The sequence below is a fragment of the bacterium genome, assembly GCA_030697645.1.
Taxonomy (GTDB): domain Bacteria; phylum Patescibacteriota; class Minisyncoccia; order Phycocordibacterales; family VMGT01; genus JAUYPI01.
In genome coordinates this window covers 1-57671 of sequence record JAUYPI010000002.1, presented here as the reverse complement: position 1 = coordinate 57671, position 57671 = coordinate 1, and the positions used below count along the sequence as shown (strand labels likewise).

The window sequence follows — 57671 nt, the reverse complement described above, 5'->3', positions numbered from 1 at the left end:
AGAGCGTCGTGGTCTTTCCCGAGCCCGTGGGGCCGGTCGTGAAAATCATGCCGTTTGGTTTTTTGATCTCGCGCTCGACGATGCGGCGCAGTTTTTCACCGAGGCCGAGGCCCTCGAAGGAGAGGCCGATTTGCTGCGGGTTCAAGATGCGGAGCACGACCGACTCTTTGTCTTTTTCCGGGAGCACCGAGGTGCGGACTTCTATGTCGCCGGCGTCAGTACGGACACTGAAGCGTCCGTCCTGTGCGCTCTCATGCACATTGAGCTTGAGGCCGGAGAGGAGCTTGATGCGCGGGAGGAGGAGACGATACGCCGCAAGGGGAAACGAGGCGACGATATCAACAAGCATGCCGTTGAGGCGGTAGCGCAGGCGGATATAGTCTTCCTCGGGCTCGAGATGGATGTCGGAGGCAGCGAGAGCAAACGCCCCCGCGAGGATGAGCTCAAGAGCGCTCGTGGTCTGGTACTGTTTTTTATCCGACAGCGCAGCGTCGATGAGGTGCCGTGCATTTTCAAGGGTGTGTATTTCTCCGCCGAGGCGTTTGATAGCCTCCGTCGAGATGTTGAAGACGCCCTCCTCAGTTTTCGCGACTTCGCGTGTCTCGCCGTAGCGGCTCCAGGCCCGCTCGAGGCCGACGAGCGAGACCATGTAGAGCGTCGGCGTGAAGCCGCGCTCCGCAAGAGCCCGAACAACCATCTGGGTGTGTTCGTTTTTTGGCGTAAGGACGCCGACGTCGAGTTTTTTCCCCGCAGTGCGGAACACCGCGAGTTTCCCTTCGCGCGCGTCTTTTTCAGGAAGCGTGTGGAGCGCATCTATATCAATCGGTATCCGCGAGAGATCGAGGTAGGGCAGGCCATAGCGCTCGGCAAGGATCTTCGCCAAGCGCTCCTCCTCTGCCGCGCGTAGCGCGGCGAGTTTTTGCTTTTGTGCGGTTTCGTCGAAGGTAACCATACGAGAGAGTAGAAAATAGAGAGTGGAATGTAGACAGCGGAGGTAAGGGTAAAAATGCGTGATCTGTAGCTTTTAGCTTATAGGTTTTAGTTGTTATGGGCTACTATTGACATCTGCATGTTTTTATGATAGCCTGTTTATGAAATTGTTCTCGTGTAAAAGTGACTGCTTGTAACGCTTTATAAAGGAGCCGAAGATGAGGAATAGCAGAGTGAATCGAGTGCGGAGCGGTAGTTTTTTTGTTTTGTTACTGGCTGTTTTGGTGGCCACGACAGGGTGCTGGGGTATGACTGGCGCAGCTGTTGGAGCTGCGACAGGAGCGGCTGTCTGTGGGGCAGGATGTGCGAAGCTCGGGGCTCTTGCTGGTGGCATAGCGGGGCTTATAGGCGACGTGCATAGTTCTAGCACCACACCCACGCATCACGATTCTATCGGGAGGCCTGTGTATGCGTATGCACCGGGCGTTGGTGGCGCAGCGCAGCTTTACGTGGTAAACGACCTGTCGATTCCCCACGTTGTACTCGACGTGCGGATTGATGGACGCTTGCGTGCTTCTGATATCCAGTTTGGGGAGCACCACATCATCGGCGCCGAGTCCTTTGGAACTGTCCCAAGCAAGCGCTATATAGTGTATATTATCGGGCGCAATGCGGGGACGACGCAGATTGTTGGGAGTCGAGTTTATTGCATCAGTGTTGGACACCACGAGCCGGTGGCCGAGACTATTTTGCTCCGCGTCGGTCGTCTCGATCCGCCCGGGTACGGCGGCGAGTCGTGCCGATGAGCAGCGCGATGTACCGGGCACCACGCGGCGCAGCTTTTTCAAAAAGCTGCGCCGCATCTTTTTGCCTCGCGAAGTAAAACGCTATACACTCGAGTGTACCATGTCGCGCAGCAGAAAAACGGTAAAAAGCCAGGAGGAAATGTTCGCCCTCGCAGCATTGGTCGTAAACGACCTAAAAGCTAAAAGCTATAAGCTAAAAGCTGCGTTGGTCGTCGGCCTCACGGGCGAGCTCGGCGCAGGAAAAACCACGTTTGTAAAAGGTGTCGCGCGCGCGCTCGGCGTCCGCGAGACCGTGACGAGCCCGACGTTCGTCATTATGAAGATTTATAAACTACCAAGGCGGCGTGTGATCGATCCAACTTCTAATTTCCTATTTCCAACTTCCAAGCCATGGCATCACCTCATTCACATCGACGCCTACCGCCTCGAGAGCCCGGAGGAGCTCCGCGCTCTCGGCTGGGATGAGATCGCCGCCGACCCTGGGAACCTCATCCTCGTCGAGTGGGCGGAGAAAGTCCGCCCACTCCTGCGGCGCGGCTACCGCGCAATTTCTTTCGACGTTGTTGGCGAGAACGAACGAGCTGTCTTTTTTGAAGCCACTCTCTCCCTCAGCGCCGTGCGCCTTTAGTCGCCATTTGAGGGCGGGAACGATTCCGAGTCGCGCGTGGTGACTGACGTTTTCGCCACGAAGAAGCTCAAGATTTTTTGCACGTCAAGTAATTTTTGTGGAAAAAAGTTACGGGCACCTTTCTTTCACTGGAGTAGGAGTGGGTAGTGAAGCAGTGTTCAGCGCTTCGTTGAGGATTATATAAGAACAAACCGCAGATATCCATGAGGAAACCTGCGGTTTTGCCTGGGGGCTGCATGATTCAATCACGCACCCGTTATTTCTGAGGGCACAAGGTTAGTTCGGCAGTTCATGCGGTAGTATTTTTCTCCTCCCGCCTGCATCCCTCGTGTAAAGTTCGAAACCAACCCTGCGGTATATTCGCGCGATTTGATGCACAAACTCCGCCGGTAATCCATTTTTGGTCATTCCGTTTGGGAAATAGAGAGATGCGAGTCCGACCAAAGACTCGAATGTCTGCTCCTGTTCAGCCCTAATATGTATGGCTCCGCCAAGAGACGTTACCGCAGCCACATCCTTTGACAGAGTAACAGATCGGAGTTTACCGTCCAAAAGCAGATCGAGCAGTTCAAGCTCATAGGCGTAAGCCGTTGTTTCATTGTTTAGAATGATTCGCGGGCTTTCTCCTCTATTTGTGGAATAAAAATTTACATATTCCATAAACTGCTGCTCTGAATTCAGCCGGGTTCGCTCCCGTGTATCTTGTGTCACATGAAAGAGCTCGTGCGCTGCTATGACGAAATCCAGCACATTCATATGAACAACCCCGCGAGAAAGATAAAACTTTCGGGTGAGAGGCGCATATGCAGCAATCGCGTGATGCATCGTAGTGTCATTGGGGCGCCTGTCTTCGAGCAGCTGATAGGAGAAATAGTTTATATTTTCTTGTTCAAAATATTTCTCGTGCTGCATCGCCTGCTCGAACCGATATGCGTTACGCCACGGATTCCCTTTGTTGATGAGCACCACCTGGCGGGGTAAATCGAGCTGCTCACGTAACGGTGCGTATGGCAGGAGCACAATTTTTCCTTTCAATTGTTCTGCGATTGAGAGAAATTTGTTCTCTACACGCTCAATAATCGCATCGAACTCAGTAATCGTTACACCTCCGTTTGAGGCAACAGCCACGGGTTTCCCCTGGGGGCTCTGATGTGCCGGAATAGTAAAAAACCAAAGAGCGAAAATGGCGAGAACTGTACCCACTACGACGCCAATAAGCATTTGGGGCTTGCGCAACCAAGGACGGATAGGTAAAGCGGCTAGTCCTCTTCGTGTGCACCCTTGCGTTTTGTTTTTCCTCTCGTGCCGATTCTTTGCCACGGGCTCTTCCTCCAAATGAGATTCGTATGCGGTCTAAAAAGAACACTCTTTCGACGCTATTATATTAAGTGAGCGCCACAACTTACAAGAAAGCACAAATTATCATATAAGGCAAGTCTTAGCGGAAAATGAAAAGGCTTCTTTTCGCTTTCCGATTGCTTGTGATTATAGAAAGAAAAGAGGGTCGCTATCTTTCGATAGCGACCCCGAGAGAATCCGTTGCGGACTCATGCGCTCTTACGCGCGAGGAACTCGCGTCCTTTGCCGACATCCGTGTTGATTGGAACATGCTGCGCGCAGAGCGGGCAATTCGTTTCATTCCACGTCTCGAGCTGTACGTTCACGAGCCCAAAGAGCTTCGAAATACCGCCGACATCGTGGCGCGTGACGCCTCCGCGATTGCATAGGACGCCCAGGCCGATGACCTTGCCGCCTAAAGCGCGCGTTGTCTCGATGACCCTCCTCGCTGATGCGCCGGTAGTGAGGACATCCTCAACCACTAAAACATGTGCCTGCGGAATCAATTTTTCGTAGCCACGCCGAATGACGAAGCCATTTCCGTTTTCTGTTTTCTCCGCGTAGACCGCGAGCACCTCACGTTTGGTATATTGACTGAGGTGGTGCGCGACCCATTGGGAGAGAATCACTCCGCCGATCGCGGGTGCAATAACCACCGCAACATCGTCATTCGCGAACCTATTGGCGATTTCCCGGGAAAGACGCGATGTACTTTCGGTGTGTGGGTACAGCGCATCTTTGTTGAAATAGGTCGAGCCGTGCTTCAGAGACGTATAGACAATGTGGCTGTCAGTGATGAGAGCCCCGACATCTCGGAGCACTTGCCAGACTTCTTTTTCGTTCATAGCGTGCCTCCATTACACCGTTGCACCACAGTTTAGACATTTGTAACCCACATTATCAAGGATCATGAGCGTGCCGCATTCAAAGCATGAGCGCGAATTTTCCGCCAAGACAACAGAGGGGCCTCCATGTATGCGAACGATTTTGTCGGCGGGTATGATTTTTTGAGTACCGATTTCTTCGGTTCGGTACCGGTTGATCATGTCGTGGAGTTCAATCGTTTTGGCACGCGCCGCTTCCGCGAAGTCCGCGCCGCTTGAGGCGAAGATGATACCGCGCGAGGAGTTGATGATCATACCCATGCCCCGACTGTCCTTGCCCGCGGAAACAACTTGGTCCACCTGTGTCTCAAGCGGGACATCTCTTTGTTGAAAACCGACGCCCGGGATGAGAATTGGCATGTCGCCGACGATCTGCCGCACTTCTCGAAGTTCGTCTGGATACGTCGCGCCAACGACTAGGGCGCAGTTGCCATTCGTGTTCCACCCACTCGCGATGCTATAGGCGACATATTGATAAAACGGCATGCTTCCTTCGGGAATCTCACGGTTGAGGTATCGCTCGACTTCGCGCAGTCTCGAACCACTCAAGGGAATACGCAGGTCTTGAAATTCCCCCGCGCCTGGGTTGGATGTACGGCAGAGCACGATAATGCCCTTGTCCGCTCGCGCGAGGAATGGCTCTAGGGCTTCGGCTCCGAGATATGGATGCACGGTGACTGCGTCCGCTTGCAAATAATCAAATGCCATCTCCACATAGCCAGCGTTCGTGTTGCCGATGTCCGCGCGCTTGGCGTCGAGAATCACCGGAACTTCGGGAGCAATGAGGTTGATATACGCTATCAGACCTTGGAGTGTCGCCATCCCCGTCGCGCCTTCCGCCTCGTAGAACGCGGAATTTGGTTTGTAAGCGCAGACGAGATCATGCGTCGAATCCACGATAGCGCGCATTCGTGGTCCATCAGAGCTGTCGAGCCCGACACAAACAAAGTTATCGCGAGACCACTGGGCGTCCAGCAGTTGTTTGAAGTTTCGGTCGTTCATACGACCTCCTTTCTCTGGTTGGGAAGGTACAATTTCAGCCCGACTATCGGGCTGATTACGAGGATCACACTAGCAAAAATTGTAAGAAAAATCAACGCCGCGCGCGTACGGCTCGAGTCGGTGTATACTGGCTCCATGGCGACAGCGACCAAAAAACGCCTCGTGCTTCTCGACGCGCACGCGATTATTCATCGCGCGTACCATGCGCTGCCGGCGGATTTTACTTCTTCGCGCACCGGGGAGCCAACGGGCGCGCTCTACGGACTGACGACGATGCTGATGCGGATCATCGGCGAGTTCAAGCCCGACTACATCGCGGGCTGTTTCGACCTTCCACAGCCGACCTATCGGCACGAAGTTTTTGAGGGCTACAAGGCAGGGCGTCCGAAAGCGGATGACGCGCTTGTCGCGCAGCTCAAGCGCTCGCGGGACCTCGTGCGCGCGTTCGGCATTCCGGTTTTTGAGCAACCGGGCTTTGAGGCGGATGATCTCCTCGGCACTATCGTCGAGCTCCTTAACGATCGCCGGGACGTTGAGATCATCATCGCTTCCGGCGATATGGACACGCTCCAGCTTGTCTCGGGTACGCGCGTCAAGGTCTACACGCTGAAGAAAGGCATTCGGGAGACGGCGCTCTACGACGAGGAAGCAGTCAAGCAACGCTTCGGGTTTGTACCGAAGTTCTTGCCCGATTACAAGGGTCTTGCGGGTGATCCGTCTGACAACATCCCCGGCGTACCCGGCATCGGTGCAAAGACCGCAAGCATTTTGGTGCAGAATTTCGGCACGATCGAGTCGCTCCACAAGACGCTCGCGCGTTTCCCGGAGAAGCTCGCCGAGGCCGGCGTCAGTGCGCGCGTACAGCGGATACTCTCGGAGCACAAGGACGAAGCCTTGTTTTCCAAAGCACTCGCTGAGATCAACCGCGCTGCGCCAATCACTTTCAACCTCGCGGAGAGCGATTGGCGAGCGCGCGCGGATGCGACGGTAGCGCTCGAGCTCATCGGCGAGCTCGACTTCCGTTCGCTTATCGGCCGCGTGCGAGAGCTGTTCGGTCGGCCCGCGGGCGGCGCGGGTAGCACAGCGCACGAGGAAGGCGACGGCGACACTGCGCCCGAGGAGGCGACGGAGAGCGCGCCCGACTCGACTGCGCTCACCGAGGCCCTTATCGCGCTCTGGGTGCTTGACTCAAACATTACGAACCCCTCGCTCGACGACATCTTTCACTTTGCGGGGACTCACTCGTTCAACGAAGCCCGCGAGGTACTTAAACGGGAAATCACCGCGCGTGGATTCACGCGCGTGTTTGCGGAGATCGAGCGGCCGCTCATACCGATCGTCCGAGCCATGGAGGAGCGCGGCGTGAAGATCGACAGCGCGCACCTCGGCGCGCTGTCGCGCGACTACCACCGCGAGCTTGAAGTTCTCCAGAAGTACATTTGGAAAGACGCAGGCAGGGAATTTAATATAAACTCCCCGAAACAGCTTGGCGAGGTGATTTTCGACGAACTGAAACTTGTCCCGCGCAACCATAAGAAGACCGCGGGTGGTGCGCGCTCGACCCGGGAATCCGAGCTCGGCAAACTCCGCGGCGCGCACCCGATCATCGAAAACATTTTTGCTCATCGCGAGCTCCAGAAACTCCTCTCAACCTACATTGACCCGATCCCGACGCTCCTCGACAGCGCTGGCCGTCTCCATGCGCGCTTTCTCCAGACCGGCACGACAACCGGGCGCATGGCATCCGAGAAGCCGAACCTTCAGAACATTCCGATCCGCACTGAGCGCGGCGCCTCGATCCGGCGTGCTTTCATCGCGGAGCAAGGGTTCGTACTCGCGGCCTTTGATTACTCACAGATTGAGCTGCGCGTCGCGGCGATACTCTCAGGCGACCCGAAGCTCACGGAGATTTTCAAGCGTGGGGAGGACATCCACACTGCCGTTGCGTCTGAAGTGTTTGACGTCCCACCCGAGAAGGTAGACCGCGAGATGCGCCGGAGGGCGAAAGTGATTAATTTCGGCATCCTCTACGGCATGGGGGTGAATGCGCTCCGCGAGAATCTCGGCACCGACCGTGCCGAGGCCGAGCGCTTCATGCGGGAGTATTTTGAGACCTACACCGGCCTTAGGGATTTTCTTGAGCGCACCAAGGCAGAGGCGCACCGACGTGGCTACACCGAGACGCTCTTCGGCCGTCGCCGCTCCTTCGAGGGTATCCGCTCGCCGATAGCGCACATCCGCGCGATGGCCGAGCGCATGGCGCTAAACGCGCCGATCCAGGGCACGTCGGCCGACCTCATCAAGCTCGCGATGATCCGCGTGGACGAGCATGTGAAGCGCGAAGGACTCAGAGGGGACGCGTTTCTGATCCTCCAGGTGCACGACGAGCTTGTCTACGAAGTGTGCGAGCCGCGCGCCGCGGATTTCGTCCCCGAGATCAAGCGCATTATGGAGGACGTGCTCTCCCTAGAGGAGGCGCGCGGTGTCCCACTCGTCACTTCGTCCGCAGTAGGGAAGAATTGGGGAGAGATGAACGAATTTCCAATTTCCCCAGGCAGGTTTTGACAAATATACATACGCCTGCTACGTTCTGTGCAAGCGCACGTTCTTTGAAGGCACAGATAGGGCAGTCATAGCCAAAAGGTCTTGGTCCACGAGATGGCGGAGGAGATTTTTTGGCTATGACTGGTCCTGGTTATAGCTCCTCCTCGGATGAGAGGAACGCCACATTTTTGAAGGAACAGCCAATGTCTGGAACATCTGGAACAGCCTTCAGTCTGAATCAGTTTGCAGAAATCAACGCTCGTGTGACGCAGGCACTGCCCAAGGCGCTTGCCGACCACGACCCCAAGGCGGTGCTTGCCGCTCTTGAGGGGCGCGGTGAGGTGCTCACACGCCATCTCCACGAGGCGTTCAGGAGTCTGTTGGTAGACAGTATTCCCGAAAGGCCGAAAGTGCTCGGACCGGCAACAGAGGTTTCTGTAGGTCCGCTCGTGGAAGCCTTCGATCCCCGTATATTTTTCCAGACCCGCGAAGGTCTCAATGTTTGGGGAGATCTTAAGCGGATGCTTCGATCGGCCACGATTGAGCAGCCGACGGACGCGATGGTGCTTAAGCGCCGCGCCCTCTTGCGCAGCGCCTATGACAGCGAGATCAAGGCCGAGTTGCCGATGGATTACGAAGTCCCGCCGTGGGTAATCGCAGAGCTGATTGAAGCCCAGCGGGAGGGTCAAGATGGCTCGCTTCCGACAGATGGCAGTGTCGCCATTTTTTACACTCCGGGCTACTCCATGCGCGTCTACTGGCACCGCGCCAGCAGGCAATGGATGGTGTGCGTATGGTGGCACCCCGGCAGCGGGCGTTTGATTGAAGACCACCTGGTCTTCTCCCACAACTGACAATTTGTACCTTTGGCGCAAGGGCATTACCCTTGCGCCTAGAGTCCCTTGGATACTTGGACACTTTGTGTTTTGGTACCAAGGGACTTTTTGCTACACTATGAGAGAAATCTTCGGTGGCGTTCAGGTCAAGGCTCGGGCGCGTGGATTTTAAGGGATCGAGCGGTGGGATTCCACTTCTGCTTCCGCGAGCCCTGCCTGTCGGCAGGCAGGGCCGTGGTTGCATACCAAAGGCATTCGCAAACCTGTTGCTTTTGGCATACGTTTCGCTATGCTACATATAGAGTCCCTGAACTTTTGGAGGTGTATATGCGGGCGAAAGAGACGGTGTATAATTGGAGCCGTCAGCCGACGGAACGATTTGAGAGCATCGCAGACAAACGCTTCCGGTGCGGTCACTGCAGAGAATGGAAAAAAGTAGGAACTACGACAATTTGCTATATTGTCGTGGAAACGGGAAGGACTCTTGCGCGATTCTGCTCAAAGGCATGTGAGGAAGGGTATCAGAGGGACCTGCGCCGGAGGCCGTTGGGTCTCTATACACCTCTCAACAACATGAGAGGATGTCTTTGAGTCAGAATAGGCCGCATACACACGGCGAAGTACGAAAGGGGTTGCGTGTACATCCATCCTCTGTAGTGCATGATCGAACCCCACTCACTTCGGCACCTTTGAGTGAGTATCGTCGTACCCCTCCGGCAGCTCTAGGAGTGGCGGATGTTTTCTGTGTAGACTTTTTGTTGCGAGTACGGTACTTTGATTGAAGTTGGGCGCACCCTACAGACATCCCGAAGAAGGAGTGAGCGATGCCAGGACACGTTTCAGCTACGCAGATTAAAGAGGCGCTCGCAAGCGATGAGGAGAGTTGCAAGCTCTGCTGGAAACTTCTCGGGTTTCCGAAAATGGCTGCGGTGGATGACTGGCGGCGGTGGGCGAGGGGACGTGAATATATTGAAGGCTGCGGGCAGGTGTGCGCGGAGTGCGATCTATCCTTGAAGGAGGAGCAGGGCAGGGTTTTTCACCAGCAGTCCGGTTGAGCCGCCAACCAAAATCGACGAAGTCTCCTTGGGCCAGTCACTACTAATCTTATGCCCCTCGGTTTCGGAAACCGAGGGGCGTTCCTATTTGGGGTCTTAGGCGAATATGTGGGAAGATGAAAAGGCTACAGCGCATCCATCGGCATCGTGCTGCCTCGGCGGATGTAGGCAGGCCGCCGCGCTTGACCGTGCGCGGTCGCGACGCTACACTGTTGGTATTACTCGCGAGGTAAAGTAATACTTTTTATGACGTATCAAACAACGATTACCCGGAAAGGACAGATGACCATTCCGAAAGCAATTCGGGATTCGCTCCGGCTGCCGCTCGGCGGCAGGGTGATGATTGACTTTGACGGCAGCACACGCGGCATTCGTTTTATTCGTCTTCCGAGTATGCGTGAGCTTGCCGGCAGTTTTCGAGTAAAAAATCCTCGAAACGCGGTCAAGTTGCGGGCCTATATGGAGAAGCACTACCGTCGGATATGATTTGTTTTCTTGACTCGAATATTGTTTTGCGTTTTTTGGTTCCGGAAGATCAGAAAATACACAGTGAATGTGCGCGGCTCTTTGATCTCGTTGAGGCGCGAGGCATTGAAGCGCGTACGTCCTCATGCGTATGTGCCGAGGTGGTGTGGGTTTTGCGCGGCGGCGTATATCAGTTTAGCAAAGAGAAGGCGACGGAGGCGCTGCGCTCTTTTGACGCCATTGGCATTACGCTCGACGATCGTATACAAATGCGTTTGGCACTCAACCTCTATGCCGCTCATTCGGTAAAGTTCGTCGACGCGCTCATCGCTTCGAATCCGGGCCTGCAGGATGGCTCATTGGCGCTGGTTTCGTACGATAAGGATTTCGATAAACTCGGCATAGACCGTCATGAACCGCTCGCTATCCTCAAAAAGTACGGTAATGACAGGCAGCATGGAGGACGATCATAAACAAAAAAGTACTACGGCACAGCGCGAAGAAGAAATCCTCCGCTTCTGGCAGGAGCGGAGGATTTTTGAGCGCACACTTGAGAAGCCTTCGCCCGCGGGCGAGTTTGTTTTCTATGAAGGGCCGCCGACGGCAAACGGTCGACCCGGCATCCACCACCTCGAAGCGCGCGCATTTAAGGACGCTATACCGCGCTACCGCAGTATGCGTGGCTACCATGTGCGCCGCAGGGGCGGCTGGGATACACACGGACTGCCGGTGGAGCTTGAGGTGGAGAAGCAGCTCGGCCTGAAGTCGAAAAAAGAAATTGAAGGCTATGGCGTTGCGCAGTTTAATGAGAAGTGTCGGGAGAGCGTCTGGAAGTATGTAGACGAATGGCGGCGGTTTACCGAGCGCAGCGGGTATTGGGTTGATCTCGACAACGCGTATGTTACGTACAAGCCGGAGTATATCGAGTCAGTCTGGGGCATTCTGAAGCATGTGCATGAACGCGGCCTTCTCTATAAGGATTACAAGGTGGTGCCGTGGTGCCCCCGCTGTGGCACCGCGCTCTCAAGCCATGAGCTCGCGCAGGGATACGCGGACGTGAAAGATTTGTCGGTGTACGTGAAGTTTAAGGTAAAGCCGGGGCAGAAAATAGAAAAGTGGACAACTGATGATTGTACATACATTCTTGCCTGGACGACGACGCCATGGACACTGCCGGGCAACATAGCTCTTGCGGTAGGTGAGGGTATTACGTACGATCTGATATCGTACCAAGGGGAGCATTTTATCGTGGCGAGACAGGCGACCGATCGTTTATTTGGAGAAGCAACTGAGGTGGAGCGGCATTTTCTCGGTCTGAATTTGACGGAAGTTTGTTACGATCCGCCTTACCCATTCTTGCAAATATCTGCAATAGCACAGCAGAAAAATTTTGCCAATGCTTTCAAAGTGTATACTGCCGATTTTGTTTCTACCACAGAAGGCACTGGCATCGTGCATACCGCGGTGATGTATGGACAGGACGACTTTGAACTTGGGACGAAGGTAGGCCTGCCGAAGCACCATCTCGTGGACGAGAGCGGGCACTTTATCAAAGGCACTGGATTTTTAGAGGGAAAATTTGTGCGGGACGAAGAGACGGCTATTGAAATTATCAAAGACCTTGCACATCGGAGTCTGCTTTTCAAAAAAGAAAAATATGAGCACAGCTACCCGCACTGCTGGCGGTGCAAGACGCCGCTCATATATTATGCGCGCGATTCGTGGTACATCCGCATGTCGGAACTGCGTGATGAGCTGGTGAAAGAGAATGAGGGCGTCAACTGGATCCCCGCGCACATCAAGGAAGGGCGATTCGGTGAGTGGCTCCGTGAGGTGAAGGACTGGGCGATCTCGCGCGAGAGGTATTGGGGGACGCCTCTTCCCATATGGAGATCAGCAGACGGAGCGAAGACTCTCGTCGTTGATTCACTCGACACGCTCAAAAAACATACGAAAAAATCAGGGAATCGGTATTTTGTCATGCGGCATGGGGAGGCGTTGTGGAATATGCGCGATGTGTTGAATGCCGATCCGACAGTGGCGGAGAACCACCTGACCGAGCACGGGGTCGTGGAGGTCGATGCTGCGGCGCGAGAGCTTACAGGGCGCGGTATTGACCTCATCGTACATTCGCCGCTCCCGAGAGCGCGGGAGACTGCCGAGCGCGTCGCGCGTGCGCTCGCTGTTGCGGACGTGCGTGAAGATCCGCGTCTTGCAGAAATATCATTCGGCGAGTTTGAAGGCAAGAGCGTTGCCGAGTACCACGCATTTTTTGGTGCCTCTGGGGAGCGGCTTACGAAGCGGCTCGAGGGCGGCGAGACGTGGGGGGATGTGAAGCGACGCGTGACCGAACTACTCTACGAGCTTGAAACACGCGAGCACGAGCGGTGCGTTCTCATTGTCTCGCACAATGGCACCATCCAGATGCTTTTTGCTGGCGCGGCAGGACTCACACGCGAGGCGAGCTCGGCGGCAATCGAGGACGTACGATTTGACATAGCAACTGCCGAAGTTAAGCCGCTCGATTTCGTACCAGTGCCGCACAACGCAGACTATGAGCTTGATCTACATCGCCCATATATTGACGATGTGACGCTCTGTGCTAGAGACGGCACCGAGCTCTCTCGTGTACGAGAGGTGCTCGATGTGTGGTTTGACTCGGGCGCGATGCCGTTTGCGCAGGACGGCGGCACGGGATCAGAGCATACGTTGCTGTACCCCGCTGATTTTATTTCCGAGGCGATTGACCAGACGCGCGGGTGGTTTTATACGCTGCATGCGATTGGGGTCCTGATGGGCCGCGGTAAGGCGTATAAAAATGTTATCTCTCTCGGCCACATCTTGGACGTGGAAGGCAAAAAAATGTCGAAGTCGGTAGGCAACGTGGTGAACCCGTGGGATATGATTGAGCAATATGGGGCTGATGCGCTGCGTTTTTGGATGTATACGGTCAACCAGCCGGGCGACTCAAAAAATTTTGACGAAAAAACAGTCGCGGAGATTATACGAAAGGTGCATAATTTGCTGCTCAACTCTCTTCGATTTTATGAACTCTACGCGGTTGACACAGAGGCGTCGTATGAGAGCGCACACGATCTCGACCGCCTCATCCTCGCCCGGCTGGGCGAGCTTATTCGCACCATGACGGAAGACCTCGATCAGTTCGAGGTGTTTGAGCCAGCGCGCGAAGTGCGGGAATTTATCGCGGATCTCTCCCAAGGCTATATCAGACGATCTCGCGAGCGGTTTAAGGGTGACGACGCAGAGGATAAGCGGCAGGCTGTCGGGACGACGCGGTTTGTACTCGAGACGTTGGCGCGGCTCATGGCTCCTTTCACCCCGTTTCTCGCCGAGCACGTCTACCAGAGAGTAAAGGGCCGGGACGCGCCGGAGAGTGTTCACCTCGCCGAGTGGCCGCACCCATGGGGAATAGATAAAAAAATTCTCAAGATGGGTGCCGTGCTCGATGCACACATGTCTTTCGGGCTTAGAGCGCGGGAGGGTTTTCGCATACCGGTGCGACAGCCGCTTGAGCAGTACACGGTGGAGAAATGGGGCAAAGTCGCGCTTTCGGATTCACTGCTTGAGGTGCTCCGTGAGGGGCTCAATGTTAAAAGAGTCAATATCGAAAAGGCGCTAGTGGGCGACCTTGCCGAAGGAACTATGGCGTCTACCATTACGAATGAGCTGAAGGAAGAAGGCGAAGCGCGTGCGTTTACGCGCGCTCTGCAGGAGCTGCGCAAGAAGGCCGGACTCGCGCCGCAGGATCAAGCGAGCGTTGTCTATGTTGCAGACGAGGCTGGGGAGGCGTGGATGCGCGAGCACGGCGCAAACATCTCGGCGCGTACGAAAGTTGAATTTGAGAAAGTGGAGAGTGTTGAGGGCGGCGAAGTATATAAGATCGGTTCAATCGTGATTACGCTCGGCGCGCCGAGCAGCAAGTAATAAGCAGCATGCAGCACGCAGAACAGCGCGCAGAGAAAAGATCACAAAAACGGTGACGTGCAGTTTGGAAATTAGAGATTGAAAACTAGAAATTGCGTCAGCATGTCGTACCACCGCTACATCACGGACGCCCTGGTGCTCGGCTCGGATCCGAGCGGGGAGGCGTGCAGACGCTTTTCGCCATGGAGAGCGCAGCATAAAAAGGCGTGTTGCGCCGCGTTTGACAAGGTAACACATTGCGTTACAATGATCCCATGCTCTCCGTTCACCGCCTTATCTGGGACACTTGGAATGTTGCCCACATTGCCCGCCACGATATTACCTCCGAGGAGGTCGAGGGCGTGTGTCACGGCAAGCCAGTTACGAGCGAGACCCGCAAAGGTCGAATCCGTGTTGTAGGGCTAACGCAGAGCGGTCGCATACTCACGGTCATCTTGGCATCCACACAGGAAGAGGGTGTTTACTACCCCATAACCGCGAGACCCGCCGACCGCAAAGAGCGAAGAAACTATCATCAAGTGTAGAGACACAACTATGACGAAGAAAACCAGTACAAAAAAACGTATCCCCGAATTTTCGAGCATCGAGAAAGAGGCTGCGTTTTGGGATACTCATAGCACCGCTGACTATGAGGACGAGTTCAAGCCCGTTCGTGTTCGTTTTGCGAAGAATCTATCCGAGGGCATTACGATTCGCTTCGATCCCAATACTCTTGAGCAGGTACGCTCAGAAGCTCACGAAAGGGGCGTTGGCGCGACAACGCTTATTCGTATGTGGGTTTTGGAACACGTCAGGAAGCAGCATGAGATGCGGACGTAAATAGTGACGCGCAGTTTGGAAATTAGAGATTGAAAATTAGAAATTGCGTCAGCATGTCCTACCATCGCTACATGACAGAGGCTCTCGTGCTCGGCTCCGAGCCGAGCGGGGAGGCGTCGAGGAGGGTCGTGCTGTTCACGCGCTCGTGCGGTCTCGTGTACGCGCACGCGCAGGGTGCGCGTTTGTGCCGATCGCGGCTGCGGCCGCACCTCGCGACGCTCTCGCGCTCTCGTGTTTCACTCGTGCGCGGGAGAGAGACGTGGCGGCTTGTCGGCGCGCTTACGGAGCCCGACGAGGGGGCGTGTGAGAGTGCGCGACCAGGCGCTGCTGCGGTCATTGCGCGGCTAGCCGCGCTCGTGCGGCGTCTCGTGCCGCAGGATGCGCCGGATGAGAAGCTCTTTGAGCGCGTCGCGGAGACTGTGCGATTCGTAGTGCGTGAGGACCTACGCGAGGACGAACTCGCGCTCGTCGAGGTTATCGGCGTCTCGCGCGTGCTCTTCCTTCTCGGTTATCTTGACGCCGGGCAGCCGGGGGCGGCGGTGGCGGCTCAAAGCGGCTGGGATCGTAGCTTATTCTCCGCACTCGCTCCTGCGCGCGCTGCCCTCGTCGGCGCGATCAACGAGGCGCTTGCGGCGAGCCATCTGTGATTCAAATCCCGTCGCAGTCTTCGCTCTCGCGGACACCACGCGGTTTGGCCTGAAAACGATTACGACGTCGTCGTAGTCCGTCCGTCATCCCGCGCAGCTTGACACCAATTTTATGCGAGCGCATAAAATTGGTGTCAGGTAAAGAATTTTTAGCACTATCTCGCGTGTCCGACATCACACCACGACGAAGCTCCAATTTCCAACCAACAATTTCCAAACAAATTTCAATGATTCAAATCTCAAATCACAAACACGTCGCAGTCCGTGTTTCCACATTGGAATTTGAGTATTGAGATTTGTTCGGAGCTTGGTTTTTTGGAGCTTGGAGCTTTCGCATGATGGGGGACATCGGATGTCGGACACGGCTACGATGCTTTACATCGCGCTCGCTTTATTTCGTATTGCATTTTACGTGAGTTGTGCGTCCGATTTCGTTATTCAACGATCCAGTGTACTATAAAGTGCAATGGCAGCAGAGGAAAATCCGGGCAGGATTGAGGCAATGGGCCGCGCGCTCTATCGGCGCGGGGCGCGGTTTGTGCGCGAGCGGCGTCGTTTGCATCAGAGCTCGCCGCGGCGTGAGGTGCGAGCGCAATGGGAAGAGGAGGGAGGCCCCGGGGCGCCACGCCGCCGTGCTGGACGTGGCGCTAAAATATTCTTTCTCCTCTCGGCGCTGTTTTTTCTCCTCGCGGCTGGTTTTGCCGTCTACCGTTTCCGCGATGGCGGCCGGAGTATCTCCTCGAGTAACGTCGAGATGACGATTACCGGGCCGGTCTCGATTGATGCGGGGGAGGACCTCTCACTCCAGGTGACGATGACGAACCACAACCCCATCTCGCTTGAATCAGCGGAGCTTCTCATTGAGTATCCGGAGGGCGTGCGGCAGGCGAGCGACGGAAAGACTCCTCTCGTGCGCTTCCGTAAAGTGCTCGGAGTGCTCCGGAGCGGCGAGAGTTTCCAGGAGATCGTGCACTCCGCTCACTTCGGCGACCCGGGGAGCGTGCACGCAATTCACATAACGCTCGAATACCGCGTCGCGGGATCGAACGCGATTTTTGCAAAAGAAAAGCTCTATGACGTGCGAATCGGCGTCTCCCCGGTACTGCTCACACTCTCCTCTGTCGAGGAAATGCAGGCGGGGGAGGAGGTCGTGTTCACGCTTGACGTTACGTCGAACGCCGCGAGTGTGCTTGAGGATCTGGTGCTCGTCGCCGAGTACCCATTCGGCTTTGCGTTTGCCTCGGCGGAGCCGAAACCCGCGCTCGATATGGCTCTATGGCGGCTCGGGGACCTCGCGCCTGAGGGTAAGCGTCGCATCCGCATCAGAGGCACGCTCGACGGCGAGGATGACACCGAACACATCTTCCGTTTCGTGGTGGGGGTGCGTGGGTCGCGGAGTAGTACGGATATCGCAACGCCGCTCGTCTCCGCTGCGCGCACGATCATCGTCCGAAAGCCGTTTTTGGGCTTTACAGTGGCGCTTGGGGGGCGTCGGAGCGAGGTCTATGCGGCGCGGCCGGACGAGCCGTTGCGCGTCGACCTCTCGTGGGTGAACAATCTATCCGTCTCCATTACAGACGTTGAGATACAGGCGACGCTCCTCGGCACGGTTCTTGACAAGCGTTCGGTTTCGGCACCAGAGGGCTTCTATCAATCAGGCTCTGATACGGTGACGTGGAATCGCCGGTCGCTTCCCGCGCTTGCGGTGATCGAGGCGGGGGAGAAGGGCCAAACGAGTTTTAGTTTCCGGCCGGTGAGCCGCGAGGCCATACGCGCCGGGAACGTAACGAACCCTGAGATGGAACTCCGCACCGCGGTGAGCGGCCGTCGGAGCGGCCGTGGCGGTGACGCTGAACTTCTCGTCGGCGAGGTTCACCGTCTAATCCGTTTTATAAGCGAACCACGACTCTCCTCGCGCACGCTCCACTTTACCGGCCCGCTTTCCAATAGTGGCCCGATTCCCCCGCGCGTAGATCGCGAGACGACCTACACCATAGCATGGAGCGTCACAAACACGACAAACGAGGTCATCGATGGCGAGGTGCACACCACGCTGCCGCCTTATATCCGTTGGCTTGGTCGGGTGTACCCCGCGGACGCCGATATCGTGTTCTCTCCGGTCGGTGGCGAGATCGCCTGGAGGACCGGGACTCTGGCACCTGGCACTGGTATCCGCAGCGCGCCGCGCGAGGTGTTTTTCCAGGTCGCGCTTGTGCCGAGCGCAAATCAGCTCGAAGACTCGCCGACTTTGGTGAACGAGGCGGAGTTTACCGGCCGCGACAGCTTTGCGGAGGTTCCCGTTACGGCGCGCCGCGCCTCGGCGGTAAATACCCGCTTTTCAACTGATCCGCAGTATCAGAGGGGGCAGGAGTTTGTGGTAGAGTAGCGGGCCGTTAAGCAACATGCAGCAAGCATACGACGGTGAGAGTTGTAAATGCGTGCTGCTTGCCGCATACTGCTTGATGCATAACATGTCTGGCGACCACACACTGATGGACAAAATTACGTCGCTCTGCAAGCGGCGAGGCTTCCTTTTTCCCGGCTCCGAGATATACGGCGGTTTTGCGGGGACATACGACTATGGGCCTCACGGCGTGGACCTTCGGGAGAATATCGTGGATGCGTGGAAACGGGCGATGTACATGCACGAGAATATGGCGATGCTTGATTCAAGCATCTTCACCGCGCCGCGGGTGTGGGAAGCGAGCGGCCACGTTTCAGGGTTCAATGATCCACTGGTCGTATGCCTCTCGTGTCACTCGAAGTTACGCGCCGACCACCTTCTTGAGAGCTCTGACGTGTCAGCGGATGAGAAGATGTCCGAAGCGGAATTAAACGAGTTGTTCGATGCGCACAGGAGGATAGTGGCGTGTCCCGTCTGTGGGAAGAAAACTTTTGGAAAAGTGGTACAGAAAAATCTTTTGGCGACCGCGACGCTCGGCGCTTTTGAAGAGGAAGATGAGGACGTGTACCTCCGTGGCGAGACCGCCCAAGGTATATTTATAAATTTTAAAAACGTGCTTGATGCCGGCTTGTATTCGATCCCGTTTGGTATTGCGCAAGTCGGCAAAGCATTTCGGAACGAGATAAGTCCGCGACAGTTCCTGTTTCGAAAAAGGGAATTCGAGCAGATGGAAATGCAGTACTTCGTTTATTCTGAAGACGCAGCCCGGGCATATGAACAGTGGAGGGCGGAGCGCATGGCGTATTACCTCGAACTGGGCATCGCACAAAAGAATCTGCGTTGGAAAAAACACGAGCATCTCGTATTTTACGCGAGAGACGCGTGGGATATCGAATATCAATACCCGTTTGGTTGGGGCGAGCTTGAGGGGGTACACAACCGGGGCGACTATGATTTGACTCAGCACCAAACGTTTTCAGGCGTAGACCTTTCTGTGCGCGATGACAAAACGGGCGAGCGGTACGTGCCGTATGTTATTGAAACGTCGGCGGGGCTCGACCGGACGATACTCATGGTGTTTAGTGAGTTTTATGACGAGGATGAAATGAACGGGGAAAAACGCGTCGTGCTGCGTTTTCCGCCCGCGATTGCCCCGGTCAAAGTTGCTGTCTTTCCTCTCCTGCGGAATAAACCCGAGCTCGTTGAAAAGGCGAGAAAAGTTTATGCGGATCTCCGACGAGCGACGAATCACCGCGTACGAATCGTTTTCGACGACAACGGCAACATTGGCAAGCGCTATCGGAGGCAGGACGAGATAGGGACGCCTTTTTGTGTAACCGTGGATTTCCAGACGCTCGATGATGAGAGCGTAACGGTGCGGGAGAGAGATACGGGGAAGCAAGGGCGGGTGCAGATTGGGGAGTTGGGGGCGTACGTGAGAGAACACACCGCTTGATTTCGCTGTGTATTTTGTATCTCGTATGCGGGACGGTAAGTTCCGAGTCATTATACAAAATACAAAATACAAGATACACTATACAAAAGCATGCCCGATAAACAAATTCTCATCTCCATCACCAGTGGCACGATCGTCCGCACCATTCTCTTCGGCCTTTTGCTTGCGGGGATTTACTTTCTTTGGGATCTCGTGCTTGTGGTATTGATGGCGATCGTGCTCGCCTCGGCGATCGAGCCCGCAGCGCTCTGGGCTGTGCGCCGTGGTATTCCGCGTCTTCTTGCTGTCGTGGCGATTTATCTTGGGACTGCGGCGGGGTTTGCGGCAGTGCTGTACTTTTTTGCTCCGCCGGTGCTTGAGGATGCCGCCGGTCTCCTCTCCACCCTGCCGCGCGAGCTCAATCTCGGAGATCTCCTCGGACCGATACGCGAGAACGGGCCGGAGTTCCTGCGTCCGGGCATCGCGACGCTCTCGGAAAACATCTCGCTTGCAGACATTGTTTCCTCTCTCCACGGCACCGTCGTCAACCTCTCCGCAAATATTTTCAAGGTGGTGGGTGCGGTCTTCGGCGGCATCATGAGCTTTGCGCTTATCATCGTGCTCTCGTTTTATCTTGCGGTGCAAGATGGCGGGATTGCGGCGTTTCTTAAGATCGTGACACCGGTTCGGCACGAGCGCTACGTTCTCGATTTGTGGCGGCGGTCGCAGTTTAAGATAGGCAAGTGGCTCCAGGGGCAACTCATCTTAATGCTCATCGTGGGGGTGCTCGTGTATCTCGGCCTCATGGTGCTCGGGGTGCGCTACGCGCTTCTCCTTGCGCTGCTTGCCGCGCTCTTTGAGATTATTCCCCTGTTTGGCCCGGTACTTGCGGCGATTCCCGCGATTGTACTCAATCTCGCTGACGGCGGGCTCACGCAGGGGCTCCTCGTTGCCGGGCTCTACACGATCATCCAGCAGTTTGAGAACCAATTGATTCATCCGCTGGTCGTGAGTAAAGTCGTCGGTGTGCCGCCGCTCCTCGTGATCCTCGCGCTGATTATCGGCGCGCGGACTGCAGGCTTCCTCGGCCTCATACTCTCGGTGCCGGTTGCAGCGGCGTTTCGGGAGTATCTCTACGACCTCGAGCGCGGGCGTATGGGTGCGGCGCGCGTCGATGAGAGTTGAGAAGGCGTCACTCGTCGCTCACATCGCATGTCCACCCCGTTAGACGTTGCCCTTCGTTCTCCTTTCATTTTATGTTATTTCACATGCGACACCCCGATTTAATCTTTCCCAATCAATGCAAAAACGTCTAACGGGGTCCACCGCGCGCTATCTCACCACGACGCTGCCGTATGTGAACGCGGATCCGCACATCGGATTCGCGTTTGAGATTGTGCATGCCGATATCGCCGCGCGCTACCACACGCTCGCAGGGGATGATGTATTTTTCAACACCGGCACCGACGAGCATGGCCAGAAGATCTTTGAGAAAGCGCGCGCGGCGGGGAAGGACCCGCAGGCGTACGTGGACGAATATGCCGAGAAGTTTCGGCGGCTCAAGGGGGCGCTCGGTCTCTCCGCGGATATCCATTTCATCCGCACGACGGAGCCCCGTCACCGGGCCGCGGCGCAGGAGTTTTGGCGGCGTTGCGAGGCGCGCGGCGACATCTACAAAAAGCTCTACCAGATGAAGTACTGCGTTGGCTGTGAGCTTGAGAAGACCGACTCGGAGCTTGAGAAGGGGCGTTGTCCGCTACACCCGGCGCAGGAGCTCGAGACGCGGGAAGAGGAGAATTATTTTTTTCGATTTTCAAAATACAGGCAGCCACTTCTTGATTTCTACGAGCGCTGTCCCGACTTCGTCGTGCCGGACTTTCGTTTCAACGAAATCAAGCGCTTTATCGAGCGCGGGCTTGAGGACTTCAGCATCTCTCGGCTCGCAACGAAGATGCCGTGGGGTGTTGCGATCCCTGGCGACGAGAGCCAGGTGATGTTCGTGTGGTTCGACGCGCTCGTGAACTATGTCTCGACGCTCGGCTGGCCGGAGGACATCGCTCAGTTTGAGAAATACTGGGGGAGACCGGAGGCGCCGAGAGCCGTGCAGTTTGCAGGCAAAGACAATTTGCGCCAGCAGTCGGCGATGTGGCAGGCGATGCTCCTCTCCGCGGGCCTGCCTCTCTCGCGCCAGATCGTGATTCACGGCTTCATCACGAGCGGCGGGCAGAAGATGAGCAAGTCGCTCGGCAACGTGATAAATCCGTACGACATCGTTGAGGGCTACGGCGTCGACGCGCTCCGCTACTACCTTGCGCGGCACATACACCCGTTTGAAGACAGCGATTTTACGATGGAGAAATTTACGGACGCGTACAACGCGAATCTTGCGAATGGGTTGGGGAATTTTGTGGCGAGGGTGATGGCGCTTGTTGCAAAATCAAAAATCAAAAATCAAAAATCAAAATTACAATTCAAAAGTCAAAAGTTACGAACGGTTCTCGACACCGCGACACAGTCGTATCATGCCGCCTTTGGCGCGTATCACATACAAAACGTCGCGGATGCGGTGTGGAAATTGATTCAGGCGGGAGATGAGCACGTTCAGGAAACACGGCCCTGGGAAGGGGAGAAGCAGGACGTGCTTGAGGACCTCACAGCGCTCCTCGGCGAGATCGCGACGCTCCTCGTGCCGATCCTCCCGGAGACCGCGGGAAAAATAAAATCCGCGCTCGAAACTTGCACCATGCCCGCGCCGCTTTTTCCGAGAGAATAGCAACCGGCCCTACGAGAGAGTAGAGCCGGTGTGGTTTTGGCCGTCGTGTAGGTTGCTCCGGCTACTCCGGTTTTTCCAAAAGATTGACTCGAATAAATTCCCCACCGTGCCGCGTGTTTCCTTTCATATAGATGCTACCTTGTTCAGCGATTGTGTCGGCGTTGAGATACATAGTAAGGCCAATGGCGCATATATCATGTACAGAGAGACGATATTTGTCCTCCAGCATCTGCATGCGCTCGTTGGTATCCTTTGACAGCATGCCTACAATCGTACGTTCACCAGGAGCGTCTGTTTGTTTCAAGATTGCCATCGCAACTGCGCGCTGACTTTTAACACTGAGATAGCGCTGTAGTGCATACAGGACGGCGGCAGGGTTTGTCCAGTCTACTAGGTGGTGATTCATCGTGACCTCCTTTACAGTACGTCTTTATTGAAAAAACGTTTAATCCAGTGACAGTGAACCACAGAGGTTATTAACATGTCAACCTCGTATTTTTTCGACGCCCACGCCCACGCCCAGTTCGCCGCGTTTAAGGCTAAACCGAATCCTCCGGATTCGGTCGCCCGACCGCGCGAAGCGGGGTTTAGGGATGATAGCGACGCGGTAATTCGACGTGCGCTTGAGAGCGGCGCCCTGAGTGGTGAGTAAACGGATTTCCGCGTTATTTGACAGCATACTGTCAAATGAGTAGCATGGTGCTATGCATCGAACACAGATACAACTTGATGAGCGCCTCTTTGAGGCGATTCGCGAGCAATCGTTTCGTGAAGGCAGTTCAGTCGCAGGAACCGTCCGGCGTGCACTCCGCGCCTCTTTTTCGCTCGGCGACTATGGAGCGCGTACGAAGTTTTCGTTTATTGCCTCAGGCCGATCGCGCGGGAAGGGGAGCGGCACAATTGCGCGACTTCACGACGATGCGTTTGCAGACTCGTTGACGAACTTTTGATACACTACTTTATTATGGTAAACGCCGTGATGAGTAAAAATGAATATAGTGCGTCCGTGCGTTTCCGTGACGCTCGTGTTCGTGCGGGGCGGACGTCGGTGCGTCTGGGGAGCATTACAGGCACAAAGGTTAATCCGGACGCATTCGGCATGTTCAAAAAAGCGTTCGGCGCCGTGTCTTCAGTCGCGTATGTCAACCGTCTACGAAGGTCCTGGCGATAGGGCGCTAGTGTGCGTTGACACCGACATTTTGATTGATTATTTGCGTGGCGTGTCCGCTGCAAAGATTTTTCGACTCGTTTGTCCTCCTTGGGCTTGACGCGACCTCTGCCCGCAAAGCAGGCATGTTGAAACGTGATTACCGTACGCCGTTTGCCGACGCGATTGTCGCGGCGACCGCGCTCATCTACAATCTGCCGCTCGTGACGCGAAACGTGCGGCACTATCAGCCGATTGAGGCTGAAGGGTTGCGTATTGTCCGGCCGTACTGAACTCCTATAGCTCATACCATGGCCCCTGTGGGGCATAGCAGGCGAAAACGCCTGAAGAAAAAATGCCGCAGCTGCGGCCTGTGCAAGCCGCATAAACTCGAGGGGTGCGTGCGATGGCGCAGCAAAGACCTCGCTCGCCTAAAAAAGTTTGAGCGCGAGAAGCGGTTTGTGGGTGTGGAAAAATAAAAGAAGCGGTCCGGGTTGAAAAATGCCCGAACCGCTCACTAGGCTGATATGTAGTGCGCAGGACTACACAGGAACTTTTGGAGTATTTTCCCCTGCCTCTATTAACTCTTCAGTGGTTGGTGGGTGCCAGGGGGTCCCAATCAAAGACAGTTTGAAGATGTACTTTCCTCCATTCCCACATGATTTCTATCATAATTTTTATACCATGACAACTATACATTTTTTCGACGTCCACACGCACGCTCACTTTGCCGCGTTTAGGGACGACAGCGACGCGGTGATTCGTCGTGCGCTCGAGGCTGGTGTCACAATGGTGAATGTGGGTACGCAGCGGGATACGTCAGCTGCGGCGGTGGCGACTGCAGAACGATACGAGCAGGGCGTGTATGCAAGCGTGGGGCTTCACCCGATACATACAGAGCGGTCGTATCACGATGCGAAGGAATTAGGAAGTATGAATCAGGAATCAGGGGACGGTTTTACGTCGCGCGGCGAGGACTTTGATTACGACTACTATAAGCACCTTGCCGTTCATCCAAAGGTCGTCGCGATCGGCGAGTGCGGACTCGATTACTATAGAATCAAGAATCAGGAATCAAGAATTAAGCAGGAAGCAGTTTTTCGTCAACAAATTGAGCTGTCGCTTGCAGTAAGAAAGCCGCTCATGGTGCACTGTCGAGATGCTTTCGATGATCTGATTAAGATTCTTGATTCTTACTTCATGATTCATAATTCCAGCAATCCCGGAATCATTCACTTCTTCACCGGCTCCCTCGACGACGCCCGCGCCCTCCTCGACCTCGGCTTCTCGTTCTCCTTCGGCGGCGTGACGACGTTTACGCGCGACTACGATGATCAGGTTCATTTTATTCCGCTTGACCGTATACTCTCCGAGACCGACGCGCCGTATGTCGCGCCCGTGCCCTACCGCGGCACGCGCAACGAGCCGGTCTACGTGCGCGAGGTCGTCGCTCGCATCGCTCTCATCCGCGGCGAGGACGAGACCCGGGTCCGCGAGGCACTCGCCCTAAATGCCGGGCGTGTTTTTGGGCTCGGGTGAGACACGCGTGGACACCTGTCGGTGTGGTACCCTTATCCGGTGTATGCTGAAGTATCTAAAGATGAGGCGCTCTGCAACCATAGTAGCGGCAGTGGCGGCGGGTGTGCTCTTGTTGCTATATGCGCGAGGTCCCCATCGAGACTCGTCTTTGTACGAATTCGAGCGTCGGCGCATTTCGGGCTTAGTGGTGCCTCACCACGACATAGTCAAGGACGTGCGGCGCGCCTTGTTTGCCGATGTAGCGCGGACCCGAGATCGCGAGCCAGATACTATCGTCCTTCTCTCGCCGAATCATTTTGAGCTCGGGACTGAGCCGATACAGAGTACGCTCGAGCCCTGGGAGACTGCCTCTGGCGTCATTGAACCGAACGTCGAGCTCATCGAACGGTTGGTCTCTGGTGGGGGCGTCACACTTCGCCCCGAGAGCTTCGTTACCGAGCATGGGGTGCACCTTCTGCTTCGCGACATTAAGGAAACGTTTCCGCGCTCTCGAATTGTACCGCTCATTTTCAAGATGAGCGCCACGGCAGGCGAGCTCGACGCACTCGTTGCTATCCTCGCAGACCATTGCGCGCGCTGTCTCATGGTAGCGTCCGTAGATTTTTCTCACGACCAGCCAGCACTACTCGCTGATCTCCATGACGCAGTGAGTCTTCGCGCGCTGCGAATGCTCGATGCGCCCCAATTGCTGCATAAGGCCGAGGTAGATTCTCCGGCCGCGCTTGCAGTACTTGCGCTCTGGGCCCGGACGCAGGAGACGCCGCGATTTCATACTTTTTCACACACCAACTCCGGGGTGATCGTCTCTGAGAGGGAGGGAGAAACCACGTCGCACATTTTTGGTTGGTACGAGAGCGGCGTGCCTACAGAGCAGGAAGACTTCGCAACATTTGCGGTTGGTGGAGACGTGATGCTCGCGCGCGGCGTAGCGAAACGCTACGGACGCGACCTCCTTGAAGTCGCGCGGGGACTTGGCGAGCGGGTATTTTGGGGAGTCGACGCAGCCCTGGTCAATCTTGAAGGCGCCGTGAGTCGCGAACCCATACTGCCTGATGTGCGCCCGGGTACCATGACATTTTTATTTCCACCCGAGACCGTAGAGGTGTTGCAGCACCTCAGAGTCAACATCGTGAGTCTCGCGAACAATCATGCGAGCAATGGAGGCGCGGGTGGTCTTGTGACGACGCGCCAGATTCTCGCGGAGAACGATATTATGTGGATAGGAGGCCCGGGCGAAGACTCGGTCGACGATGTCGCTCTCGTGCGCGGGCAAGGCATCAACCTTGTATTCATCGGGGTCCATCTCCTGGTTGAGGTTCCGGACATTACGTCCGTTATAGAGAAATATGCTACTGATGAGTCGAACCGCGTCATCGTCTTTCCACATTGGGGCATTGAGTATGCGGTGGAACACGCGACTCTCGAGGAGGACCTTGCGCATGCCTGGATAGACGCGGGAGCCGATCTCGTCGTCGGTTCGCACCCGCACGTTATTCAGGATGTGGCGGTATATAAAAACAAACCGATTGTGTATTCACTTGGCAACCTTATCTTCGACCAGGAGTTTTCCGAAGACACACAGGAGGGGTTGCTTCTTTTTGGCGCGTTCCGTGAGGGCGGACTCAGTATTTTCCCGCTTCCGGTTCAACAAAAGCGCTACCGGCCTGCTTTCATGAGAGGAGAGCGAAAAAAAGAGATCCTTGCCGAGATTGATGATGTGTGGAGGGCTTTCAGTACGACCTCGAGCGAGGGGACGAGTTACTTTTTCCCCGCGCACTAGTATGTTACAGTGCGAAATATGAACAAGAAAATACCAATTGTTCTTGCCATTGCGTTATGCGCCGTTAGCGTGCTCGGCACGGCGACTTTCTTTGTCTTGGGCGGCTCTCGCGGCCCCAAACCTGCTCCAAATGGAGTAACCCAACCTCCCTGGCTACTAGAGCTCGAACGCATACCTGATGGTTTTGTCGCAGAGCCGAAAGGTCACGGTGTGCAAGCGTACCCGCTTATCCCGGAAGACACCGAGGATTACCAGCGCTATTACAGCGACAGGTCGCAAGAGGCTGGTGTGACGTGGCTTCCCCACCCTGAGCTGGTCGGCGACCTTGGGCTTATTACACATTCATCTTATCGAGACGACTATTTCGCAAACACAAAGCAGTTGTATTACCGAATCGGTCGCGATGGCGATCAAGACATCGTCGCCACCACGCTGGGATGCGAGGGCCCGTGTTTGGGAGATGATCGGATTTTATTTGTTGGCAACACAACCGGCTACCGTGCGATCGCGCTGCACTCGAGCTATGTGCCGGACGGTAAAGGATCAGTAGGATTGAGTGGTTTGATAGTCGTGGACAATAAGACGATATACCAGGCGCTTGCGGCACCGGAGGAGATCACGCTGATGGGAGAGCGTTATGTGCGTTTAGGTTTCGGGCAGACGTTTTTCGCTCAGTATAAATTTCCTTATGCATCTGAGAGCGAGAGACCTGTTGGATTTAGCGACTCGTTGGTTTTTGAGACAGAGAGCGATCTTGGCCCGGTCTTTCGGAGAACGAGAGTGATTGACGAGGAAGTTTATGTGCAGGAGTCGTATGTGGTGCGCCTTCCTGGCGGGCTTGCGGTAGAGTATGGAGCACGGCCGATTTTCGTTACGGACGACCGGGTTCCGGCAGTGGTTTGGCTTGACGGCTCTCGGAACAAAGAGGCATATCGTGGTGATGGGACAGGAGGTTGCGGCGGGTTTGGCGCTGTTTCGGTCGCGGCTGCCGGCACAGTTTCTGATACGCAGTTAAAAATTGCGGGCGTGACGAACGACGGACGAACGGTCTACGATTTTAAAGATGTACGACATCCGATACCGGCCGCGTATTATGCGGCTTCAGGCGGGGCACGATACGTGTATGATGAAAAGGCAGGCACGGGCGTGAGCGCGCCGTTCACCCTTGAGGAATTTGTTGCAAATCATGGCGTATTTTTGTACAAGAATGGTTTTGGCCGTTACATCATCTTTAGCAGTGTGTCATACGGCCCGGCTGTCGAGTGCGCAAAGCCAGTAATCTACTTGTATCCAGAGAAAGAAACGGCGGTGCGTGTACGCGTTGGCGCAGATATCCGGGAGTCAGATCCTCCATATAACGACGGATGGAGCGTTGTCGCTGCTCCGGATGGGGCACTCGTGCACGAGGGAGCGGAGTACCCCTCCTTGTTTTGGGATGGCTTAGGACGCGGGGAATTTCCGAGTATATCGTCTGGCTTTGTGGTTGCGCGTGAGGAAGTTGAAGCAACGCTGCGAGATCACCTCGGCAAACTTGGCCTCATTGGGCGTGAAGTTGATGATTTCCTCGACTTCTGGCTTCCCCTGATGCCGACGACTCCCCTTACTCGTCTCACATGGCTCGGTACACGAGATATGGACAAGCTTGCGGCGCTTGACGTTGTGCCGGCTCCGGATACTTCGATCCGCGTCTTTCTTGTGTTTGAAGGACTGAGTGAGCGGCAGGAGATTCCACCGCAAGTTCTGCGGGCACCCCGGCGGACGGGCTTCACGCTCGTTGAGTGGGGAGGGCTTTTGCGGCAGCAACCAAAAAACTAAACCCCGTCCTTTTGGAACCAAAGTCCGTTTTGAGACAAAAGCGCGCTGTTCTGCCGGGGGCAGAACAGCGCGTGAGACGGTCTTGAATTACTCAAATTCCGTCGTTGCGGGAGGCTTGTTTGTTGGATCGTACCAGACACGCACGATTGCAGGACTGCGGGTGAGGACTCTCGAGATTTCGTCTTCAAGCGCCTCCGAGAAGTGGACGCCGCGGGCAGTCATGAAGTCAGTGGTCTCGACGGCACGAACGACGATGGCGCCGCCGTACGCCCGGCCGTCGCCCTTGACACCGACGGTGTTCACGCCGATATAGGCGACAACGAGTTGTGAGAGTGTGTTATAGACGCCGTGTCGCTCGGTAATTTCGCGCACTCGCGCATCGGCCCAGCGGACGATATCGAGCTTCTCCGGGGTTGCCGGCACTCCGACAACGCGTAGGAAAAGACCGGGGCCGGGAAATGGCTGGCGACGCCAGATGCGCTCTGGCAGTCCGATCTCCCTCGCGAGAGCCCGAACTTCGTATTTGAACAAATGATCAACCGGATGCAACTCGAGGAGGTTCCCCAGCCGGAGCCCGACGTTGTGGTGGGATTTGATCATCGCGCCACCTGTGGCACCCGACTCGATTCTGTCTGGAGCCAGCGTGCCTTGAAGCAGAGCGTGCGCTCCAAAGTCATGTGCCGCCCGTACGAGAAGCGACGTGTAGACCTCTCTGAAACGACGACGCTTCTCTTCTGCGTCAACCACACCTTTGTACCCGGCGATGTGCCTGGCGAGCACATTGAGAAGGCGTACGCAGAGCTTCACGGGCCAGGTCCACTTCTCAGCAACATGCACAAAGTTTGTCATCGCTTCCTGAAACTCTCGGCGAGCGTCCATGATGCGTAGGCTCACGTTGGCGGCACCCGCATGCTGCCGGATTTCGTCAAGTTCTCCTTCACGCAGCTGTCCGCCATCAATCGTGACTGCGAGCAGTTTTTCTTTGAGCACTGGCGCGAGCATCGCCGATACCGTCGTGGAATCTACGCCTCCGCTGAAACCGAAGATTACGCGTTCATTGCCGAGCCGCGCTCCTACGCCCTCTTGAATCGAAGTGACAACTGATGGCGGTGTCCAGTCCTTCTCACAGAGCGCGAATTGTAGGAAGTTCGCGAGCATGGTCTTGCCGTGCGGCGTGTGCACTACCTCGGGGTGGAATTGGACACCCCACACAGAGCCGTTTTGCATCGCGGCAATCGTGCCAGCATCGCTGTATGCGAGGACATTGAAACCTTCGGGAAGCGAGATGACGGAATCGCCGTGGCTCATCCAGACTGTCTGTTCTCGAGGCGTGCTGGCAAAGAAGGGGTGGCTCGCCCGAGTGAGCTCGATCTTCGTTTCGCCATATTCACGATTGCCGAGCACCGCTTGTACCTTGCCGCCGAGCGTCTGCGAGAGCCACTGCATGCCATAGCAAATACCAAGTACGGCAATCGGTTGACCGTCCTCGTGCACGAGCGAGAGCAGGTCCTTCGGCGGCTGCGGCGCATCGTTGTCATAGACACTTGACGATCCGCCGGAGAGGATCACCGCTCTTACAGGATTTTTTTTGAGCCACGCCAAGGCGTGCGCGGGTGCGAGGATAGCGGAACGTACTCCGAGCTCTCGCAGCGTCCGCTCGATCAGCAGCGTATATTGGGAACCAAGCTCAATGATCAGGACTTGCGGTAAGGACGCCATGTGGTTTTCCTCCTTCGTTTTTGTTTGCGTCGTTACTTTCATGGCCTTTTGTCGAAAGGACTCTGTGTCGAGCATAGCGCATAGCAGGCGCTTTCAGCAATAAGAATTATGCGCGTACCACGGAGTCCAGGCGTACCGTGCACGAAGACAGTTCGTTTGCTTGCTGCATGCCGCTTGATGCTTGTTTCGGCATATGGTACCCTGTCTTCATGCCGCGGACAAAAGAGAAGGGCAAGGAAAAATCCATAGCTGTGGCGGATGTGGACCCAGACGAGCTCGTCTCATACGAGCTCGGGTATCTTTTGGTGCCGACGATTGCGGAGGAGGATGTGGCGGGAGTCGTGACGAGCATCAAAGACGTTCTCGAAGGGCAGGGCGGCAGTGGGTTTGTGGACGGTTTTCCCGTGAAGAAACCGCTCGCATACGAAATGCGCCGCGAGACGGCGGGCGGGCGCGTTCGGGTGAATCAGGGGTATTTCGGGTGGGTGAAGTTTGCGTGTGAGAGCAGCCGCGTCGAGGCGATTGCCGAGGTGCTGAAGAAAGACGAGCGGATCGTGCGCTTTCTCTGCGTCCACGCGCCGAAGGAGGTAGTCGCCATGCCGCCGAAGCGCCTGCGGAGCTCGCTCCTGCGCCGGCCGCTCGGTGAGAAGCTCCTGAAGCCGGTAGAGGGAGCTGCCGCAACTCCCGCAGTGCCGCTACCCGCGATGACGGACGAGGAGTTGGATCGGACGATCGAAGAGCTCATTATTGAATAATGTTGCAACGAGATCCTATGTGTAAATGTGAGGTGCTAGTATGCAGGCGTTTAGAGTTCTATAATCTAATTTTCAATTTTCAATTTCTAATTTTCAATCAATTTTCAATTACTCAATTTTCAAACACGACGTCGTCCGTCATTGAAAATTGTAAATTGTAAATTGAAAATTTTTGTTATGTATCTGAACAAAATCTTTCTTATCGGCAATCTGACTCGCGACCCGGAGCTCCGGGCCATTCCCTCCGGTGTGCAAGTGGCGACGTTTGGGCTCGCGACGAATCGCGTGTGGCGCGACAGCGAAGGCAACAAGAAAGAGGGGGTGGAGTTCCATAATATCGTCGTGTTCGGAAGACAGGGGGAGCTGGTCGCGCAGTATTTGCGCAAGGGCTCGAGCGCACTCATTGAGGGACGTATCCAGACCCGCAGTTGGGACGGGCAGGATGGCCAGAAGCGCTACCGCACCGAGATCGTTGCCGAGCGAGTGCAGTTTGGGCCGAGGCCGGGTTATAGCGGAGGCGGAGGAGAGGCACGGCAAGGCAGTAGCGTTCCCGGTACACCGCAGAATGGGCATGTCTCGCAGCAGGCCGCATCGGCTGCCCCCCGCGACGAAGCAATTCCCGCGATCCAGTATCCGGAGGAGGAAGTGAATCCAGAGGATATACCGTTTTAATTTACAATTTTCAATTTTACAATTTTCAAACACGCCGTCATCCGTCCGTCATTGAGGATTGAGACATTGAAAATTTATTGAAAATTGAAAATTGAAAATTTTGCTCGGGCTGTCACCCTCCACGTTTTTTGTGCTTAACTAATCATTTGCTGACACTATGCCACTTCAATCACAACAAACCTTTTCCCCGCGGAATCTCAAGATCATAGATTATAAGGATACGGAGCTTCTCAAGAAGTTTCTGACTCCGCATGGGCGCATCAGCTCAAGGCCCTATACGGGACTCTCCGCGACGATGCAACGCGAACTCGCGCGTGCCGTGAAGCGCGCGCGATACATGGGGCTGTTGCCGTACGTTACGCGGTAGATTTTTGAGGGCGCGTTACTTTTTCTCCACGCGCTCGACGTACTGGCCGGTTTCGGTATTGACGCGCACAATGTCGCCTTGCTCGATGAAGAGCGGCGCTGTAACGACGGCACCGCCCTCGAGTGTTACTTGCTTCGTTGCGCCCTGGGCGGTGTTTCCGCGCACTGCAGGCGGCGCCTCGGTGACGCGAAGATCCATTTTTATCGGAAGCGCAACACCGAGCGGTTCGCCCTTGAAGTCCGCGATTGAGATCGGGGAGTTCGGTATGAGGAAACGCGCTGCCTCGCCGATGAGACTCTGCGGCAGACGGAAGCGCTTGCTTCTGTCCGCGCTCTCCGAGAACCACCACTCGCCGCGGTTGTTGTAGAGGTAGAGCACGTCGCGCTTCTCGATCTCCGCCTCCTCGACCGTTTCTGACTGGTGAAAGGAGCGCTCGGTGACCTTGCCGGTGCGCAGGTTCTTGAGCTTGGTTTGGTTTACTGGCTTGCGCTGCTGCTTGCGGAAGACATGCGCCGCGAGTACCTCGTAAGGCTCGCCGTCGAGGATAATATACTTTTTTGGCAGGATGTCGTTGTAGCTGAGCATTGTGGTATGGTAGCGTAGAGCGGTTCTCGATGCAACCTCCCTGCCCGTGCTGCAGTTGCAGGGAGGAGGAGGGTAGGGTAGTATGAGTCTATGCATTTGCTTGAGCCAACTCCCGGAGAGGGGGACGGAGTGACAGTGGCTACTTTGAGCGACGAGGAGGTACTGGTGCGCGCGCTCTCCCACCCGTCGCTTTTTTCCGTCATCCTCGAGCGTTACCAGGCGGCGTTTTTGCGCAAGGCCGCGCAGGTTGTGGGCGACCATGAGGAAGCGCGAGATGTCGTGCAAGAGACGTTTGTAAAAATTTACCGTTACGCGGGCCGCTTTGAGAAGCAGGAGGGCGCGTCGTTTTCATCCTGGGCGTACAAGATTTTGATGAACACGAGCTTCACGCACTACCAGAAGCGCAAGCGTGCCGCGCTCCAAACCACGCCACTCTCGCCGGAGCTTGAGGCGGTACTCGCCGACCGCGGGCGCTTTCTTGACGACATGGAGAATGCCGATTATGTAGGGGTTATCCTCGAGCAGGTTGCCGAACCCTTCCGCCGCGTGCTTTCTCGTTATTTTCTCGACGGCAGGAGCCAGCAGGAGATCGCGGACGAGGAGGGGGTTTCTGTCGGTGCCGTGAAGACACGAATGCATCGCGCGAAGGCGGCGTTTCGAAAAACTGCACACGTTCTCGCGAAAGGCAGGAGTGAACTTTGAGGTTGGATTGCATCTCATTTTGTCTTATTTCGATATTAATTATTAGCGTAACTTTGTTTTTTATGGACAAGAATCTTCAATCAAGCATTATGCGCCGCGTCTGGGCGCTCTTTGTGCTCCGCAGGGCAACGAGCATGGCGGCGCTCCGGATCTATTTATTCGCCTTTTTGCTCTGGCAGACCATGCTTCGGGTATCTCTGGGTCATGTCTGGGCGAACATGCCGAAGAACTACGCTGGCGAGATTGCGTCATTTTTCGAGCGCGCGTTTTTCAATACCGAAACTGCAGTCCAGGCACTCGTCCTTGCGACAGGGACGGTCGCTCTGTGGGCAACGGCAAAGATGATCAAAAGCATCGTTCGGAATACCGCTCGCCAAACGCTTGTGCGCGCGTAGGATAATCTTGGCAACTGAGACCCGCTGCACAGTGGTTATGCACAGCTGCACCGCATACGCGGTGCAGCTGTGCATTTTTAACGTGGGCTGCCTCTCGTTTTTTGGTCGCAAAATCGAAACGTTTCGTTTTTTGATAAGCACCCGTCAGCTCTAGACGATACCATGGTATCATAGCCGCTATGACCGAGACTTCTCACATTCGTAATTTTTCGATAATCGCGCATATTGACCACGGCAAGTCGACGCTTGCCGATCGGTTGCTTGAGGCAACGGGGACGATTGAGAAGCGCCGGATGCGCGAGCAAGTGCTCGACCAGATGGCGCTCGAGCGGGAGCGGGGGATCACGATAAAGATGGCACCGGTCCGCATGCGCTGGCGCGCTCAAGCGCATGCGGAAATCCGAAATCCGAATATCGAAATCCGAAACAAATTCGAAATTCAAAATTCGAATACCAAAAACACGGGCGATGAATGTGAGTACATTCTGAACCTGATTGACACGCCCGGGCACATAGATTTCTCCTACGAAGTTTCTCGCGCGCTCAGGGCCGTCGAGGGGGCAGTGCTGCTTGTGGACGCGACGCAGGGGGTCCAGGCGCAGACGCTCACCACGCTCGCGATGGCGCGCGAACTCGGACTCGCCATAATTCCGGTCGTGAACAAAATAGATTCGCCGCTCGCGCGTATCGGGGAGGCGAAGCACGAACTCGGCCGCATCAGTGGTATTGCCGAGATGGAGATACTTGAGACGTCGGGCAAAACGGGCGTTGGCGTGGACGAGCTTCTCGCTGCTATCGTTGCCAGAGTGCCTCCGCCAGCATCGGCTGAAGAAAACAAAATACAAGATACAAAATACAAGATACAAAATACAAGCTTCCGCGCGCTCATTTTTGACTTCGAGTATTCGGAGCACCAGGGCGTTATCCTCTACGTGCGCGTCTTTGACGGCGTGGTTCGCGCCGGGGATGCGCTTAAGCTCTCCGCTGCGGGGCGTGTGTTTAAGCCAAACGAAGTCGGGATTTTCACGCCTGAGCTCACTCGCTCTGATACCCTCTCGGCCGGTGAGATCGGCTACATTGTGACCGGCATCAAAGAGCCGGGCGTCGCTCTCGTTGGTGACACCGTTCTCTCTGCAGAGCGTCCGCTCGCCGCCCTCTCCGGCTACAAGCCACCGCGACCGGTTGTTTGGGCATCATTCTATCCTGAAAGCCAGGACGATTTTCCTGCGCTCTCCCGCGCGCTCGCGCGGCTCAAACTCTCTGACTCCTCGATCTCATACGAGGAGGAGTACTCGCACTCGCTCGGACGCGGCTTCCGCTGTGGTCTCCTCGGGATGCTCCACCTTGAGATTGTCTCTGAGCGTCTGCGGCGCGAAGCGCACCTCTCACTCATAACAACGATGCCGTCCGTTGTGTATTCAATAACTGATCGAAAAGGCGTGACGCGAAGCATTCATACACCCTCGCAGTTTCCGGACGATGGAACAACGGCCGAGGTACGCGAGCCGTGGGTACGCTCTCGGATTATCCTCCCACAAGAGTACCTCGGAGCGGTGCTTCGCCTGCTCCATACCCACGAGGCCGAGGTAGGGGAGACGGAGACCTTCGGCGAGGGCCGGATATCGCTCGCTCTAGAGCTGCCGCTGCGCGAGCTCATGCGCGGATTTTTTGATTCGCTCAAGAGCGTAACGTCCGGCTACGCCTCTCTCTCTTATGAGAGCGGGGGCGAGCGCCCGGCTGACGTCGTCCGGCTTGACATCGCCGTTGCCGAGGAGGTAGTGCCCGCGCTCTCGCGCGTCGTCGGACGCGCGAGGGTCGAGGAGGATGCCGAGGAGGTAGTCGAGCGACTGCACGCGATCCTGCCGCGCCAGCTTTTTGTGACGAAGATACAAGCAAAAGCGCTTGGACGGATAATTTCCTCGCGCACGCTCCCGGCGCTGCGCAAAGATGTCACCGCGAAGCTCTACGGCGGCGACGTCACGCGCAAGATGAAACTCCTCGAAAAGCAGAAAAAGGGGAAGAAGAAAATGCTCTCGCGCGGGCGCGTCGAAATTCCACACGACGTATTTCTCAAAATGCTCAGGCCGAAGGCGTAAGCGGGCAGCAAGCATCATGCAGTAAGCGGCATGTAACGTCACGTTTTAAATCCGAAATCCGAATATCGAAATCACAATGCTCGAATGTTCAAAACACGGCCGTCGTGTTTCGAGTATTTGAATTTTGGTCATTCGGATTTGTTTCGGATTTCGTGCTTCGGATTTTGAGACGTGTGCTTACTGCCTGCCGCTTGTCGCTTGCTGCTCGTCCGGCTATTGCCCAAATATGGGCGTATACAAAAGTACCATGCTGACCATCACAAGGATGCCGATGACCATCCACGCGATTCTGAGCGCTTTTTGTCTTTTGGCGTTGAAAAACATAGAGAGAGGGCGTGAATTACGAAACTGCCTTTTCGGAGCACACTCGGCAGCTCCTGCGGCTGCCTCGTTCTGTCCTCGGCGCGAATCTGTCAAGAGCCCCTGATGGGGTCTTGACAGAACCGAGCTTCGCGCCTGCGGAGTCTCCGAAAAGGCATTTCGTAATTCACGCTAGGGGCGGCTTAAACGACGGTTGCGTGCCAAACTTCGTGCATACATAATACACTACACCATGGGACGATTCCAAGAGGGGCGGAGAGCGGGGGCGAGGAGGCGGGTGCTGCTTTGGGCTGTAGTCGTACTTGCGTTTGGACTCGTCTTCGTTTTTGGCAGGGCTGCAGCGCGGATGAGAGAGACCGAGGAGCTCGCCCGCACGCGATTCGAGGACGAGAGCGCCGAGGCGGCCTCGTTTGCCGCGCGAGAGCGAGAGCTCCGCGAGGAGCTTGCGGCTCTCGGTGAGACGCGCGGGTTGGAGGAGGAGCTCCGGAGAAAATTTCGTGTTGCGAAGGAAGACGAACAGCTCGTCGTTATTCTCGACAAAAAGACGGAAACTAACCTAGAGCCGCGACATAATGAGCAGCGCTCGGTCTTCGGCTGGCTACGGGACATCATGCGCGGCGTTACCAGCGAAACGTATACGCGAGATTAGTTTAGTGGCAGAACGATTGCTTCCCAAGCAATAGGCACGAGTTCGATTCTCGTATCTCGCATCGCGCAAAAACAAAACGAACCGCCATCGGTAGTCCGTTTCGTTTTTTCTACATATCGATAGTATTCACACAAAAACAAACTCGGTTTTTAGCCGAGTTTGTTTTTGCATATCTCTTTTGCAAGGAATTTTTTTTACTCCCGCACAAAGAGAAAGTTGTGTTTTACTGAGTTGTTTGAAACGCGGCTTTAAGGTCAGCGCGCGCTTGTTCCATTACCGCCTTGAAGTCGGCGATGGCTGTATCCATTGATTGTTTTCTTGCGGTACGGATCGGTTCAAGCGAATCCTTTAACTTTTCAATCGCTTGTCGATCGCTTTTGAATGTATCCTGCGCTGCTTTCATGCTGGTTCGGAATGTCTCGCGAGCGGTCTTGGAATCAACCCCTGCGGCACAGTCAGCTTTCGCGTGATCAACGGCTACAGTTGTTGCGCTCGTAAACGTACTTATTGCCGTATCAACCGAAGATTTTCGTGACGCAACAGCTTCATCCACACTCAGTCTAAACGCGCTTATCGTCGCGTCAACTGCTGCCTTGCGCGTACTTACCGCTGCTTCAACCGCCGCCTTGAACGCCGCAACCGCCTGCTTTTGCTCGTCAGTAGTTGCTCGCGCTTCTAGTTTGGCGTAATGCTCCTCGCGATTTGTGTCTCGCGCGGATCGGTTTTTCGCTCTTTGTGCGTCCCGCTCGCTCTTTCGCGTTGCAAGGTTATCCGATCGCTCCTGACGTTTTGTTTGAAGTTGTGCCTCCCGATTAGCCATTCGCTGGTCAATTCGCGAAGTTACTTCATCAACTTTGGCACAGAACCCTCCCGATGATGGAGTTTTCTGGGCAAAAACTAAAACGGGTGAAAGAAGATTAATCGCGATCGCCGTCCCAAGAACGCCGGTAAGGAATTTGTTAGAATTCATTTTCATTGTATGATTGACCAAAATCATTGATCGCTTGACTGTCTGCGGTAACCAGTGCGAGATCTTTTTCCGTATCGGCAAACAATGCCTGCTCGTCAGAAACAGCGAGAAGAATTGCATTCACCGCATCATCAACATTGCCACTCGCTGGCATCACAGTAATCGGTTGTTTTCCCGAAACAGTCGGCGTTGACGTTTCTTCGGCAATTGGCGTGTAGGGCGCTTGCGTCCCAAACTGAGAAGAGCCGAGCACGACAATCGCTACGAGTGTTGCGATGCCGAGCGGCGCCCACAGTTTCCAGTTTATAGTCATGAGATTGTCAATTTTGGTTTTTATGGTAATTTCTTGGTGTCGACCATTGCGTCGAGCGAAACCGCCCACCGCTTGCTCACCTCGATACAAATAACGACCCAGTTCCTTTTTTGTGACAGTTTTGGTTGTTGGGAGGTTGGCAATAATTTTTTCCAAAATTGCTTCGGGAGGCGTCGCCCTCTCCTTGTGGACGGTAAGTATATTAAGAACCTGAAATATTTCTACCACTTCTTTTTCATGTTCCGGCAATAGCGTTATAATTTCAGGCATCGATTGCCCGCTTTCCACAAGCGTTAAAACCTGACCTATTATTTTTTCTGCATACGTATCTTCATCCATATTTTTTGAGATGTTGACGAAGCGTTTTTATAGCGCGACACTGGATCTGACGAATGGTTTCTTCCTTTTTTTGCAACATGGTGCTAATTTCTTTGTTTGAAAAATCATTAATAAACTTGAGAATAATCACGCTTTGCTGCTCTTCGGTTAATTCTTGGATGGCTCGACGTAGCATGTTCTCGGTTTCGTTTTTTTGGATCACATCATCCGGGTTCTCTGTGCGACTGTCTGTTTGAGCAGTATATTCTTCTTGATTTTCGAACAAGACGTCTTTTTTCTTCCGCCAGTGGTCTATGATGGTGTTTCTCGCCACGGTGAAAAAATAGGAGAGGGGCGACTTACCCTGCTCTTCAAATCGAGAAATTGATGCATACACTTTCAGAAATACGACTTGGGCCAAATCTTCCGCGTCCTGTTTGTTGTTTACCCGAAGATAAATATAGCGAAAAACGGGTGTAAAATACAGCTCATAAATCTTCCCAAAAGCATCAGCGTCGCCCTCTTTTGCCAGTCGCATTAACTCTCTTGGGTCGGTTGGTACTATTTTGTTTCCCATAATAAATAACGAATGAGGGAGAGTTTTGTGACCATAGTATACAATACTTCTGTTGATTTTAGAATGAAGGGCTTTTTTGAAGTTGTTCGTATTTTTTTCGCGCACGTTCGTTGATCGGCTTGTCGTATCACGACTCGCGCATGTTTAGCCTACGGTGCGCGTGCGTCGCGCGTCAATGTGGGTAACGCACCGCGCACGCCGCGGAGATGTTGCAAGCCAGCCAGCTTTTCCGCGCGGCATATTTTTGATACACTGTCGAAATGGCAACCGTCACTATGCCGAAGGTACTCACCGGAGACCGTGAGCTCGTGATTTACGCCGCGGGAAGAGTATGACTTGACTCGGGTCAGATGCCGCGCGTGGTGAAGGAGTTACGCCAACGGCAGCCGAAAAGCGCGCGCTTGCGCGTGCACGCAAAAACAGAGCCGATGGCAAGATGATGTTATGCGACACCGAGTGTTGTACAGGTGATCCACAGCATGCAAACCGCAGCGGTAAGAAAACGCTATCTTGAATTTTTTGAGAAGCGGGGGCACACACTGATCCCGTCGGGGCTTCTTGTGCCCGAAAACGACCCTACCACTCTTTTCACCGGCTCCGGCATGCAGCCCTTGCTGCCGTATCTTCTCGGCGAGCCGCACCCTGCAGGGAAAAGGCTCGTCAACTCCCAGAAGTGCTTCCGTGCGGAAGATATAGACGAGGTCGGCGACAATCGTCACACCACATTTTTTGAGATGCTCGGCAACTGGTCGCTCGGCGACTATTTTAAAACCGAGCAGCTTCAGTGGTTTTTTGAATTTTTAACAGATGGCGAGCACGGCATCGGCCTCGACCCATCGCGGCTCTATGTGACGGTTTTTGGCGGCGACACCGAGAGCGGCATTCGGAGAGACGATGAGGCAGCAGAGATATGGCAGAAACTTTTTCGAGAGAAAGGAATTGACGCCGCAATCGCCGAGATCGGGAGTGAGAAGGCTGGCTCCGAGCGCGGCATTAGGCCAGGCGAGCGCATTTTTTACTACGGCGCAAAGAAAAATTGGTGGAGCAGGATGGGGGATCCGGCGAAAATGCCTGCCGGAGAACCAGGCGGGCCGGACTCGGAGATGTTTTTCGATTTTGATCCGAGCGGTGCGATGCACGACAAGCGATTCGGTGAGAACTGTCATCCGAATTGCGATTGCGGCCGCTTCATGGAGATCGGAAACTCGGTATTTATGCAGTATCGAAAGCGTGCAGACGGCGGGTTCGACGAGCTACCGCAAAAAAATGTTGACTTCGGCGGCGGGCTTGAGCGGATGACTGCCGCCACCGGGGGCGATCCTGATGTCTTCCGTATCGATACGCTCCGCGCGCTTATTGATGGGATTGAAGCGCGTATGGAGGCGCGTTATGGAGGAAACGAGCAGCTGACGCTCTCGTTCCGCGTCGTCGCCGATCACCTGCGCGGCGCCGTGTTTATGATTGCTGATGGCATACTACCCGCCAATAAAGAGCAGGGGTACTTCGTGCGGCGGCTTCTGCGCCGCGCTGTGCGCCACATGGACCTCCTCGGCATGCAGGAGAATACGCTCCACGAGCTTGTGCCGCTCGTCGCCGAGCACTACGCCGACAAGTACCCCGTACTCGTAGAGCAGACGCGTGACATCCGCGAGGAAATCCAGAAGGAGGAAGAAAAGTTCCGCCTCACGCTCGCGCGGGGGCTGAAAGAATTCGAGCGCATGAGTGCGGAGGGCCCGAGCGGCACCGCCGCGTTCGATCTCTATCAGACATACGGATTCCCGTTCGAGATGACACTCGAGTTAGCGCACGAGAAGGGGTTTACGATAGATCGCGAAGAATTTGAGGCGCAGTTTCGCTCACACCAAGACGCTTCCCGCGCCGGTGCGGAAAAAAAATTTCACGGCGGCCTTGCGGATCACTCCGCGATGTCGGTGCGTTACCACACCGCGACGCATCTCCTCCACCAGGCGCTCCGCGACGTCCTCGGCGAGCACGTGTTTCAGAAAGGAAGCAACATCACGCCCGAGCGGCTGCGGTTTGACTTCGTGCACCCGCGCAAGATGACGAGAGAAGAGCTAGAGCGCGTTGAGAGGGCAGTAAACGAGCGCATTGCCGCTGATCTTCCGGTTGCGTTTGAAATCCTCCCGCTTGAGGAAGCGAAGCGTCGCGGCGCGATTGGGCTCTTTGAAGATCAGTACGGCGAGAAGGTTAAGGTGTATAAAATCGGCGAGGGCGCGAGCCGTGCCGACGGCCTCTACTCGTTTGAATTCTGCGGCGGCCCGCATGTTGGCAACACCCGCGAGCTCGGCGAGGGCGGCACGCGCTTTAAAATTATAAAAGAAGAGGCTATCTCCTCTGGCATCCGTCGCATCCGCGCGGTGCTTGCGGAGGTGTAGTGTTGTCACCAGACGGGACCCGCAATGAGTTCGAGAAAATTGAGAATGGAGCTCGACAAGAAATGAGCGGTAGACCGGATAGGCCTGCGAGAGAGGATAGCGGACAGGATAGAGGACAGAGAACTTCGTCATAATAAAAATGCGGCCGCATAGTTATTATGACGAGAACAAATGCTCCTACGCGGTGGGGTGTATGATGACCAACGCGTTTCACTCGCATCCGTGCGGTGCAGCCGCGTTTTTTTGACGTAGTCGAGGAATTGTAGTACTGTGGTCTTGGAAAGGGAGCGGCAAAGACTTTTAGTTGAAAGGAGAAGAAACAATGCCAACGCACGTGCAAGAGATTGATTTGGAGAATGCAAAGGCGCTTGAGCATGTACTGGCCGGTTTTTTACACGGTGCATGTTATGAGTTCGCCATTGCGATGCATCTGGGGACTGGCTGGCCTCTGGTGGGGCTAATGCATCAAGGCGTTGTGCAGCATGCGGTGGTGCGGTGCTCGGAGGGGCTTTATTTTGATGCTCGCGGTTATGTTACTGAAGACAAGCTGAACGAACCTGGCTTTGCAGCAGTGTTTGAGATTTGTGACATCGACGAGAGGACGCTTCGTATCACGCGGCAGGTTCTCGACCATGGCTTGGCGCGCTCTATTGCCGAGGCGCTGTGGCCCCATCTTCCTTGGAGACATAGTCTGAGAAGCCGGATGGCAGCATTCGTTGATGAACTCGAGGATTTGAGCAGGAAGCATGGATTTTGGCTCCGAGCTGTTGTTCCTGGTGCCCCATCACTCATCGGTCCTGCCTACGGCGATGAGAACGGTTACTCGATAGCGCCGATCGGCTGTGGGAGAGAATACAGCATCGATCGATGTTTGAAGTAAAATGTGGTAGCTCTTTCGAATTTGTCCATCACGAACAGCCTCACTCTGGAGTGAGGCTGTTTTCGCGCGCACGTTTACGCGTGTTTTTTTTCGCGGATTTCGGATTGGAGCTGCTCGAGGAGGGCGGGGATGGGGAGGGTGTCGTGCGTGTTCGAATCACGACTCTCGAGGGTTGCGGTTTTTGAGGCGACTTCTTTTTCGCCAATGACGAGGAAATAGGGCAGTTTTTCGAGTTTTGCAGCGCGGATGCGGCGGCCGAGGGTCTCGTCCGCCTCGTCGAGTTCGGCGCGGATATCGGCCTCGCGCATTGCCTCGTATACTTCTCGTGCCCACGCGCGGTGTGTTTCTGCTATTGGGAGCACACGTACTTGCACTGGAGAGAGCCAGAGTGGAAATGCTCCGGCGTAGTGTTCGATGAGGAATGCGACGATTCTCTCGATTGCGCCGATCGAAGAGCGGTGCACCACGAACGGCCGCTTGAGAGTACCATCGGCGTCCGTGTATGTAAGATTAAATCGGTCCGGCATGCAGAAGTCGTACTGCACGGTAAACGCCGTGTCCTCCTTACCGTTTACGTTTTTCATCTGAATATCTATCTTCGGCCCATAGAATGCCGCTTCTTTTTCCGCTTCGTAGAAGCGACAGTTTCTGCTCTCTAAGAGATTACGCAGGAGCGTTTCGCCCTTGTCCCATGCCTGGTCATTCTTGTAATATTTTTTTTCATCATCGCGGTCTCCAAGCGAGAGTCGGTAAGAAAAATGTTCGCCTTGCTTGAGTCCGAACACGCCCGCGACGTATTCGATAAGATCGAGCGCTCCGGTGATCTCTTCGCCTGCCTGTTCCTCCGTGGCACAGATAATATGCGCGTCGGCAAGGCTGAAAACGCGCACGCGCTGGAGCCCCGCGAGCTCTCCTGACTGCTCGTAGCGGTACAGTTTTGCCACCTCTGCAATGCGCACCGGCAGATCCCGATAGCTGTGTTGTTTACGCAAATAGAGTTCGTAATGGTGCGGGCACGTCATCGGCCGAAGCATAAATTTTTCGTCGTCGATGGTTATCGGCGCATACATGGAGTCTTTGTAGTGTGGGTAGTGTCCGGACTTTTCGTAGAGGGCAAGCCGTGCGATATCCGGGGTAGAAACGTGTAGGTAGCCACGACGTATTTCCTCATCGACAATAAAGCGCTCCAGTTCTCGCCGGATCGTTGTGCCTTTATGCGTCCAGAGCGGCAAGCCTTTTCCAACGGTCTCCGAGAAAGTGAAAAGGTCAAGCTCGCGCCCGAGCTTTTTGTGGTCGCGTTTTTTTGCTTCCTCGAGCATCGCGAGATGGGCGTTGAGGTCGTCTTTTGTGTGGAACGCAATGCCGTAGATGCGCGTCAACATCTTATTTTTTTCGTCCCCGCGCCAGTAGGCGCCAGCGATGTGGGAGAGGGCGAAACTCTCCGGGGCGATCTCGCTCGCGTCTTCGACATGGCCGCCTCGGCAGAGGTCGGTAAACAAGGTTGTAGGTTGTAGGTTGTAGGTTTTAAAGGGGACCGCGTGATAGAGGGTGAGCGGCTCGTTGCGGGAGACAATCTCGTCAATGAGCTCGAGTTTGTAGGAGTTGTTTTTGAAATGGGTTCGAGCTTGTTTTTCGCTTACCTCCTCGCGTTCGAAAGCGTCCCAGATGGGGAGCAGCTCGCGCATTTTGGCCTCAATCGCGGGAAGAGACTCGGCAGAGAGCGGCGTCTCGCCGCAGTCGAAGTCGTAATAAAAGCCGCTCTCCGTCGCGGGGCCTATTGTGGGGAGGGCCTCAGGATAGAGCTCGTGTACTGCCGCGGCAAGGAGATGCGCGAGAGAGTGGCGTATGTGTTGGAGGTTTTCGTTAGGCATGCGTACATTATACACACGGGACGCCGCTCGGAAAGAGTTGAGTTACGCCCTGAACCCGAGAGGGTTCAGGGCGTTGGCGGGAGAACAGAGCAGGTGTCATGCGGGGGATACGGGCGGGGTTTGCGGTGTGACTTTTTTTGTTCGCGCTTCTCCAAGGATGCGCTCTGCATCGGCGAGGGCGATCGTGTGCGGGGAGCAATTGGCCGCCTTCGCACGCTTGAAAATATCGAGAAGGCGCGGGCCGATTTCAAGCGCTTTTGCCTTCGTGCTCTCCTTACTGTACTTACCGGCGATTTTTGCAGCGCAGTCGATGACGCCACCGGCGTTAATAACGAAATCCGGCGCATAGCAGATGTCCTTTTCGTAGAGCAGCGCCGCGGTGTGCTCTTCCGGCTCGGCGAGTTGGTTGTTCGCCGAGCCGGCAACTGCCGAGAAGCCGGCCTCGGCGAGACGTTCGATTGTTTCTTCGGTGAGGACGCCGCCGCGCGCGCAGGGGACGAAGATGTCAGCCGGTTGGTCGTAGATCGTTGCCGTTGAACTCACCTCCACATTTTCGCGAGGGCAGACGTGTTTAAATAGCCGGACTTTTTCTGTGATGTCGTCGCAGATAAAAATATTGCCAGCACCGCTTCGATACAACTTTATTCCCGTGCGTCTTCCAACATTCCCGATACCTTGAAGCGCAAACCAGAGGTCGCGTATCTCGCGGGTGTCGCAGCAGTGCTCGATTACTGCCTGTATGCCGAAGACAACGCCGGTCGCGGTCATCTCGGCGGTATCGTCATCACAGATGCCTTTGCGGGGAGGCAGGGCAGCATAGGGGGTGAGTTTGCCAAGAGCGAGAAGGTCGGGCGGGTTCCAACCAACATCGCAGGCGGCGATGTAGGTACCACCGAGCGGGTTGATACAATCAGCGACGAAGCGATAGAGCGCATCCTTTTTGTCCGTGAGTGGGTTGCCGACGACGACCATTTTACCGCCCCCAAGCGGCACTCGGGCGAGAGCGCTCTTCAAGGTCATGGCGCGCGCGAGGCGTTCACAGTCCGTGCGCGCTTCCTCAAGGCAGCGATACGGATACATCCGTATGCCGCCAAGGGCTGGGCCGAGCGTGAGGTCATCAATGGCGATAAATGCGTGAAAACCGCGGCGTTCATCGGAGAATTCATGCGTGCCAAGAATACTTTGTGCTGCCACCGTCGTACCCTTTCAAGAGGAGTTGATGCAGACTTGAGAAGAGCTCAGAACCAGATGCATGATACCATGCTTTATGCTGATGAACAATTCGTTCGTGCGTTAATCTCGAGATTCAAACCTCATATACCCACGAGTACTCGATCGTGTTCTCGACGAGGACATCGGACGTCTCATCGTCTCGTCGTTCTCCGGTTTTTTACTGTCCCACTGAAAAGCTCGTGGTTGTCGCGCTCATGGCGATGTTGCCCACATACGTGGCGGTAGCCGGATCGAGGACGCTCCTCTGATAGGTCACCATGAAGCCGTATTTTTTCGTCGGGTCGAGTGCCGGGCCATCATATTTTCTGTATCCTGCAGAGTCGCCCGGGGCCGTCAATCCGTACATATAGTGAATATAATTGCCGGTCGCTGCGTCCCAGACTGAAATCTGGTACGGTTTTTCGAGCAAACTTGGCCAGTCTCCGGGGAGGGTCCAGCGGAAAGTCGGGGCCTGGGTGCTCAAGGGAGCATCGCTGCCGGTCGGGCTCGTGATAGTAACTGCTTCAAACACATGTGTTTTCGCGGTGACGACTGATTTCTCTGTGCCGGCGCTGTCAACGGCTTTCAGTTCATAGGTATATTCTGCGGGTGAAAATGCCGAGGCTGAAGCCCATGTGTTGTACTGAATTGCCCATTGGGGCGTAGCGTAGCCGTAGTAACATGAGACGTACAACCGCCATGCGCCGGAGAGCAGGCTCTGGTTACAATTCAGAGTCCCAAACGTGGACACGACCGTTGGTGCTGCTCCTCCTGACTTCGTCTCGTAGAGTTTATAGCTCACGGTTGACGGGTTGGTCGAGGTGGCATACGTGAACCAGACATACGGTAGGTAGGTTCCTTTCCATGTACTCCAGTAGAAACTGGTGGTTCGCGCCGGGATAACGAAGAGGTCAGATTCGCCATAGGTAGCGGTGTTGTTCGAATCTGATACGCGCACCGAGTAATCCGTGCCGCCCGCAAGGTCGGTCGGTATCTTCCAGTAATAGGTGAAGCTTCCTCCCTCAGTTCCCTGCGCGAATCCGGCAATTTTCTTGATGAAGCTGCCGCCTTTATAGAGGTCAAGGACTATCGTCTTGCTCGTGATGCCAAAGCTGTCCCACTGGATATAGTAAGTGCCGCCTGGATACATTTCCTGCCGCGCCTGCGGGTATGTCACTTTGATCGTCGGCACTTGCACACCGGTCTCAGTTCGTACATCAAAGCGAAGTCGGGATGTAACGCCATGCACCTTGTTTGCATCCTGCACCAAAAGAATCGAATCAAACACACCGGCCTCCGTCGCCGCTCCGGAGATTGCCCCGGAGGAAGAGAGCGTTACGCCCGGCGGCAGACTCCCCGAGAGCACGCTCCATGTATATGGTGCGACGCCTCCGTATGCATACGCATTGCCATAGGTGAGCGGCGTTCCTATTTTGAGAAGCTGCGGATAATACCACGCGTACGCGCTGATCGTGTACGGTTCCCACGCGGCAACGCGGTTGAAGAAGGCGAGTGTTTGCGATGGGACGGCCGGGCTCTGCGGGAGAGCGAGCATCGGGGAGTAGTAGGCATTTCCCGGCTTGTCCTCAATGCGTGCCCATACGTCGAGCGCCTGCGGGATTGCCTTCCAGAGGTATTGCGAGTTCGAGAAGCTTGAATAGTACCAGTAGTTGGACGTTGATTGTCCGGTCTCCGCGCTGCGGTAGTTGATGCTTGACCGCGTCGGAATATCGGAGACCAGAGAACCCCAATCAACGAATGGCCAGAACGAAAGCTCCCCCAAGTCGATGTCTCCGCTCGTGAGCGGGATAACGAGGCTCTTGCCTATAAACGGAAAGACCTGGACGTATGCATAGAGCCCGAGGGAATTGGATTGGATTCGCCAATACTTATAATCGTAGCGCGAAGGATACACCCAAAAGCTGTGCCCGCGCGAGAGCAGGAGGTCTGAGGTGGTGGCGATCAAAGCAAAGTCACCGCTTGCTCTCGAGCTGTCCTGGTACCAGGAATACGACCCGTCCCAGGTGCTGATTTGTGTATTTGCGATAGGTGTTTTATTGAGGTAGTCAGTAAATTTGCCTTTTATGGTGAGGTATGAGGGGTATTGCACCACGGCAAAATCATAGTCGCTGAAATCGCGGATAGAGGGGTTTGCGGCGTCCACGATTTCCACTTTATAATCCTTGCCTGCCGGCACGTCGGCGGGGATTTTCACCTGAGTGTAGAACCAGCCGGTGGTATAGCTCGTGCCAGCGTTCCAGTAGTATGCCTGCGGGACATCTCTCGCCAAGCTCCTGTAGAAGAACCCGCCCTTCCAAAGGTTGATATGTACGGTTTTCGAGAGAATGTTGGTGCTGTACCAGCTCACTGGCCCGTCAAAGCCGGAGTACCAAATTTCGCTCCAGTTGTAGGGGCTGCCGTTTGGCTGATTGACCCGAATCGCGGATGTGGCGGCGGTGATCGAGAACGGCTTGTCGCTCATGTCGCTCACTTGCGGCACGGCCGCGTCTGAAATTTTAATCTGGTAGTCCGCGCCTTCCGGTACGTCGCCCGGGATGAGCCAGTTCGTGATGAACGCGCCGTTCGGAGACGCTTGCCGATATGAGGTGATTGTCCGATACAGCGCGCCGTTCTTTAACAGTTGAATGTTGACGGCCTGACTCTTGAGGTCAATCGTTGCCCAGCAGATGATGAACGCCGAGTTCTGCGAGCCGATCTCGCCGCCGTTCGGGACCACAACCGTGAGCGTTGCAGACGGGCTTATCGTGAAGGCGCTGTTTGAGAGATCCCAGTTGCCGGGACTCTCGGTTGCGTCGTCCCAGATCATCAGTGCTCCGAGTTCATCCTCCGAGAGCGCCATCAGTTTGTATTTCCCGGGCGTAACATCGGTGCAGACGCTCCCGTCATCGCTGCAGACGGTTTTTACGTTCCAGTTGACCGTGCTGTTGGGGCTTTGGGCGTGCGCAATCCAACCGACGATGAATGCGCCGGGGTCCGCGCCTTGAGTCGCGCCTTCTTCAACGAGCACAATGTCTACCCGGTCCGTGCCGCCGGTCCAGCTTAAGGTAAAGTCAACCCCCTGGACGAGATTTTCGTTCCCATTCGGGAAGACAACCTGCACGGGCGCGATATTTTGCGTGAGGAGAAACGCGCTCTCGTTGCTCGTGCCGTTCACATTCCGCACCGCGACGGCGCAGGTCGAGCCGATCGTGCATGTGGTTCCCGTTGGAACACTGAAGGTAAGTGTTTTGCCGTCGGTGGAAGGAAGATTGGTAGCAGCGTCTGTTCCAGCGAAGCTCACCGTGTTGCCTGTTGTGGTGAAGCCAGAGCCGGTGATGGTTACAGCAGTGCTGACGACGCCCTTCGTCGGCGAGAGCATGGTGATAACGGGCTTTGGCGGGGTTGCCACGCTGAACGAAATCGCGTAATCATCCGCATTGACGTTCCCGGCGCTGTCCGAGCAGCGCGCATAGTAATTGTATGACGTACCGTCCGTAAGGCCGGAGACGCTCGTCGAGTGCGTCGTGCTCCCGGTCGTCGAGAACGTGAGCGTCATCGAAGAGTAGGACGTACCGGATACGCTTGCATACTTACATGTCGCGTTTTCGTCGGTTGTGAGCGAGAGCGTCGCACTCTTCGTGCCGTGCGCGAGCTCTCCCGAAGGAGAGCCGTCTGAGCGAGTCGGCGCGCCGGTGTCTGAGAGGGGCGGAGGTATGGGCTCCGGCTCCGGGAGCGGTGCGGGCTCCGGCTCGGGAGGGGTGTTTGTGTCTAGTCCCGGCGGGGTGTAGACGAACGACTCGAGCTTGAAGGGCTTTGCGTTTGAAATGCCGTTTGCGTTCACCACCTTTATCGGGCACGGCTTCTTCGAGCCCGGAGCGCATGGGGCGTCCGAGGTGAGTACAAAGTCAATTTGGGAGTTATTGTCGTACGCTTTGAGGGCGGTTGCCACGATTTTCCCGCGCATCATGATGGCGTTATCCTCGTCGGTAAACCCGCGGCCGGAGAGGGTAACGGTGATGCCGGCTGATCCGGAGCTCGGGGTAACGTCAGTAATTTTTGGCGGCTGTTTCTTCTCTCCTGCAACAAGGAGACGATCGAGGGTGTCTTTTGTCTTGTCGTCAACTTCTCCCGTTTGCGCGAGACCAACTTTCTCCTGGAATTTTTTCACCGCTTTTTCCGTCTGCTCGCCGAAGTAGCCGGTTGCCTGGCCGTTCGGGTAAATCTCTGGGAACATTCCGAGAAATTCCTGAACTTTTTTTACATGTTCACCCGATGCGCCGCGTATCGCAGTCTTTCCAATGGCGACAGCGCTGAGTGGCATCGGCCGCTCGCTCCGTCCGACTGCCTGTGCGCCCGGCTGACCCGTCGCAAGCTCGGAGAGTTTCGCTCGCGTTTTTGGCCCGATGCTGCCGGCCGCCTCAACGCCGTGCTTTTCCTGGAAGCGTTTGACCGCAGCCTCAGTGAGCGCGCCATAAAAACCCGTGGCAAGCCCTTCTGGATAGACGCTCTTGTCTTGAGCAAGGAATTTCTGGAGTTTTTTCACATCCTCCCCTGAGGCACCGCGCGAGAGGTTGCGGGTGATGGTCGGGACCTCCCGCACTACTGATGTCGGCGTCGGAGCAGGCGTGCTCACGGCCGAGCTCGGTGACGGAGCCGGTGCGAGAGTCGGCGTGCTTGGCGTCGTCGCGCTCTTTTGGAGCTTCTCTACAAGCTCATTGACCTTTGCCTTCGCGGCGTCAAGCTGCGACTGGAGGCTCGCCGCGCTCGTTTGACTCACCTGCTCGCTCGGTGGTGTTGTCGGATACGTCAAGCTAAACTCCTGCGACGGGTGTTCCTTGCCCGAGCCGTTGATTGACGAGAGGTAGAAGCGATATTCGCCGTCTGTGTACGAGGATGGCGCAAGATGCGGGGAGTTGATCTCCCAGCGGGAGTCGTTGCAGCGTTTGTGGAGGGTCCACGAGCTTACGGTCGCTTGTGTGTCGCAGGAGGTCGGGAGCAGCGTAAACTCCGCAACGCGGGTGAAGGCGCTCTCCCCGGGCTTCTTGTAATAGACGCGAAAGGATATAGGCGGCGGATCAAAGGGAAAACGTATGGTGTGGTAGAGCTCTGTTTCATCGTCTGAAAAGTTCCACTCAGAGCTGATGCCGGAGGGAGCGGTTTCCGTTTTTCCGCTTGCGGTGCTTACCGCAAGGAGAGCAGAGGCCGTCTGCTCCGCGCCCGCGGCGGTGCCTCGGTGCCACGGATCATCCTCGACGTGCGCGGCGAGCGCAGTGAGCGGCGCGATCGGAGAGATGACGGTGCCAATAATCATGGCGCTCGCGAGCGCGCGTGCACAAAAAAAGGTACGCATAAAAATACGGCCGCGCGGTAGGGCGCGGTAGAGTAAAAATTATGAAAACTAATAATACTGGCGTGAAGCCATTTTTGAGCGAATAAGGTTCGACAGTGCTATTATACTCCTACAATCCGTGCGCCACCCTCGCGCCTGTGGATAAAGTACCGATGGAGACCGTGCGACAACAAACTCCTACGCAATAAAGTCGAGGTAGTTGTCGCGGTTGATCACCTCGTAGGTTGCGTTCGGGTATGTCTCGAGCCACGCGCGGGGCGGCTTCTTTTTTGTCCTCTCGCCCCAGGAAAATTCGTAGCCGAAGAGCGCGCCCTCGCGTTCTTCGACATGGTCAATCTCCTGCTGGTCGTAGGTGCGCCAAAAGTAATTGTTCGCCGAAATACTTTGGTATTCTTGCTTCTTTAGGCGTTCGATGAACACATAATTTTCCCAGAGCATGCCGATGTCGTTGCGCTGCGCGAGTGTATTGAAATTATTAAGGAGTTACAGAAAATAAGATAGAGGATTCTGTTTTATTTTGCGCCTCGTCTGACACTTGACAAGTTACTTTGTAATTCCCCGCAAATGCCGGCTTGTATGTATAAGAGTGCGAATCGCCGCTTGATCGGAACGGTCCCCCTTCGAATGCGTTTGCAGTACCGCCCTCAATAAGTCCAGCAATATCAAATGCAATCTGAACAGAGCCTGAATTATCAGTAGCAGAGCACATAAATGATATTTCACCGCCAGTCTTCACCGACTGAGAGCTGGCTTTAAACGAAACTATTTTGGGTTTTTCTGAGTCTTTGCTGGAAACTGGCGATTGAGAAAGGGGCGTCGGCTTTACCATGAGATTTCCATCTGAGTCTCTAGTGAAAATTGACTCTTCAGGAAATGATGTCTGTGCCGGGGCAACGTTCGGATCTACACGCTCATATAATTTCTTTTCGCCCTTGTCACCACCTGACCACAGGGTAAGTGTATTGCCGGTCACTTCCCATTTAGTATTTGGTTGAGGTGGCTGAAGGAATCCAACCCGATTGCCAGAAACAATATAGGGAGCATATTTTGAACAGCGGAAATATGGGTCTGTTCGAAAAGTTTGCCAAACAGAACAGAACTCCGTTTCTTTCATCTCCAAATATTCGCCATCGGGGAAAATCGAACTTTCCGTTTTCCAAAGGCCAATAAGCAGTTTTGGGTCTTGTTCCGTTTCTTTATTGTTCAGCACAACATATCCCAATCCACCCAGAATCACCACGATCATGACTAGCACCATTAGTTTTTTTGTCATAATTCACCTTTATTGAGTAATAAATATCGCTTCTAAACGTTTGGTAACAACAAATCACTTTCCAAAAATAGAAAGTATGGCTCTCCAGATGCGAGAGAAAAATCCCTGCGGTTTTCGAGGAGGAGTTTGTAGCGTATCGGCTTGAGGAGATGAGAGCTGCTCGTTAATTTCTGGTTGGGGCGGCGGCATCAACTCACTTTTCAATTTAACCTCTGACACGCTTTTAAGAGACGGCGGAGTAGGAGATTTCGTTGCAGATGACCTCGGCTGTTCCTTTTGAGCAACCATCGCGCACGTCCACTTTGCGCCTATAGAATATGTTGTCGAACCCGGTTCCTGCGCTCTGTAATCGTAGTAATTATAGTCTTCATATCCATGGAGCGAACAGCGAATAGCATGTTTTGTGCTGTCCAGCGAAATTTTTGCTTTTATTGGTGCGTTTCCGAGCAATGATCCGTCAAGATACACTTTTGCTCCAGAAGGTTTGGAATCGATGGTAAATACGTGGGCTTTGGGAGAACCATAAGCCGCGTCAAAAGTAATGGTGCCGTTGCGTTCAAGTATTTTTGTCTCGGGAGGAGGTGCTCCGTGATCATCCAAATCCTCATAGGTTATAGTATATGTTCCGACTGGCATCTCTCTTTCCCACTTGGAACTTAATTCTTCCGTCAGAGTCATAGGACCTTTTAGGGTAAAATCGGGGTATGGAGGCGGAAAAGAGTTAAGAAGATAAACCTTGATCGTTCCTTTCCCCTGTGGATATCCTGCTTCGTTATAACTTCCAAGAAAGAGCAACCCGCCGCCTTCTTTGAGTTCTTTGGTTTCGGATAGAGGCATGATATAGCCCGAAATGGAACTCCACGTGATTGTGTACATACCTGGTGGCGCCTCAAACTTGGACCAATAAAGTCCTTCGCCCGAATATTCAACAGGCCCCTTAATTTGAAAAGTGGCACAGGAAAGATTTGATCTCACGAGAAGACCATAGGATGGAGGGTCGTTAGGAATATTCAAGGAGGAAACGCACGGGGCTTGCGCCTGTACTAAAAGAGCGACGGATCCCCCCCTACTATCAGTAGAGAAATAGCAATTACTGCTAAAAATTTATTTTTGTTGTCACGAATCATATTTTTGTTGATGCTCATTCTTATTTATTTTTTCCCCGAGAGTATCCAAAAAATAGAACGAGCTATCAGGAGTTAATCCCGGAGAACGCAGCTCGACGTTATTTTCTGAAAACGGATCGTGGTCTTCCGCCGAAACCAAAAATCCGGGAACTACAAAACACAGCGAGAAAACGGCGGACGATGTGACACAAAAAGACATATTCTTCTTCATACTTCTACGGACCATACCCAAAAGCACTGGCGAACCGGTACGTTCGCACCTACTTTGAAAATAGGGATCGCCAGTGAAATTGCGTGTGAGCTTTCGAGTAATTTTTGCGTCTGATCCTCTTTGACTATGGATTCACGACGAAAATAACGGAAACTTCAGGAACCACAGAATACCCAACAAAATTGCCGGTGGAAGTATCCAGATTCGCGGTGGAGGTGGCGGCGTCAGCAATAGACGAAGTAAAATTATAAAATTAATAATGCTGGCGTGAAGCCATTTGAGGGTGATTAAAGTTTGACGCTTTTATTGTACCACTGCAACATGCGCGATATTTTGGGGCCTGTGGATAAGGCGCGGGACAAAAGTGATGAGAAACGCCGCCAAGGGCAGGAGGAGCACGAGAGAGTTCAGGGTGAAATGAAGGTACACCCCGTCGAGGGTTTTTCCGATGATATCCCCGGGCACGGCTCACATCCGCGCGCGAGGTGTTGGGATATTTTCACTATGTGCTCGATCTGGTGGTATCCTTGTATGGCAGTGCCGATGCCGAGAAGCCAGAGGGCGGAGGCGCGTATGTCGAATACCTGCCGTTTGGTTATGATCAGGATGAGCACGACGAGGAGTGCGATAAAGTAGCCGGTATTGAACACGAAGTGATTCCACTCGAAATCGAGAAAGAACAAAATGCCGTGCGACTGGGCTGCTGGCATCCCGCGGAGCCAGTGCTGGTAGACCTGTACCACATGTTCTATCCAGTGGAAGAGCTGGTAGAGGAGCGCGAGGGAGAAAAGCCCCATCGTCCCCTGATGAAGGCGTATGAGACGTGATGGGAGGGTATCCATAGGAAGGTCAGGGTAGGTAGCGTCGCTTGAGATCCTCGAGCGCGCGGTACGTCTGATAGGCTTTTTCGCTAAGCTCGATGTCGTCCTCGCCGAGAGAGACGCCAAGATCGAGTACTACCGTGGCACTGAGCGCGGCGGTAAGCGCGTCAATCTGCCTGATAAGTTCCTCAAAATGTCCGAAGCTTTTTTCACCCCGTGAATTTTGCGCCGGAGTAAGGACAGTTTGCAGGTTTTCGAGGCGGGTTTCGGGGCGGAGCGAGCCGAAGAGCTCGATGAAGAAGTCAATATCCGCCACGATCTCGTCCCAGAGAGTGACGATCCCGGCGATCTGTGTGTCATCTTTTCCTAACGCGCGGATCTTTACATTGAATGCGTCCGCGCCGACCGTTTTGGCTTTGGTGAAATGCGGCACCCAGGCATCAGAGAGCCCTCCAACGGTGCGGATGCTCTGCTGTTGCTCTGGCGTCGAGACGGTCTCGTGTATGGCGCCGAGCTCCTCTTTGAGCTTGAGGAGCTTCTCGAAAAAACGTGCATGGGTTTCTGCCTCCGCGCTTGCAGCAGCGGCACGGTCAAGCACATCAAGGAGCGCGGCGTGAAAGCCAGCGAGTTTCGCATTCGGCGGCTCGAGAGTGGCAATTTCCGCACGAGCGGCAGTCAATTTCCGTGCTCGCGCGGCGATTGCCTCTGCTGCGCCGGTGTAGTCGAGCGGGCCGGAAGGGCCTTGGAGCGCTGGCTCTCCTGGAGCTTCACTTCCGAGGAGACCGGCGCTCTCGTAGAGCGGCACGATGGTCTGTACATACACCCTCGGTTGGTAAATGCTGCGGTAGTAAAAATAGCCGCCGCCAAGTGCGGCCAACACAAAAAGAGCCACGACAGTGATGATCGTGGTTTTGTGTATAGGTGTCCCGTCGCTACTCCGCTCTGCGGCGTTCGGCGCGAGGTCGAGACCGGACAAGTTGATTTCATCTACCGACATTGCTATTGCATTGCTGCCGCATGTTCGCGTCCACAATTTTTTCGCAGAGTGATGGGTCTCGGTATGCTTGATTTATATAGCAGCCATCGCGGCTCTGCTCGTTTTTTATGCTCGGACAGACACTCGCGTCTTGAACACGGCCTGCGTAGTTGGAGAGGCAGTTGTCCCGCGCGTCAGGAGTTTGTATGCTCTCGCAGAGCGTAGGGTTTCGGAGCGAATACGCTACTTCATTGTAGCAGCCGTCGCGTGCTTGAGGATTGGATGCGGACGTGCACAGCTCGGCGTTCGCCGTTTTGACCGCGAGCGCAGAGTAGCAGTTGCCTTGAAATTCCGGGGTACTCACCTTCGCGCAAATGGCGCTATCGCCCTTTTCGTGCGCGAACACGAAGTAGCAGATGTCGCGCGCGATGGTCTGCGGCGCAACGCTGCCCCCGCCGATGGCCCCGCGAAAGAGCGGCAGCGCGCCGCAGAGCTCCTTCGTGGTCTCGCCGCCGACAATCACCGGCCCCTTTTGCGCAAAATACACAAGCCCCCCTACGCTTGCGAGGAAAAGCACGGCGAGGATGATAATGGCGACGTCTTTGTTCATGAAATTTTTTTATTCGGACAATACCTCGCAGCAGAGCTGCGAGGTAGTTCATTTCACGATTATTTCTTGCACGCTTTGGGTAATGCGGCCCGAGGGGTCGTTCACTTGAAAGAGTACCTTGTAGTATCCGCTTTGCATATAGGTGTGTGTGAATGTCACGCCCTGAAGACACACTCCATTAGTCATGCCTAAGATTTCTTCTCCATTGCTCTTATCTCCCCAGTCCATAACGTAATAGTAGAGGCACCCTCCTTCAGGGTCAGATGCTTTTATTGTCCATATGCCGGATTCACCAACCATAAGCGATGTCGGTCCGTCAATCCCCGTGATGAAGGGTTCTTTGTTGCAGGAAGCTCTATCACAGGTAATTTCGATAACCTCTTTTTCCGCCGGATACGCAACCCCGGGCTGCGTCGGCGACGGGTTTGAAATGCTGAACGGTGCATCGCTGAAATCAACCGCCTCGTCTACGCCGTGTGACACATCATCAAAATTGATAATTTTGATGAGATAGTCATCGCCCGACAGCACCTCGCGCGGCACGGTGAACATAAAATTATCCGTATCCTTAAACGTGCCGATCGGCAGTGAATCTTCTCCATTAAGGAGCATCGGTCCACGGCCTGCGCGCTTCAAATGCGCACCGATCCACTTGTGAAAACCGCTGTTGCGCCACGACACCACATACGACTTGCCTGCCTGCCAGAGCTCTCCGCCGTTCGGCGAGAGGAGCGTAATGGATGGCTGTGGTTTTGCCGTATCGCAGCTAAAAGTAACCTGCTCGCTCTGCCCGACTGTCGAGTATGTCAATCCGCCGCAACTGCTCTGCCACGTTAACATTTCGCCGGGAAAGCCAAAGGCCGTGCCGACCGCCGTGGTGTTGCCGGCACCGAACAGAACGAATTTTTTGCCGTCCTTATTGACCGTCGAGCAGAGCTGTTGGCTAACGGACCCCTCAAAAAAACAGGTGATTTTCTGCGCGATCCAACCCTGCGATTGTTGCACGGCAATATCTGCGGAGGGCAGCAGCACTGCCTCCGGCGCCGGATACCCAAATTGAGACGTCGGCTGTGACGGAGAAGTTTCCTGCACTGCTGCTTCCGGCTGAAAGACAGGAGATTGCCTCTGATACACCGCTGGTTTTTGTACCGGCACGCGCTCCGCAACCCCACAATTGTAGAGCGTGTTCAGTTTCGCTCTGGTACGCCCACCGACGTATCCGGTGCCATTTTTTAGTCCGGCTGGCGCGAGGATTTCACTCCGGTATTTTTCTTGAAAACCCGTGACGGCGGATGCGATCGTCTCGTCATAGAAGTCAGTGTCGCCGACGTCGAATTTCTCTTTTCGGAGAGCGACTATCAAATGCGCGACCTCATCGCTACCACTGCCAATGCTGAGATTCGTGTTGAAGGTATGGCACCACCCCTCTGCCTTCTGCGGCTGCCCGAGCAGCACCTGGAGCTTCTGCACCTGCTCAAGCAGCGCAGTGATCTGCGCTTGTAGATCCGCAATCGTTTGTGCGGAAACCATGCTCGGCACTAGAATTGCGAGCAGAAAGACCGACACGATATATGCGCGGACTTTTTTCATTCGTAGCTGCAGTCTACCACGCAATTTTTGCGACGGGTGTGGATAACTCGGTGACGAGGGACTAGCAATCAGTAACTGGTAATTAGGGAACGGAAACGCGCCGCTCTGGCAAAGCCAGAGCGG

General features: G+C 55.0%; 50 protein-coding genes, 1 tRNA gene and 1 pseudogene (1 of these 52 running past the window's edge). 32 read left to right on the top strand and 20 right to left on the bottom strand.

Annotation, left to right across the window (positions count from 1 at the left end):
• Positions 1 to 952: the 5' portion of a GspE/PulE family protein gene (locus Q8R39_00360; GenBank protein MDP3734870.1), read on the bottom strand. 728 nt of this gene lie to the left of the window's left edge; 952 of the gene's 1680 nt are visible here — the first part of the coding sequence; its start codon is at positions 950 to 952; its stop codon lies beyond the left edge, outside the window.
• A 286-nt stretch (positions 953 to 1238) separates the two neighbouring features.
• On the opposite strand from Q8R39_00360, the gene Q8R39_00355 reads away from it, so the two are divergent.
• Together Q8R39_00355 and tsaE are read left to right on the top strand one after the other, a co-directional pair.
• Complete coding sequence (locus Q8R39_00355; protein MDP3734869.1) at positions 1239 to 1736, top strand: hypothetical protein; 498 nt, start codon at positions 1239 to 1241, stop codon at positions 1734 to 1736.
• On the top strand, positions 1645 to 2364 hold the full coding sequence (tsaE, locus tag Q8R39_00350; protein ID MDP3734868.1) for a tRNA (adenosine(37)-N6)-threonylcarbamoyltransferase complex ATPase subunit type 1 TsaE: 720 nt from the start codon (positions 1645 to 1647) through the stop codon (positions 2362 to 2364). The genes Q8R39_00355 and tsaE overlap by 92 nt, the downstream gene beginning before the upstream one ends.
• Before the next feature lie 276 nt (positions 2365 to 2640).
• Here tsaE and Q8R39_00345 read toward each other — a convergent pair whose 3' ends face one another.
• The 3 genes from Q8R39_00345 to pyrF all read right to left on the bottom strand — a co-directional run bounded on the left by Q8R39_00345 (position 2641) and on the right by pyrF (position 5588).
• On the bottom strand, positions 2641 to 3684 hold the full coding sequence (locus Q8R39_00345) for a hypothetical protein (protein MDP3734867.1): 1044 nt from the start codon (positions 3682 to 3684) through the stop codon (positions 2641 to 2643).
• A 227-nt stretch (positions 3685 to 3911) separates the two neighbouring features.
• Complete coding sequence (locus Q8R39_00340; protein MDP3734866.1) at positions 3912 to 4547, bottom strand: phosphoribosyltransferase family protein; 636 nt, start codon at positions 4545 to 4547, stop codon at positions 3912 to 3914.
• Between the two features lie 12 nt (positions 4548 to 4559).
• Positions 4560 to 5588 (bottom strand): orotidine-5'-phosphate decarboxylase, encoded by a 1029-nt coding sequence (gene pyrF, locus Q8R39_00335; protein ID MDP3734865.1) that lies wholly within the window; start codon positions 5586 to 5588, stop codon positions 4560 to 4562.
• Positions 5589 to 5723: 135 nt separating this feature from the next.
• Between pyrF and Q8R39_00330 the strand changes: the two genes are divergently transcribed.
• The 14 genes from Q8R39_00330 (at position 5724) to metG (ending at position 22511) form a co-directional block, all read left to right on the top strand.
• Entirely contained in the window at positions 5724 to 8153 is a 2430-nt protein-coding gene (locus tag Q8R39_00330; protein ID MDP3734864.1) for a DNA polymerase, read from the top strand.
• A 182-nt stretch (positions 8154 to 8335) separates the two neighbouring features.
• Positions 8336 to 8986 carry a hypothetical protein gene (locus Q8R39_00325; protein ID MDP3734863.1) on the top strand — a complete coding sequence of 217 codons (651 nt, stop codon included), beginning with the start codon at positions 8336 to 8338 and terminating at the stop codon, positions 8984 to 8986.
• 806 nt (positions 8987 to 9792) lie between these two features.
• Positions 9793 to 10023, top strand: coding sequence for a hypothetical protein (locus tag Q8R39_00320; protein ID MDP3734862.1), 231 nt, complete (start codon positions 9793 to 9795; stop codon positions 10021 to 10023).
• Positions 10024 to 10129: 106 nt separating this feature from the next.
• Positions 10130 to 10261 carry a hypothetical protein gene (locus tag Q8R39_00315; GenBank protein ID MDP3734861.1) on the top strand — a complete coding sequence of 44 codons (132 nt, stop codon included), beginning with the start codon at positions 10130 to 10132 and terminating at the stop codon, positions 10259 to 10261.
• An 8-nt stretch (positions 10262 to 10269) separates the two neighbouring features.
• Positions 10270 to 10509 carry a hypothetical protein gene (locus tag Q8R39_00310; protein ID MDP3734860.1) on the top strand — a complete coding sequence of 80 codons (240 nt, stop codon included), beginning with the start codon at positions 10270 to 10272 and terminating at the stop codon, positions 10507 to 10509.
• A complete protein-coding gene (locus tag Q8R39_00305) occupies positions 10506 to 10961 on the top strand; it encodes a PIN domain-containing protein (GenBank protein ID MDP3734859.1) in 456 nt (151 codons plus the stop codon). The genes Q8R39_00310 and Q8R39_00305 overlap by 4 nt, the downstream gene beginning before the upstream one ends.
• Positions 10933 to 14433 (top strand): class I tRNA ligase family protein, encoded by a 3501-nt coding sequence (locus Q8R39_00300; GenBank protein ID MDP3734858.1) that lies wholly within the window; start codon positions 10933 to 10935, stop codon positions 14431 to 14433. The genes Q8R39_00305 and Q8R39_00300 overlap by 29 nt, the downstream gene beginning before the upstream one ends.
• A 254-nt stretch (positions 14434 to 14687) precedes the next feature.
• Positions 14688 to 14957 (top strand): hypothetical protein, encoded by a 270-nt coding sequence (locus Q8R39_00295; protein MDP3734857.1) that lies wholly within the window; start codon positions 14688 to 14690, stop codon positions 14955 to 14957.
• 10 nt (positions 14958 to 14967) lie between these two features.
• Positions 14968 to 15252: a CopG family antitoxin gene (locus Q8R39_00290; protein MDP3734856.1), complete on the top strand. Its 285-nt coding sequence runs from the start codon at positions 14968 to 14970 to the stop codon at positions 15250 to 15252.
• A gap of 53 nt (positions 15253 to 15305) precedes the next feature.
• Positions 15306 to 15899 carry a recombination protein O N-terminal domain-containing protein gene (locus Q8R39_00285; protein MDP3734855.1) on the top strand — a complete coding sequence of 198 codons (594 nt, stop codon included), beginning with the start codon at positions 15306 to 15308 and terminating at the stop codon, positions 15897 to 15899.
• A gap of 466 nt (positions 15900 to 16365) precedes the next feature.
• Positions 16366 to 18285: a hypothetical protein gene (locus Q8R39_00280; protein ID MDP3734854.1), complete on the top strand. Its 1920-nt coding sequence runs from the start codon at positions 16366 to 16368 to the stop codon at positions 18283 to 18285.
• A gap of 85 nt (positions 18286 to 18370) precedes the next feature.
• Positions 18371 to 19759 carry a glycine--tRNA ligase gene (locus tag Q8R39_00275; protein ID MDP3734853.1) on the top strand — a complete coding sequence of 463 codons (1389 nt, stop codon included), beginning with the start codon at positions 18371 to 18373 and terminating at the stop codon, positions 19757 to 19759.
• A gap of 90 nt (positions 19760 to 19849) precedes the next feature.
• Positions 19850 to 20923: an AI-2E family transporter gene (locus Q8R39_00270; protein MDP3734852.1), complete on the top strand. Its 1074-nt coding sequence runs from the start codon at positions 19850 to 19852 to the stop codon at positions 20921 to 20923.
• Between the two features lie 115 nt (positions 20924 to 21038).
• A complete protein-coding gene (gene metG, locus Q8R39_00265) occupies positions 21039 to 22511 on the top strand; it encodes a methionine--tRNA ligase (GenBank protein MDP3734851.1) in 1473 nt (490 codons plus the stop codon).
• Between the two features lie 61 nt (positions 22512 to 22572).
• On the opposite strand, the gene Q8R39_00260 is transcribed toward metG, so the two are convergent.
• The gene (locus Q8R39_00260; GenBank protein MDP3734850.1) at positions 22573 to 22917 is read right to left on the bottom strand and encodes a hypothetical protein; all 345 of its coding nucleotides are present in this window, start codon (positions 22915 to 22917) and stop codon (positions 22573 to 22575) included.
• Between the two features lie 75 nt (positions 22918 to 22992).
• On the opposite strand from Q8R39_00260, the gene Q8R39_00255 reads away from it, so the two are divergent.
• From Q8R39_00255 to Q8R39_00230, 6 genes are all read left to right on the top strand, one after another.
• Positions 22993 to 23163: a hypothetical protein gene (locus Q8R39_00255; protein ID MDP3734849.1), complete on the top strand. Its 171-nt coding sequence runs from the start codon at positions 22993 to 22995 to the stop codon at positions 23161 to 23163.
• A 52-nt stretch (positions 23164 to 23215) separates the two neighbouring features.
• Positions 23216 to 23461: a hypothetical protein gene (locus Q8R39_00250; protein ID MDP3734848.1), complete on the top strand. Its 246-nt coding sequence runs from the start codon at positions 23216 to 23218 to the stop codon at positions 23459 to 23461.
• Positions 23462 to 23726: 265 nt separating this feature from the next.
• Positions 23727 to 23951, top strand: coding sequence for a PIN domain-containing protein (locus Q8R39_00245; GenBank protein ID MDP3734847.1), 225 nt, complete (start codon positions 23727 to 23729; stop codon positions 23949 to 23951).
• Positions 23952 to 24342: 391 nt separating this feature from the next.
• Positions 24343 to 25197 carry a TatD family hydrolase gene (locus Q8R39_00240; GenBank protein MDP3734846.1) on the top strand — a complete coding sequence of 285 codons (855 nt, stop codon included), beginning with the start codon at positions 24343 to 24345 and terminating at the stop codon, positions 25195 to 25197.
• 43 nt (positions 25198 to 25240) lie between these two features.
• On the top strand, positions 25241 to 26977 hold the full coding sequence (gene amrB, locus Q8R39_00235; protein ID MDP3734845.1) for an AmmeMemoRadiSam system protein B: 1737 nt from the start codon (positions 25241 to 25243) through the stop codon (positions 26975 to 26977).
• Between the two features lie 18 nt (positions 26978 to 26995).
• The gene (locus Q8R39_00230; GenBank protein MDP3734844.1) at positions 26996 to 28792 is read left to right on the top strand and encodes a hypothetical protein; all 1797 of its coding nucleotides are present in this window, start codon (positions 26996 to 26998) and stop codon (positions 28790 to 28792) included.
• Positions 28793 to 28879: 87 nt separating this feature from the next.
• On the opposite strand, the gene guaA is transcribed toward Q8R39_00230, so the two are convergent.
• Complete coding sequence (gene guaA, locus Q8R39_00225; GenBank protein ID MDP3734843.1) at positions 28880 to 30586, bottom strand: glutamine-hydrolyzing GMP synthase; 1707 nt, start codon at positions 30584 to 30586, stop codon at positions 28880 to 28882.
• A gap of 62 nt (positions 30587 to 30648) precedes the next feature.
• Here guaA and Q8R39_00220 point away from each other — a divergent pair, with 62 nt between their 5' ends.
• The 3 genes from Q8R39_00220 to rpsR all read left to right on the top strand — a co-directional run bounded on the left by Q8R39_00220 (position 30649) and on the right by rpsR (position 32305).
• Positions 30649 to 31266: a 30S ribosomal protein S6 gene (locus tag Q8R39_00220; protein ID MDP3734842.1), complete on the top strand. Its 618-nt coding sequence runs from the start codon at positions 30649 to 30651 to the stop codon at positions 31264 to 31266.
• Between the two features lie 177 nt (positions 31267 to 31443).
• The gene (locus Q8R39_00215) at positions 31444 to 31938 is read left to right on the top strand and encodes a single-stranded DNA-binding protein (protein MDP3734841.1); all 495 of its coding nucleotides are present in this window, start codon (positions 31444 to 31446) and stop codon (positions 31936 to 31938) included.
• A gap of 157 nt (positions 31939 to 32095) precedes the next feature.
• Complete coding sequence (rpsR, locus tag Q8R39_00210) at positions 32096 to 32305, top strand: 30S ribosomal protein S18 (protein ID MDP3734840.1); 210 nt, start codon at positions 32096 to 32098, stop codon at positions 32303 to 32305.
• Between the two features lie 15 nt (positions 32306 to 32320).
• On the opposite strand, the gene Q8R39_00205 is transcribed toward rpsR, so the two are convergent.
• Positions 32321 to 32890 carry an elongation factor P gene (locus Q8R39_00205; protein ID MDP3734839.1) on the bottom strand — a complete coding sequence of 190 codons (570 nt, stop codon included), beginning with the start codon at positions 32888 to 32890 and terminating at the stop codon, positions 32321 to 32323.
• 90 nt (positions 32891 to 32980) lie between these two features.
• Here Q8R39_00205 and Q8R39_00200 point away from each other — a divergent pair, with 90 nt between their 5' ends.
• The 5 genes from Q8R39_00200 (at position 32981) to Q8R39_00180 (ending at position 37114) form a co-directional block, all read left to right on the top strand.
• Entirely contained in the window at positions 32981 to 33592 is a 612-nt protein-coding gene (locus tag Q8R39_00200) for an RNA polymerase sigma factor (protein ID MDP3734838.1), read from the top strand.
• 62 nt (positions 33593 to 33654) lie between these two features.
• On the top strand, positions 33655 to 33987 hold the full coding sequence (locus tag Q8R39_00195; GenBank protein MDP3734837.1) for a hypothetical protein: 333 nt from the start codon (positions 33655 to 33657) through the stop codon (positions 33985 to 33987).
• 179 nt (positions 33988 to 34166) lie between these two features.
• The gene (gene lepA / locus Q8R39_00190; protein MDP3734836.1) at positions 34167 to 36083 is read left to right on the top strand and encodes a translation elongation factor 4; all 1917 of its coding nucleotides are present in this window, start codon (positions 34167 to 34169) and stop codon (positions 36081 to 36083) included.
• A gap of 553 nt (positions 36084 to 36636) precedes the next feature.
• On the top strand, positions 36637 to 37053 hold the full coding sequence (locus Q8R39_00185; GenBank protein MDP3734835.1) for a hypothetical protein: 417 nt from the start codon (positions 36637 to 36639) through the stop codon (positions 37051 to 37053).
• A tRNA-Gly gene (locus Q8R39_00180) sits at positions 37044 to 37114 on the top strand. Before Q8R39_00185 ends, Q8R39_00180 begins: the two co-directional genes overlap by 10 nt.
• Positions 37115 to 37276: 162 nt before the next feature.
• Here Q8R39_00180 and Q8R39_00175 read toward each other — a convergent pair.
• Genes Q8R39_00175 through Q8R39_00165 form a run of 3 tightly spaced genes read right to left on the bottom strand, consistent with a single transcriptional unit; the run spans position 37277 to position 39336 of the window.
• A complete protein-coding gene (locus Q8R39_00175) occupies positions 37277 to 38023 on the bottom strand; it encodes a hypothetical protein (protein MDP3734834.1) in 747 nt (248 codons plus the stop codon).
• The gene (locus Q8R39_00170) at positions 38013 to 38675 is read right to left on the bottom strand and encodes a hypothetical protein (GenBank protein ID MDP3734833.1); all 663 of its coding nucleotides are present in this window, start codon (positions 38673 to 38675) and stop codon (positions 38013 to 38015) included. Before Q8R39_00170 ends, Q8R39_00175 begins: the two co-directional genes overlap by 11 nt.
• Positions 38668 to 39336: a sigma-70 family RNA polymerase sigma factor gene (locus Q8R39_00165; protein MDP3734832.1), complete on the bottom strand. Its 669-nt coding sequence runs from the start codon at positions 39334 to 39336 to the stop codon at positions 38668 to 38670. The genes Q8R39_00170 and Q8R39_00165 overlap by 8 nt, the downstream gene beginning before the upstream one ends.
• A gap of 374 nt (positions 39337 to 39710) precedes the next feature.
• Between Q8R39_00165 and Q8R39_00160 the strand changes: the two genes are divergently transcribed.
• Together Q8R39_00160 and Q8R39_00155 are read left to right on the top strand one after the other, a co-directional pair.
• Positions 39711 to 41627 (top strand): alanine--tRNA ligase, encoded by a 1917-nt coding sequence (locus tag Q8R39_00160; protein ID MDP3734831.1) that lies wholly within the window; start codon positions 39711 to 39713, stop codon positions 41625 to 41627.
• Positions 41628 to 41949: 322 nt separating this feature from the next.
• Positions 41950 to 42507, top strand: coding sequence for a hypothetical protein (locus Q8R39_00155; GenBank protein MDP3734830.1), 558 nt, complete (start codon positions 41950 to 41952; stop codon positions 42505 to 42507).
• Positions 42508 to 42581: 74 nt separating this feature from the next.
• On the opposite strand, the gene thrS is transcribed toward Q8R39_00155, so the two are convergent.
• The 10 genes and pseudogenes from thrS to Q8R39_00105 form a co-directional block, all read right to left on the bottom strand.
• The gene (gene thrS / locus Q8R39_00150; protein MDP3734829.1) at positions 42582 to 44378 is read right to left on the bottom strand and encodes a threonine--tRNA ligase; all 1797 of its coding nucleotides are present in this window, start codon (positions 44376 to 44378) and stop codon (positions 42582 to 42584) included.
• 96 nt (positions 44379 to 44474) lie between these two features.
• A complete protein-coding gene (locus Q8R39_00145) occupies positions 44475 to 45572 on the bottom strand; it encodes a Glu/Leu/Phe/Val dehydrogenase dimerization domain-containing protein (protein ID MDP3734828.1) in 1098 nt (365 codons plus the stop codon).
• Between the two features lie 196 nt (positions 45573 to 45768).
• Positions 45769 to 50940 carry a peptidoglycan-binding protein gene (locus tag Q8R39_00140; GenBank protein ID MDP3734827.1) on the bottom strand — a complete coding sequence of 1724 codons (5172 nt, stop codon included), beginning with the start codon at positions 50938 to 50940 and terminating at the stop codon, positions 45769 to 45771.
• 177 nt (positions 50941 to 51117) lie between these two features.
• A pseudogene (locus Q8R39_00135) lies at positions 51118 to 51396 on the bottom strand (DUF4143 domain-containing protein).
• 19 nt (positions 51397 to 51415) lie between these two features.
• Complete coding sequence (locus tag Q8R39_00130; protein MDP3734826.1) at positions 51416 to 52213, bottom strand: hypothetical protein; 798 nt, start codon at positions 52211 to 52213, stop codon at positions 51416 to 51418.
• Positions 52214 to 52267: 54 nt separating this feature from the next.
• On the bottom strand, positions 52268 to 53050 hold the full coding sequence (locus tag Q8R39_00125; GenBank protein ID MDP3734825.1) for a PEGA domain-containing protein: 783 nt from the start codon (positions 53048 to 53050) through the stop codon (positions 52268 to 52270).
• A gap of 908 nt (positions 53051 to 53958) precedes the next feature.
• Positions 53959 to 54393, bottom strand: a complete 435-nt coding sequence (locus Q8R39_00120; protein ID MDP3734824.1) for a hypothetical protein — start codon at positions 54391 to 54393, stop codon at positions 53959 to 53961.
• A 7-nt stretch (positions 54394 to 54400) separates the two neighbouring features.
• Positions 54401 to 55369, bottom strand: coding sequence for a hypothetical protein (locus Q8R39_00115; GenBank protein ID MDP3734823.1), 969 nt, complete (start codon positions 55367 to 55369; stop codon positions 54401 to 54403).
• Positions 55356 to 55958 (bottom strand): hypothetical protein, encoded by a 603-nt coding sequence (locus tag Q8R39_00110; protein ID MDP3734822.1) that lies wholly within the window; start codon positions 55956 to 55958, stop codon positions 55356 to 55358. The genes Q8R39_00115 and Q8R39_00110 overlap by 14 nt, the downstream gene beginning before the upstream one ends.
• Before the next feature lie 48 nt (positions 55959 to 56006).
• Positions 56007 to 57488, bottom strand: a complete 1482-nt coding sequence (locus Q8R39_00105) for a PKD domain-containing protein (GenBank protein MDP3734821.1) — start codon at positions 57486 to 57488, stop codon at positions 56007 to 56009.
• Between the last annotated feature and the right edge of the window lie 183 nt (positions 57489 to 57671).

Excerpts from the sequence above, each read along its gene's own strand:
- Q8R39_00355 (MDP3734869.1), top strand. The coding sequence starts at position 1,239 with ATGACTGGCGCAGCTGTTGGAGCTGCGACAGGAGCGGCTGTCTGTGGG.
- Q8R39_00340 (MDP3734866.1), bottom strand. The coding sequence starts at position 4,547 with ATGAACGAAAAAGAAGTCTGGCAAGTGCTCCGAGATGTCGGGGCTCTC.
- pyrF (MDP3734865.1), bottom strand. The coding sequence starts at position 5,588 with ATGAACGACCGAAACTTCAAACAACTGCTGGACGCCCAGTGGTCTCGC.
- Q8R39_00330 (MDP3734864.1), top strand. The coding sequence starts at position 5,724 with ATGGCGACAGCGACCAAAAAACGCCTCGTGCTTCTCGACGCGCACGCG.
- Q8R39_00325 (MDP3734863.1), top strand. The coding sequence starts at position 8,336 with ATGTCTGGAACATCTGGAACAGCCTTCAGTCTGAATCAGTTTGCAGAA.
- Q8R39_00320 (MDP3734862.1), top strand. The coding sequence starts at position 9,793 with ATGCCAGGACACGTTTCAGCTACGCAGATTAAAGAGGCGCTCGCAAGC.
- Q8R39_00315 (MDP3734861.1), top strand. The coding sequence starts at position 10,130 with ATGTGGGAAGATGAAAAGGCTACAGCGCATCCATCGGCATCGTGCTGC.
- Q8R39_00310 (MDP3734860.1), top strand. The coding sequence starts at position 10,270 with ATGACGTATCAAACAACGATTACCCGGAAAGGACAGATGACCATTCCG.
- Q8R39_00305 (MDP3734859.1), top strand. The coding sequence starts at position 10,506 with ATGATTTGTTTTCTTGACTCGAATATTGTTTTGCGTTTTTTGGTTCCG.
- Q8R39_00300 (MDP3734858.1), top strand. The coding sequence starts at position 10,933 with ATGACAGGCAGCATGGAGGACGATCATAAACAAAAAAGTACTACGGCA.
- Q8R39_00295 (MDP3734857.1), top strand. The coding sequence starts at position 14,688 with ATGCTCTCCGTTCACCGCCTTATCTGGGACACTTGGAATGTTGCCCAC.
- Q8R39_00290 (MDP3734856.1), top strand. The coding sequence starts at position 14,968 with ATGACGAAGAAAACCAGTACAAAAAAACGTATCCCCGAATTTTCGAGC.
- Q8R39_00285 (MDP3734855.1), top strand. The coding sequence starts at position 15,306 with ATGTCCTACCATCGCTACATGACAGAGGCTCTCGTGCTCGGCTCCGAG.
- Q8R39_00280 (MDP3734854.1), top strand. The coding sequence starts at position 16,366 with ATGGCAGCAGAGGAAAATCCGGGCAGGATTGAGGCAATGGGCCGCGCG.
- Q8R39_00275 (MDP3734853.1), top strand. The coding sequence starts at position 18,371 with ATGTCTGGCGACCACACACTGATGGACAAAATTACGTCGCTCTGCAAG.
- Q8R39_00270 (MDP3734852.1), top strand. The coding sequence starts at position 19,850 with ATGCCCGATAAACAAATTCTCATCTCCATCACCAGTGGCACGATCGTC.
- metG (MDP3734851.1), top strand. The coding sequence starts at position 21,039 with ATGCAAAAACGTCTAACGGGGTCCACCGCGCGCTATCTCACCACGACG.
- Q8R39_00260 (MDP3734850.1), bottom strand. The coding sequence starts at position 22,917 with ATGAATCACCACCTAGTAGACTGGACAAACCCTGCCGCCGTCCTGTAT.
- Q8R39_00255 (MDP3734849.1), top strand. The coding sequence starts at position 22,993 with ATGTCAACCTCGTATTTTTTCGACGCCCACGCCCACGCCCAGTTCGCC.
- Q8R39_00250 (MDP3734848.1), top strand. The coding sequence starts at position 23,216 with ATGCATCGAACACAGATACAACTTGATGAGCGCCTCTTTGAGGCGATT.
- Q8R39_00240 (MDP3734846.1), top strand. The coding sequence starts at position 24,343 with ATGACAACTATACATTTTTTCGACGTCCACACGCACGCTCACTTTGCC.
- amrB (MDP3734845.1), top strand. The coding sequence starts at position 25,241 with ATGCTGAAGTATCTAAAGATGAGGCGCTCTGCAACCATAGTAGCGGCA.
- Q8R39_00230 (MDP3734844.1), top strand. The coding sequence starts at position 26,996 with ATGAACAAGAAAATACCAATTGTTCTTGCCATTGCGTTATGCGCCGTT.
- guaA (MDP3734843.1), bottom strand. The coding sequence starts at position 30,586 with ATGCTCGACACAGAGTCCTTTCGACAAAAGGCCATGAAAGTAACGACG.
- Q8R39_00215 (MDP3734841.1), top strand. The coding sequence starts at position 31,444 with ATGTATCTGAACAAAATCTTTCTTATCGGCAATCTGACTCGCGACCCG.
- rpsR (MDP3734840.1), top strand. The coding sequence starts at position 32,096 with ATGCCACTTCAATCACAACAAACCTTTTCCCCGCGGAATCTCAAGATC.
- Q8R39_00205 (MDP3734839.1), bottom strand. The coding sequence starts at position 32,890 with ATGCTCAGCTACAACGACATCCTGCCAAAAAAGTATATTATCCTCGAC.
- Q8R39_00200 (MDP3734838.1), top strand. The coding sequence starts at position 32,981 with ATGCATTTGCTTGAGCCAACTCCCGGAGAGGGGGACGGAGTGACAGTG.
- Q8R39_00195 (MDP3734837.1), top strand. The coding sequence starts at position 33,655 with ATGGACAAGAATCTTCAATCAAGCATTATGCGCCGCGTCTGGGCGCTC.
- lepA (MDP3734836.1), top strand. The coding sequence starts at position 34,167 with ATGACCGAGACTTCTCACATTCGTAATTTTTCGATAATCGCGCATATT.
- Q8R39_00185 (MDP3734835.1), top strand. The coding sequence starts at position 36,637 with ATGGGACGATTCCAAGAGGGGCGGAGAGCGGGGGCGAGGAGGCGGGTG.
- Q8R39_00175 (MDP3734834.1), bottom strand. The coding sequence starts at position 38,023 with ATGAATTCTAACAAATTCCTTACCGGCGTTCTTGGGACGGCGATCGCG.
- Q8R39_00170 (MDP3734833.1), bottom strand. The coding sequence starts at position 38,675 with ATGGATGAAGATACGTATGCAGAAAAAATAATAGGTCAGGTTTTAACG.
- Q8R39_00160 (MDP3734831.1), top strand. The coding sequence starts at position 39,711 with ATGCAAACCGCAGCGGTAAGAAAACGCTATCTTGAATTTTTTGAGAAG.
- Q8R39_00155 (MDP3734830.1), top strand. The coding sequence starts at position 41,950 with ATGCCAACGCACGTGCAAGAGATTGATTTGGAGAATGCAAAGGCGCTT.
- thrS (MDP3734829.1), bottom strand. The coding sequence starts at position 44,378 with ATGCCTAACGAAAACCTCCAACACATACGCCACTCTCTCGCGCATCTC.
- Q8R39_00140 (MDP3734827.1), bottom strand. The coding sequence starts at position 50,940 with ATGCGTACCTTTTTTTGTGCACGCGCGCTCGCGAGCGCCATGATTATT.
- Q8R39_00130 (MDP3734826.1), bottom strand. The coding sequence starts at position 52,213 with ATGACAAAAAAACTAATGGTGCTAGTCATGATCGTGGTGATTCTGGGT.
- Q8R39_00125 (MDP3734825.1), bottom strand. The coding sequence starts at position 53,050 with ATGCCTCTATCCGAAACCAAAGAACTCAAAGAAGGCGGCGGGTTGCTC.
- Q8R39_00120 (MDP3734824.1), bottom strand. The coding sequence starts at position 54,393 with ATGGATACCCTCCCATCACGTCTCATACGCCTTCATCAGGGGACGATG.
- Q8R39_00115 (MDP3734823.1), bottom strand. The coding sequence starts at position 55,369 with ATGTCGGTAGATGAAATCAACTTGTCCGGTCTCGACCTCGCGCCGAAC.
- Q8R39_00110 (MDP3734822.1), bottom strand. The coding sequence starts at position 55,958 with ATGAACAAAGACGTCGCCATTATCATCCTCGCCGTGCTTTTCCTCGCA.
- Q8R39_00105 (MDP3734821.1), bottom strand. The coding sequence starts at position 57,488 with ATGGTTTCCGCACAAACGATTGCGGATCTACAAGCGCAGATCACTGCG.